The following is a 57,671-nucleotide window of genomic DNA, read 5'->3' as shown; positions in this document are numbered from 1 at the left end:
GATAAGCCAGTTGATCAGACCTTTTTTATCCCCGCGGTTCATTGCGAGTACAGCCAGACCACTGGTAAAACTACTTGTCAAAAGAATGAATGTTTCTGCGATGACACCTGGCATCTTAAACAGTTCAGCACCCGTAGGTCCGCCTGCTGTGTTGTCACGCAGCACGATAAATGTTGCGAAGAACACAGCAAACAGAATAAGGTCAGAAATCAGGAATAGCCAGAAGCCGAGCATTTTCAGTTCTTGCGGATCGTGATGTCCATGATCGTGATCATGTTCATTTGAATGTTGATTTGTTACTGTATTTGCCATTATACCGACCCCCTCAAGGCTGTTTCGGTACGATTTACTTCTTCAGCCGGAATGTAATAATCCGTATCGTACTGGAATGAGCGGGCAACTAAACATGCCGCTACACCGATGAGACCCGGAATGTACATCCAAGACCAGCCCCACACAAATCCGAAACCTGCAATAAAGAAGAATACTGCCATAACAATCGGAATTCCTGTGTTTTTAGGCATATGAATTGGTTCATATGCTGGCGGTGTTACAGCCTCTTGGTTAGCTCTACGCTGTTTGTCTTCCCAGAATTGGTCAACGGAGTCAACCTTAGGTACGATAGCAAAGTTATATTCAGGTACAGGAGACGGAATAGACCATTCCAGGGTACGTGCATCCCAAGGATCCGCTCCCACTTTATTTTCTTTATGTTTACGAATACCATCTGCAATTTGCAGAAGTTGGAACAAGAAACCTGCCCCCATCAAGAATGCTCCGACAGAAGAAACGAGGTTGAGCGGCATCCATCCTGTATCCCAACCATATGTGCTCAGACGACGAGTCATACCCATCAGACCCAGCGCATATTGCGGCATAAATGTAAGGTAGAAACCAATGTTCCAAGTCCAGAATGCCCAGTGTCCCCAGCGATCCGGCAATGTAAAGCCGAACAGTTTAGGCCACCAGTAGTACATTCCTGCAAAGTAACCGAACACGACACCACCGATAAGCACTTGGTGGAAGTGAGCGATCAGGAAGTAACTGTTGTGGAACTGGAAGTCTGCTGGCGCTACCGACAACATTACCCCTGTCATCCCCCCGATAATAAAACATGGGAAGAAAGCAATGGTCCACATCATCGGAAGTGTAAAGCGAATCCGTCCGCGATACATCGTAAACAGCCAGTTAAAGACTTTAACCCCCGTAGGTATGGATATGAGCATTGTCGTTATCGCAAAGAACGCGTTAACATCGGCTCCCGAGCCCATTGTAAAGAAGTGATGGACCCAAGTGAAGAAGGACAATACACTGATGATCAGCATTGCAAATACCATCGATTTATATCCAAACAGTTTCTTCCTCGAGAACGTAGCAACAACCTCGGAGAAGATACCGAATGCCGGTAAGACTACGATATAAACTTCAGGGTGACCCCACATCCAGATCAAGTTGATATACATCATCGGGTTACCCCCGAGATCGAGTGTGAAGAAGTGTGTTCCTGCAAAACGGTCCATAAACAAAAGGAACAATGTTACAGTCAAAATCGGGAATGCAAACAAGATAATAATATTTGTTGCAAAAACAGACCAAGTAAACATCGGCATTTTCATCCAAGTCATACCTGGTGCACGCATTTTGATAATGGTTACCAAGAAGTTAATCCCGGTTGCGAGGGAACCAATACCTGATATCTGGATACCCCATATATAGAAGTTCTGTCCTACCCCCGGACTAAATTGTAGTCCTGATAGAGGCGGATAACTCAGCCAACCTGCAGCTGGTGAACCCCCGATAACAAATGAAACGTTAAAGAGCATAGCTCCTAAGAAGAATAACCAGAAACTGAGTGCATTCAAATAAGGGAATGCAACGTCACGCGCTCCAATTTGCAGCGGTGTAACGATATTAAATAATCCGAACATAAATGGCATGGCCATAAACAGGATCATGATTGTACCGTGCGTTGTAAATACGGCATTATAGTGATCCGCATGAAGGAATTCCATATTCGGCAAGGCCAATTGGAATCTCATCATCAGGGCGTCAACCCCGCCGCGGAACATCATAAGGATCGCCGCCAAAATATACATGATACCGATTTTTTTATGGTCAACCGTAGTTAACCAGTTTTTCCAGAGCCATTTCCACTTTTTAAAGTAGGTGAGCCCGACTATGATTGCAATCGATGCAAGACCAATCGAAACTTGTGCCCCTAGAATGAGGGGGTCACCCGTAACGAGGAATTCAGTAGTCAGGAACTCCCAAAACTCACTTAGCATGGATGAGGGCCTCCTTTCGAGCTATTCATTTATTCTTTTACAGCTTCTTCTGAAGCATCTTCGTTCTTATCAACTACATATTTCGTAACGATGTTCTGGAACATTTCGTCTGGAACGGCAGAGAAATATTGTTCATCTTCGACACTTGGCAATACAAGGTCTTCATAAGATTCTTCGGTAAGAGGCTCTGAATGCTCTTTGACTTCTTTCACCCAAGCTTGATACTCTTCATCCGATACAGTATTCACATCAAATTTCATCTCTTGGAAATACTCACCGGAGAAGTTGGCACCCGAACCTTTATATACACCAGGCTCATCCGCTTGCAAGTGAAGTACCATAGCCATACCGGACATCGTATACATCTGTCCACCAAGTTCAGGTATCCAGAACGAGTTCATTGGTGCGTCTGAGGTAAGTTCGAAGCGAATTGGTGTGTCTTCCGGAATCGTAAGTGTATTCACACTCGCTATATCCTCATCCGGATACATAAACAGCCATTTCCAGTCTAGTGAGACTGCCTGAATCGTAATAGGCTCTTTGTCCGATGCCAGTGGTTTTGAAGGCTCTGTGGCATAGGTGTATCGCACAGTAACCGCACCAAGAATGATAATGATAAGGATTGGAATCCCCCACCAAATCACCTCGGCAGTCGTATTGTGCGACCAATTAGGTGTGTATTTTGATTTGTTGTCTGGTGTATCACGATATTTCCATACAATGACACCTACGAGTATTAAGGTTGGTACAATAATGATCGCGCACAAAATAGTCGAAATAATGATTAAGTCCCTTTGTGCATCGCCGATCGGTCCTTTCGGATCGAGAACAACGTATCTTCCTCTTTCATCCGCAAACATAGCCCATACTATGACACCAATGGTGACGAGTGATAGGACAGCAGCGATAATGATTTTGGAAAGCGACCTAGGTTTTTTGTTCATCTTGATCCCCTCTCCTTACGCGCTATTACAAAACGATACTATATTATCTTCTACCTAAAGATATCAGATATCAACAGACATGAACGTCTTGTTAACAAATTTGTCGAAATTCATCATACCATTTGTGAATCTTTTCTCACAAATGATTTTCTCCCTTGATTTTCAAACACAAAAAACCTTAGCCATTGGACACGGTGGGTGCCAAGTAACTAAGGTTTTTTACCTTTTATATATAGGTTTGAATCAATGCTTATCCTCTTCCCCGATGAACTCATCTTCCTTAATCAGTATCCCGTTCATTTCTTCTAATATTAAGAAGACCCATAGCTTTCCCGATGAAATAAATATAGACGCTTCCTACCAAGAATCCAATGCCCACCATGATTCCTGTATTGCTGTTCGTCAATGCATGAAGGTTAAATAAACAAATGACAACCCCAGTAATCAGAGCCACCCAAGCCATAACCGTCATCATAAAAACCATCTGAGTTAAACGGGCGTCATTCTCCTTATTGTCGCTTACACGTACCGGTTTATTAACAATCATTATTTTTCAACTCCTTCTAATATTTGTAAGTGCTTACTACATTTAATATATCACACTTTCACTAAATTGTTCACTATTTGTTCAAAATTTAGTCAAACTTTGTTCATTATTTTTACACTTTAAGGTTTTTACCCTTATTTTTACATCTATAATCATGACTTTTGTGGTTGACTTTACTTCATTTAATGTAATTTTAAGGTTTTCGTGTTATAAGACCATAGCAAAAAAACCGCCTAAGAGAATGAATCTTCGGCGGTTCTATAACTTATAAGCTATGAATGATAGCAGATTGCACTATTTAATGGAGCATAGGTGAGATCATTATTGTCATTTTACGATTGCAATTTCAACACGTCTTTCGTTTCAAGCCAGTTATTACGAATTACATTCTGATACCAATAGAAGCTTTCTTTTGGAGTACGAACCAAAGAACGATAATCTACATGTACTAGACCAAATCTCATCCGGTACCCTTCCGCCCATTCGTAATTATCCATCATAGACCAGGCCATATATCCCTTTAGATTAATACCGTCACTAATTGCACGGTGGACTTGAGCTATATGCTGCTGTAAGTACGAAATTCGGCGAAAATCTTTCACTTCTCCATTCTCCACACCATCATTAATGCATGCACCATTCTCGGTAATGTAAATATCGATATCACCGTATTTTTGCAAATAATGCAGCGCCTCATATAAACCGCGTGACTCAACAGGCCAGCCTATATCGGTACGGACAAGCCCCATATCGAGCGGCTCCAACTGCAGGATTCCACCACCTGGATTAGAACGTACCACACTCATCGTGTAATAATTGAGACCGAGATGATCAATTGGCTGACAAATCGTCTCCATATCCCCTGGCTGAATGTTAGGCTTCGCTCCCGCCGCTTCAAAACAATCCAACATAAACTGTGGATAGGTCCCTTTAAAAACAGGATCTAGGAACCAATCAGCAAACCAAGCAATATTTCGATCCGCTGCTGCCTGATCGGCCTCATTTTTGCTATAAGGTACTGACCACTCCATATTTGGTGCGATACCAATCTTGCCGTCTATTCCGAGCTCACGGAATTTTTGTACGGACTTACCATGAGCAAGTAAAATCCCATGTCCTACATTTAATGAAACTTGTAAGTCTGTATTTCCAGGGGCATGAGCGCCAATGAAGTTAGATAGAAAAGCAATGCACCATGGTTCATTAAATGTAAGCCAATATTTTATTTTTCCACCGAATTCACGGAACATGACTTCAGAATATTTTACAAAGGCATCTACTGTCCGTCTGTTCTCCCAACCTCCGATATCTTGAAGAGCTTGCGGAAGATCCCAGTGATAGAGAGTACAGAAAGGTTCAATATCATTTTCAATCAATTTATCTACAAAGCGATGATAAAAATCGAGTCCTTTTTGATTAATCTCTCCGTCCCCGTCAGGGATAATTCGAGGCCAAGCTACAGAGAACCGATAAGTTTTAATACCAAGTTCCTTCATTAAAGCAATGTCTTCTTCGTATCTGTGGTAGCTGTCACAAGCTACATCCCCGTTATCGCCATTAAAAACTTTTCCCGGCGTCTTTGCAAAGGTATCCCAGATAGAAATTCCTCTTCCATCCTCTTTCGTTGCTCCTTCGATCTGGTATGATGCCGTTGCTGTTCCCCACTTAAAATCACTTGGAAACTGAAAAATTGTCAATGTAATTCCCTCCATTTTTTAGTTTTTAACAACCTATGTAACTATCGATTTTTGACACAAAGACAAAAATCCCTAAAACGTTTTCGAAAGACATAAAAAAAGAAAACCATATTTTTAATTATCATTTTTATATGTTTTGTAGTTGCCACTCATATCATGAACGCTTTCGTTATGATTTCAATCTCATCTATCGGTCAATGAAGATCCATTTTTATTTAGAAAAGGGGACCTTTCAGAATCCCCTTTTCCTTTACAAATCTTATTTCACGTCTTTACCTGTCCACAATCTTACTCTTTCTTTAATCCATTCTGTAAATTGTTGTTCCATCTCTACTGCGCCGGCTTTATCAAGTTCAGCTAGCATGTTGTCATAGATTTGATCAAATTTATCTGCTGAAGAAACAATGGCTTCTGGAATCCGTTTTTGAACGATATCTTGTGTTTTTTGGTAGATAACTTGATATTTACCGTCAGAAGGTACTGGCATATTATAAGCCGCTCCCCACTCTTTCACTTCGAAATCCTCTTCCGTTGGGAACAGCTCTTTCCAAGTAGAAATACCGTATCCTTTTAATGCTTCTTTTTCTCCTTCCGAATAACTGGCTATAATTTGTTCAGGGAAATTCGTAGTGTAGTAGTTGCCTGATGGATCTTTCACACCATCTCCATAGTGTGGACCAAAAACAAAGTATAGCCCAATTCCGCTTTCTTTCGTGAAGTTTGCGTTATCATTACTCTTACGTTCCTGTACATCAGCTGGAATCACACGAACGCCATCTTCTACATTATAGTGTTCTCCTTCAATACCCCAGTTACGAAGTACCTGTGCTTCATCCGAAGCCATCCAGTCTAAGAATTTAATTGCACGAACTGGATCTTCACAATTTTCCGTAATCCCGATACCATAACCATCGGAACCAACCGGTTGGAAGTCTGCACGTTTAAATTCAGAGGAAAGAGTTACTGGATAATGACCATAAGTCATTTCATCTTTACCTGCATTTTTCAATGCTACTTCTGCATCATTGTAAGCCCACTCCTGATCGATCAAACCAAGAACACGACCACTTGCGATTTTTGCTTTATATTGATCTTCTTTTTGAATAAAGGTGTCTTTGTCGAGAAGACCTTCGTTATACATTTTGTTCAACCAGCGGAAATATTCTTTCTCTTCTGGGCGTTTGTAATGAAGCATTGCTTCGTAAGTCTCTGGATTAATGTAGTATTCACCATCATCAGGTGCACCTGTTGCAGAAACAGCAGGGTTAGTAACAGTAATCATACTTCTCCATCCATCAGCACTAAGTGTAAGTGGAATGGTTGGTTGACCATCTTCTGTTGTTGGATGCGCTTTGTAGTATTCACGCAGTGCGTTCTCGAAATCCTCCACCGTTTTGATCTCAGGATAACCGAGTTCTTTTACCACACGGTGCTGCAGTTCAAATCCGCCTGTATTATCAAAAGTTTGTTGATCTACAGATCCATTCGTAGGAATGGTATAGATTGCTTGATCCTCATTACTATATTTCAAACGATTCATTTCTTCGCCATACATTTTTTTAATATTAGGTGCATGCTCTTCAATAAGTTCTGTCAGGTCAATCATAGCCCCTGCATCGACTAGTTTAGATAAGTTTCCTTTAGGAAAGATCATATCAGGATAATCGCCGCTAGCAGCCATTAATGCAATCTTATCATCCCCGCCACCACTAGCAATATCATATTCTGCGTTAATTGTTACGCCCGTTGCTTCCGTAATTTTCTTACCTACAGCATCTTGCATTTTATTCCAATATGGACTTGTATCTGCTCCAAAGAAGCTGAACGTGATCGGCGCGTTTGAATCTGGATCCGCCGTACTTGGTTCCTCTCCTTTCGTATTTCCACAAGCAGCAGTAAACAGCATGGTACTGGCAAGTAGCAACATCGCTATCGTTTTCGGCGCTTTATGTTTCATTTGACATAATCCCCCTTAATATAAGTAACTTATATATGCATAACAGGTCACCCTGTATATACCAAAGAAAGCATTCATTCAATTGTAAATTCGACTCTTAAATTACAATTAAAGCGTTTTACTAAATATTTAATACTCGGGTTAGGATTCTATGTTGTCAGTTATGAAGAAGGAACCAAGGAAGATGATCGGGTAGAAGATTAAGGTCTAGTAAACTATGAGGTTAAACGTTTTCGCTTTTCATGTTTGTCTTATCATTTTATGTAAGCGCTTTACATTAAAATAATAGTGAATTTTCATTAGATTGTCAATATCTATTTCATTTAGAAAAAAAAGACTTTAATTAAATTAATATTTTTAATTAAATAAAGTCTTTTTTTCTAGTTGTCTACTTATCATATCGGACAAAAGGCTTTCGTTATTTAGTTGTTGGTTCGGATCCATTCCAGAGCTCTACTCTGGCTCTTACCAGCTCGGTGTATTCTTTCTCCATTTCTGTTACCCCTGCTCGATCCAGCTCATCCAGCATCTTCTGATACACATCGTCAAACTTCTCTGGTGTCGTTAAAATAGCTTCTGGAACCCGTTTTCTAATGATATCTTGTGATTTTTGGAATGATACACTATAACTTGAGCCAGAGGGTACAGGCAGATTAAATGCTGCTCCCCAAGGTTTCACTGGGAATTCATCCTCTTGTGGGAAAAGCTCCTTGTACGTAGAAACTCCGTATTCAGCTAGTGTCTTGCGATCTGTATCTGAATAGGATGCAACGATTTGCTCTGGGAAGTTTGTAGTATAGTAGTTTCCTGTTGAATCTTTCACTCCGTCTCCATAGTGAGGAGCTAGGTTACCGTAAAGACCAATACCTGTTTCTTTTTGGAATGGTCCAGCATTGTTATTTTTCTCGTTTAACACATCATTAGGAATGACACGCTGGCCATCTTCTGTGTTGTATTGTTCACCTTCAATACCCCAGTTGATAAGAACCTGACCTTCCTCAGAAGCTAGATAATCAAAGAATTTAATTGTTCTAACGGGATCGGGATTCGTTTCAGATATCCCAACACCCCATCCCGACATAAAGCCAGTATCCTGGAAAGAGTGTTCAAGGTACTCCTCAGAAAGGGTTACCGGGAAAGTTGCATAGGTTTGATCATTTTTACCTGATGTTTTTAGTGCATTTTCCGCATCGGAGAATCCCCAATCCTGGTCAATTAAACCAAGAACTCGGCCGCTTGCAATTTTGGATTTATATTGATCTGATTTTTGTATAAAGCTGTCTTTATCAAGAAGACCTTCATTATAAAGTTTGTTTAACCAGCGGAAATATTCTTTTTCTTCTGGGCGCTTTACATGAAGCATTGCTTCATACGTATCTTGATTAATATAATACTCTCCATCGTCTGATGCACCGGTTGCCCAGAACGCAGGGTTCGTTACCGTAATTTGAATTCTCCAGTCATCTGCATCCAGTGTAAGCGGAATTGCTGGTTGTCCGTCTGTTGTAGGGTGCAATTTCACATACTCTTTCAGTGCATTTTCAAAGTCTTCTGTCGTACGAATTTCAGGATAACCTAACTCTTCTAAAACCCGGTGTTGCAGCTTAAATCCACCTGTGGCATCAAAATAAGTCTGTCCTACCCCAGAATACGTGGGCAGTACATAGATCGCTTGATCTTCGTTACTATATTTCAAACGATCCATATAGTCTCCATACAGTTTTTGCAAGTTAGGCGCATACTGTTCAATCAGTGGAGCCAGATCAATCAGTGCCCCTGCATCAACCAACTTGTTTACTTCCCCTTTTGCAGAAATGATATCTGGATATTCACCACTGGCTGCCATAAGTGCAACACGGTCTTGACCTCCACCTGTTACTGCGAATTCACCATTTAATGTAACTCCTGTTGCTTCTGTTATTTTTTTACCAACTGCATCTTGCATCCGATTCCAGTTAGGAGATGCATCTGCACTGAAGTAAGTAAATGTTATGGGTGTTGTTTCGTTACTCGTATCCTTGTACTCCCCAGAGGCTGATCCCCCTCCGCCTCCGCAACCTGCAGCAAGCAGCGACATTCCTAGCAAAGGTATCACTGCATATTTCGTTGTTTTACTTGCCATTCGTATGTCCCTCCACGTCTATCTAGTTGTTATTTAATCTCTCACTCTATCTAAGTAATCTTGTATTACGCTTTTACTGCACCTAGTGTCATACCGCCAACAAAGTATTTTTGAAGGAATGGATATACAACCAGGATTGGTAAAGTTACAACAATCGTAATTGCCATTCGAATGGATTCAGGTGATACTTGTGCCATTTGTTGAGCCAGATCATTGGCATTAATATTAGATCCGCCTTGCTGTGTACTTTGCAGAACTTTCATCAACTCATACTGAAGTGTCGTAAGTTCCGGTTTTGAACCGTTGTAGAGATACGTATCAAACCAAGCATTCCATTGACCTACTGCGAGGAACAATGCAATGGTAGCAAGTACAGGCTTACATAATGGCAGGATGACTTTGTAATAAATAGTGAGGTCATTTGCACCATCAAGTTTCGCTGATTCTTGAAGAGCATATGGCAAACCGTCAATAAAGGATCGGATAACGAACACGTTAAACGCGCTGACCATCATCGGCAAGATATAAATCCAGAATGTACCGATGAGATGCAAGTCTTTCATCAGAATGTATCCCGGAATCAAACCACCAGAGAAATACATCGTAAGTGCAAGGAATGTAGATACAAATTTCTTGATTCTGAAATCAGGACGACTCAGGGTATAAGCAAGCATGGAGGAACTGAGTAGACCCAGGAATGTACCTATAATGGTTCTAGCAAATGAAATCTTGGCTCCCTGGATCAGTCCATCATATTGAAAGATCGTTTTGTAATTTTCCAGTGTAAATTCTCGAGGCCATAAGTAAATGCCCCCTCGAACCGTATCGGTTGAATCATTCAAGGAAATGGCCAGTACATTCAAAAAGGGATACAAGGTTACAGTCAGTATCGTTGCCATTAGTATATAATTTGCAATATCAAATACCTTTTCCGATTTTGTCGCATTAAAAGCTCTAACACTCATGTTATTTCCTCCCTTCTACATGATGCTCTCTTTCGTAAATTTCTTGAAGAGACCGTTTGCAACGAACAACAAGATTACGCTGACAACCGAATTGAATATGCCGATGGCTGTACCGTAAGAGTACCTACCCATTTGTAAACCATAGTTAAGTGCATAAAGATCAAGTACTTCTGAGTAATCGGTTACCAGACTGTTTCCTAAGAGGAACTGTTTCTCATACCCGATACTGATCAAGTGTCCGATGGACATAATGAACAATACTGAAATGGTTGATCGAATACCTGGCAGTGTAATGTGCCACATTTGTCTCCAGCGGCTTGCTCCATCCACCCTTGAAGCTTCGTATAATTCTTGAGAAATACCCGTAATTGCAGCTAAATAGATAATTGCGTTCCAACCCATTTCTTTCCATAGATCGGAAGCGGTTACAATGTACCAGAACAAATTCCCTTGCGCCATGAACTGAATCGGTTCATTAATAATATTTAGCCCAATGAGGATATCATTAATAATTCCGCCATCCGTAGAAAGCATTTTTGTTACAATCCCAGCAACAACGACCCAGGATACAAAGTGAGGCAAGTATGATACCGTTTGCACCGTTCTTTTGAAAATCGTACCGCGGAGTTCATTCAACAAGATTGCAAAGAAGATCGGGAATACAAATCCTACTAGAAGTCCCAACAAACTCATTGCCAGTGTATTTCTGAGTACGAGATAAAACCGCTCATCACTAAACAATTCAATGAAGTGTTCAAATCCGACCCACTTTTGTTCCGTAAAGGTTTTAGCAGGTTTGTAATTCTGGAAGGCCATTGTCCAGCCCCAAAGCGGCAAATAATTAAATATGAAAACCCAGATTACAAAAGGTAAGGACATGAGTAATAAAAACTTCTGATCTTTCACAGTTTTCCATAAACCATTCGGCCACTTTCGCTTAACTTGTTTCGCGGCGGAGGCCTCGGAATCCGTGGAAGCGGGCTTTGTTAGCGTTTCCATGAAATAACCCCTCCTCTGTTTGATAACATAATCATACTCCAAGATATTCCGGATCAATACCCAATGAATTTCAGAGAAAATCATATAAAAATTAGATATATTTCCAACTCTCATTGTGCAGAATGTCTAAAAAACAAAGCTTATATATTAAATCCAGAAGAATTCATGTGAAATATCACTTTTTATAAAACGTTTTCGAAAAAGGATATGAAACTTTGTTCTAATTTTGACGCTGTTTATACTGATCTCGATAAGCAGAAGGAGAAATACCCATATATTTTTTGAATTTGGTATGGAAATAATCTACATTAGCATAACCGATTTGGTCTGATACTTGATGGACTTTTAGTCCTTCTTCAAGAAGTGACTTTGCTTTCTCCATACGAACCTTATCTAAGAACACATTAAAAGACTCACCCGTATAATTTTTGAACAATTTCCCCAAATAACTGCTATTATAATTAAAAACTTCAGCAAGAACCTCCAGCTTGAGGTGATCTCCTGGATTTCTTTTTATAAAATCAATCATCTGTTTGATTACGGTATCTTTACTATTTACACCAAGCTTCTGAATCAATTCCGAAAATTGAAGTTGCAATGTATCCAAAAGCGCAATGAACGTTGGCTGCTGATATAATGCCGATAACATAGCTGTATGTTCCGTCGCAATTAGTTTTGTCTCGGAATTTACTAGAGAAAGCTTGTTCAAAGCAACCGCAGCAATTTTAGTAATCATGTTTTTAATCTCATGTTCTGTGTAGTCCTCTGTCAACACCCACTGCTGGAAATGATCTAGAACACGTGATAATAAATCTTTACTTCGTATGTCTAAAGCATAGTAAAGTGTATCTGTGATTTTATCTTCATCTAGTCCTTGTAATTCTTCTCCTCTCTCTTCTATAGGCATACTTAGCCCATAATCTTCTCTTCTCATCAAAACCGATGGTTCGGTAAAAAAGAAGCGCTCTTCAAGTAGGTGCAGAGCTTCATTGTACGATGTCTTCATTTCTTCCATATGTAATACACCCGTCCCGGCTGCTATATACACAGGGCTTGAGAATCTTTTAAGAGTCATAACGGTTTCATCATAAAAGCGATGCCGTTCATCATTAGTAACCAGAGGTGTTTTAAGCAAACAGCCAATGTATTTTCCCGCTGTAAAAACAATCCCTCTCTTCGATGAAGCAAGCAGATCTGTCATTTCCTTCTTTATTTCTGTACTCATGTGAGTAGAAGACTCATTATATACTTCAATAAGGACTACCTGATAGGAAGGCCAATATAAATCATATTTTTTCACGTCTTCAGCGGTCCATACCTGTCCACCGTGCAGTATAGACTCAATTACATGTTCACGATAAAAAAAGTCTTCATTTGTATTACGCTGCTTTACACTTTGTTCTTTGTCTAGACGTGCTTTAATCCGCTCCAGTTCTTCCACCATTTCTTCTTCATCTACCGGTTTTAATAAGTATCCGCCTACACCAAAACTGATTGCTTTTTTGGCATAATCAAAATCTGCATGTCCACTTAAGATAAGAAATTGACCCTTTTTCCCTTCTTTGCGGAGATGTTCGATAACTTCAAGTCCAGTAAGACCTGGCATACGGATGTCTAATATTGTAAGGTCCGGGTTCAAATGATGATGCTTTTCAATAGCTTCTCTTCCGTTAGAAGCGGTATCAATCACCGTATAGCCCTCTTCTTCCCAGTTAATAATCGTTTTGAGCCCTTCTCTAATCATAGGTTCATCATCAACTATTAATACGCTATACATTATTTGCTTCCTCCTTTAGGAACCGTAAAGTCAATTTTTGTACCTTTTCCGGGCTTACTGGATATGATTAGACCATGCTCTTCCCCATAGGACAAGGTTAGCCGCTGATGTACATTCCGCAGACCAATTCTACTATTCTCTTGTTCATCAGGGCCTGTTATAGACGTGATTACTTCCTTCAGTCGTTCTGGGCGGATTCCGGCTCCATTATCTTGAACTGTAAAATGAACAAGGTCATTCTCTTCATAAATGGTAACCTCTACTCTAACCTCTTCTTCTTGATTCTCCAGACCGTGCACAATCGCATTTTCTACAAGCGGCTGAATAATAAGCGGCGGTATATGCTCTTTTTCTATTCCTTTTTGAATGCTAAGTTCAAAATCAAGCCGGTCTTCATAGCGAAACTTTTGAATTTGTAAATAGGAATGAACCATTTCCATTTCTGCTTTAATCGTTGTTTTACCACTACCGATTTCAAGATTTTTGCGGATGAGTTTACCTAGTAAACGCACAATGTTTGCAATTTCTGCTTCTCCTTTAATATGTGCTTTCATTCGAATAGACTCTAGTGCATTAAACAAAAAATGAGGATTGATTTGACTAGCCATCATTTTAAGCTTAATTTCCTTTTGTGCGATCGCAAGCCGATTATTCTGCTCACTTGTCTCCACGACTTGTTCCATAAGCCCATTAATACTTGATACCATATGATTAAACTGTCTTGATAATTGACCAATCTCATCATTACCGTCTACTTGCGAAACGACCTTTAAATCTCCCAGTGCCAATCGATTAAGCTGCCTGCTGAGACGGAGTAAACGATTGGTCGTAAGCAGCGATATTACGTATACAAGAGCCATAGCCACAAAAAGCACAAGAATAATAAACAACATCCCAATTAGGCTGATTTCCTTTGCGTTGCTTACTATACTTTCCTTCGAAAAAATAGATACGATTTGAAAACCATTCATACTCGAAGATGGGGTCATTTCATCGACAATAATATTTGAAGGTTCATCATACACGTTTGCTTCGATAAGCCCTTTTTTTTGAGATCGAAGATCAACCCCCATATTAAGGGACTCAAAAGTAGATCCTACAAGTTTCGTATCTTTTGCAGCGACAATATACCCCTGACTATCTACAATCATCGTATTAAAAGGTTCCTGGCTCAGCATATTATTAAGTTCATCGCGGTTAATGAGTACCATGAGCACACCTCGGCTCTGATATTCAGGAAATTGAACGCCTCGCACAAGACTCAGTGTATCTGCCGGATAGTCTTCTGAATTCGGAATATAGAACCAACCAATACTCGTCGATTCCATTGCTTTCTTAAACCAAGAAGCACTCTCTATCTGAGTATCAACGGGTATAAATTCATAATTATTAACCAAGGTAGAGTTAAAAGAGAAAAAGCGAATCCCATATAATTCTCTATATTGCTGTAAATAGTCGTTAAACAAGGTAAAAGAGTGATAACTTTGCGTCAGCTCCAGCATATTCGCAAATTTGGTGTTCGCAATTTCTTTTATCTCGCTATTAAATAAAAGCAGATTAGAAATATCCATAGGCACTCGAAGCAGCGTCATGGTCTGATTTTTGATACGCTCTACATTGTTTTCTGCCTGCTGTATTGCCTGATCCATCGCCTGCTGTCTGAAATAGTAGGTCACCCCTACACCTATGATGAGTACGGGAATCATGACGACAAGCACATAGCTGATGACAAGCTTATGTTTAAGCTTCATATCATTCGTACGCCGGACAATCTTTGACAGCAATCAACACACCCCAGATCTATATAAGCGCTTACACATCTATACTACTTATTTTATCATAAATTGTAATGTCTGGATTGTTCATTCTCGACAAGTAAATACATATTTCATTAGTTCTTACAGGACAAACTGATGAGTACTATATATTGATGAGTATGGAATTTCTCTGATTGTTAATTTACCGATTGGGAAGGGGACAAGCAATGGATATTTTTTCATCAATTATAATGGGAATTGTGGAAGGCCTGACTGAGTTTCTTCCTGTTTCCTCGACGGGTCATATGATTATCACCGCTCACTTGCTCGGACTCTCTACGGATCAGGAAAATGTCAAAACGTTCGAAGTTGTTGTCCAGCTCGGAGCTGTACTTGCTGTCGTCGTTCTTTACTGGAGAACCTTTGTCGGTTTTTTCACCGTCAAACCTGGTGATCGTGTCATGCCTCGCCTGAACCTGCTTCATATCTTTCTAGCAATGCTGCCTGCTTCTATTACTGCGGTACTGTTTCGTGATGTGATAAAACAATATTTATTTGGTCCAAGCACTGTAGTCTACAGCCTCATTGCCGGCGGACTGCTTATGATTGCAGCAGAGAAATGGCACAAGAAACCGATAGCACAAACCGTAGATGATATCACCTACAAGCAAGCATTTATGATTGGACTGTTTCAAATTTTAGCGCTTTGGCCAGGGTTCTCTCGTTCCGGTTCCACAATTTCAGGCGGACTTCTTGCAAGAGTCAGTCATACGGCAGCGGCTGAATTCACTTTTCTTGTCTCCGTGCCTATTATGTTTGGGGCTACCGCCCTCGACTTATGGAAAAGTGCAGACATTCTATCCGTAAAGGATATCCCTTATTTTGCAATCGGGCTTCTGACTTCTTTCTGTGTCGGTATGCTGGCGATTAAAACGTTCCTTTCCCTTTTGAAAAAGTGGAAACTTTCCACCTTTGCTTATTACCGGTTTGGCCTTGCCCTTGTTCTTTTGTTTATCATCTTATAAAAATAGGAGCCTCTCCTTTTGCTGCTAATCAGCTTAGGAAAAGCTCCTTTTTCATTCTCCATCATCTTGCATTACTGTTTAGATTCCAAAGTCTCCAAGTAATCAGAGATTTGGGTTGGTGTTTTCGCCCATTTACTGTGCAAATGTGCGATTTTCTCCCCATCTTTGAACACAAGCAAGCTTGGAATACCGCGCACTTGATTTTGTTCCGCAATCGTCAGGAATTTCTCAGCATCTAGAGCAAAAAATTGTTTGTCTTGATGTTTGTCTATTACATCACCGATAAAACGGTCTAGATTTTTACAGTCTGGGCACCAGTTTGTATCAAATTTTATAACCGTCAGACGATCACCGTTGATTAAATCCTGATATTGTTCTTCACTTTCGATTCGTTCCATATCTTTTTTCCTCTTTTCTTAGCCTATAGGATCATATTATAAATGCTGTGTATATTGATTGGCTCTGGTCAATCTTCTGAGCTTATCTTTTTCTTTATCCGTTAGTGGCTCGGTCATTGAAGCCCCGATATTACTAAGCAATTGTTCCCTCGAGCTGGCACCAGGAATGACAGTAGCAACAGCAGGGTGTGAGAGCGCATACCGAATAGCTAGTTGGGACATACTCCGTTCTTCTGTAACAAATGCTGCTAATTTCTCGCGAATCTCCTTGATTTGCTCGGGTGTATATTCAAGATACCCTTTTAGAGCTTTATCATCTCTGCCATCTGCCAGTGCTCCGCCAGCCACCGGCCCTCTCGCTATGACACTTATACCATGTTCATGAAGAGAAGGAAACACCTCTTCCTCTCCGCGACGATCCAGCAAACTATACTGATTCATTACACTAACGATCGAAGAATGCTGGGTATACTCCCGAATCACATTTGGACGTATTGAAGAAATCCCATAATAACGGATGAGTCCGGCCTGCTTTAATTCCTCAAAGGCCTCAATCGTTTCTTCTATTTGATCTTCCATAGTACCGCCATGCAGCTGATAAAGATCAATGTAGTCGGTTTGAAGTCTGCGTAAACTATCTTTGACAGCGTTCTTAATATGCTGTTTACTTGGGTCCCAGCGGAGTCCCTCTTGACCGGTCAAACGCCTGTTTCCTACTTTCGTAGCGATGATTACATCTTGTCTGCGCCCTTTGAGAGCCTTCCCCACCAGTTCTTCATTACGTCCATCATCGTAAATATCAGCCGTATCTAGGAAATTAACGCCATGAGCAATCGCTTCATGTATAAGCGGAATCGCTACCTTCTCATCTATTCCTAGTGACATGCATCCGAGTCCAATTTCACTTACCATTAAATCAGATGAACCAAGCCTATTCATTTTCACTGTGAGACCTCCTTCCAATTATAGAAATAAAGTTAAGATGACAATATTAGTATTGTAGCATGAAGAATAAAGAACACAAAAATACGCATAGGGTAGAAGGTAAACCTTCCTTTACCTGTACCCTATGCGCATCCATCATCAACTATTAGTTTTTTAATTATTCTTCAAATGCAGCACTTACTTCACTTACCATTCCAGATACAGAAGTAAGACCTCCACCGGACAAGTACCAGTAGTTCGCATCTAGATAAACAATGTTACCTTCTTTATATGCTTTCGTGTTTTTCACCAAGCTGTTTTCAACCAAATCTTTAGCAGAAGAAGCTGCTTTCTCATCCGATGAAACAACCACACCGCGGTCTACAACAAACAGGTAGTCTGGATCTTTCTCTACAATGTACTCAAACGAGACGCTTTGACCATGTGTTGAAACTTCAATCGCTTCATCTACTGGTGTGAAACCAAACACATCATGGATAATTCCAAAACGGGAACCTGTACCGTACGCACTGATTTTACCTTCATTAGCAAGGATGATCAGAGCATTTTTACCGCTTGCTGTTACTTTTTCATTTAGTGCTTTAATTTCATCTTCAACTTTCGCAATCTCTGTATTTATTTCATCTGTTTTGTTGAAAATTTGTCCAAGAACTTGCATGTTTTCTTTATAAGAATCCATGTAGCGAGTTGTATCTACTCCAAGATAAATGGTTTTTCCGATTTTGCTAAGTTCTTCGTAAGAATCAGATTGACGACCAGAGATAATGATCAGGTCAGGGCTGATTTCTGCAATTTTTTCGAAATCCGGTTCTTTCAAGCTTCCTACATTCTCATATTTGGAATCTTTATATTTTTCTAGGTAAGAAGGAAGATTCGCTTGTGGAACCCCTGTAACTTCAATACCCAATTTGTCGAGAGAATCGAGAATCCCCATATCGAAAACAACTATTTTCTCAGGATTGGTCTCAAGTGTGGTTTCACCCAGTTTATGGGCAATCGTTACTTCCGATTGTTGTGCTTGTTCTGCTGTTCCATTACTGCCAGCCGCTGCGTTCGTCTCAGCTCCGCCTTCTGCTTCTTTGGAGTCACTGCCGCAAGCTGCCAGTACTACCGTAAGCATCATAACCATAACTAGTGTAAAAATAGAAGATAACTTGAATTTTTTCATTAGAATCACCTCGACTATTATTTGGTTAATAATGAACAAAATATCTCTTTTAACTCTAAAGAGTTAGGAACCCCTTTCTTTCTTCTTAAGCCCGAATTACTTTACCGGAAGTACACGCAAATTTTGTTCCCATCAATGATCTGGACAGGTATATCCATCTCATAGATTTCTTTCAGCACCACAGGATCAATAATTTCATCCGTCGTACCTTCTTTTACGATTTGGCCATCCTTTAGTGCTACGATGTAATCTGAGTAACAGGATGCAAAATTGATATCATGGATAACAATAACAACCGTCTTCCCCAGTTCATCTGCAAGCTTCCGCAGTACTTTCATGATCTGAACTGAGTGTTTCATATCCAGATTATTCAGCGGCTCATCCAGCAAAATATAATCCGTATTTTGGGCAATAACCATGGCGATAAATGCTCTTTGGTTCTGGCCTCCACTCAGCTGATCCAAAAATTTGTGCTGCATATCCTGAAGTTCCATGTACTCGATAGCCTCATCAACAAATGCCCAATCTTCTTTGGTTAGCTTGCCTTGAGAATAAGGAAACCGGCCAAAACTAACCAAATCACGTATTGTTAGTCTTACATTTATGTGGTTGGATTGCTTGAGAATTGCTATTTTCTTCGCAAGATCTCCACTTTTAGAGTTGCTTACATCCATTCCATCAATGAAGATTTCACCGTGATCTTTGCTTATGAGCCTACTTACCATAGACAACAAGGTACTCTTTCCCGCACCGTTAGGCCCGATAAAAGAAGTGATTTTCCCTTTTTTGATATTGGTAGTTACATTCTCTACCACATACTTGTTACCGTATAGTTTGGATACCTCTTTCACATCTATCACGATTTATTCTCCTTAAGTAGCAGATAAATAAAGTAAACACCGCCGATAAAATTAATGATGACACTCAGTGTTGTTGAAAAAGTGAAGACTCGCTCAACAATCATCTGACCGCCTACAAGCGCACTAATACTGATTAGCATCGCTGCTGGAATCATTACTTTGTGCTGATAAGTCTTAAACATCTGATAAGTTACATTGACGACAAGAAGTCCTAGGAAAGTAATAGGTCCTACAAGTGCTGTAGAAATGGATACTAGAATCACGACAATGATCAGCATCCGGCGCACAACCAGATTATAAGGAACTCCAAGATTAACAGCATGTTCCCGACCTAGCGACATGACATCCATATACTTACTGAATTTTGTAAAATAAACCCCGATTGCGGCAAAGGCAATAATCGATACAATGACAAGATCTGTATTCACGTTATTAAAGCTAGCGAACATGCGATCCTGCACAATTAAAAACTCATTTGGATCCATAATAACCTGCATAAAGGTCGACATACTCTGGAATAACGTTCCCATCACTAAACCGATGAGAAGCAAGAAAAATAAATTTCTTCCTTCACGTTTGAACAGAAGTTTATACAAGACCCCTGCAAACATCACCATCAGACCTACCGAAATAATAAAATTCATATTCTTGCTGAGGGAAGATACTTGTGCTGATCCGTACATAAAAATAATAAAGGTTTGGATGAGCATATAAAGTGAATCAAGCCCCAGCACACTTGGTGTTAAAATCCGATTATTCGTGACGGTCTGGAATATCATGGATGAGAAAGCGATGGCGCTTCCCGTTATCACAATAGCGAGAATCTTCATTGCTCTTCTAGGAAGAACATAACGCCAGCTACTGCCTAGATCGACAAAGACAAAGATTCCAATAAGAGCAACGGCAAGAGCAGCGAGAAGTGTAATCTTAGTCTTGTTATTCATAGGCCTTTCTCCTCATCAGCAAGAAAATAAAGATGATACTGCCGAGCACGCCAACCGTTAAACCGATCGGTATCTCATATGGGTATATAATGATCCGACCCAGGATGTCGCAGATCAATACGAAAATTGCACCCACTAAAGCAGTGTGAGAGAGACTTTTCTTAAGGTTATCACCCATATACATACTCACGATGTTAGGAATGATCAGACCAAGAAAAGGGATCATACCTGCCGTCAAAATAACGACAGAGGTAACCATCGCAACGATGATAAGACCGATATTGACAATCCACTTATAGTTAAGTCCGAGATTGACAGCGAATTCCTCTCCCATACCCGCTACCGTAAACTTGTTCGCATAAAAGTAAGCGATAATGACAAGTGGTATACTGATATAGATGAGCTCATATTGGCCAGAGATAATCATGGAGAAATCTCCTTGCAGCCAAGAGGAAATATTTTGGATCAGATCGTGTTTGTATGCAAAAAATGTAGTGATTGAACCGACAATATTACCAAACATGATTCCCACAAGCGGAATAAAAATTGTATCTCTGAATTTAACTCTCTCTAGAATCTTCGTAAATATAAATGTCCCTGCCAGTGCAAATACAAAAGCAATAAGCATCTTCACTAACGGAGGTGCAGTAGCGAACAGCAACATAGACACCAAAATGCCAAGTTTAGCTGAATCTTCTGTTCCCGCTGTGGTTGGAGAGACAAATTTGTTGCGTGTAATCTGTTGCATAATAAGTCCACATATACTCATGCTAATCCCAGCAATGAGTAAACTTGCAAGCCTTGGTAATCGGCTTTCCAGTAAAATCTGCTTCTGGATCTCATCTAAGTTCAGCAAATCCCAAGGCTGGATATCCTTTACTCCGATAAAAACGGAAAGAAGGGATAAGATGAAAAGTAGAATAAATAAGTATCGCTTCTTCATAACCGTTCCTTCCTCTTCTCCGTTTATTCAGGAGGATAGGGTTACTACTTACATCTGAAAAAAACGGATCAATCATTATGTAGGAAACTCTGGTATTAATTGTCTCAGATAATGATATTCATTATCAATTGGACACAAGATTCATTGTATCATTTCATTCTCATCTGTCAATCCTATTAGGCAATAAATTTGCTCAGTAAAAAAACGGCGAAGAAACTAGATTAGCTAGTCTCCCCGCCGTCAAAGCGAATCTTATAATGAATTGACCTTTTCTTTATATCTTCTTAAGCCAATATATTATTTATTAATAAGCTGACCTGCATAAGCTTGAACATTTAGTGGAGCTATCAGATATTTTGGAGCTTTAGCTACAAACGCCTGGAAATGAGCACTCGTATTATGAGAAGCTACCGCTTCCTGATCTTTCCATTCCTCGATCATTAGATACGTGTTCTCTTGCTCTGTATCTTTAAAAAGTTTGTATGAAACATTGCCTTCTTCAGCGCGTGATGCCTCTACTAATTCTTTTACTGCTTCAAGAAATTCAGACTCTACAGCATGGTTCACTTTCATTTCTGCATGAATAATAATCATAGGTATCCTCCTCACTTCCACTGTGCAACACGGTCTATAGGCAGACGAGTTGTCTTACGTGCTTCTTTAGCTGCTTTACCGATTGAAATCAGCATTACAGGTACATAACGTTCTTTATCCATTCCAAATGCTTCTGCAATTCGGGATTTATCGTAACCGCCAATTGGGTTTGTGTCATATCCGTGAGCACGAGCAGAAAGCATGAGCTGCATGGAAACCAATCCGCAGTCGATTACGATCATTTCGCGGAATGCACCTGCTGAAATACGACCAAACAGATCTGTGTAGTTCGCCATAATCTGTTCCTTCACCTCTTGTGGAAGAAACCCACGTTCTACTGCACTGCTCATAATGTCATCTGCATTGTCGAATGCATTCATATCTCCAAATACAGCAATGACTGCAGACGAAGTTTTCACTTGGTGCAAGTTTCCTGGTGCCAACTCTTCAAGTGTTGCTTTGCCTTCTGGGCTATCAATAACTAGAAATCTCCATGGTTGAAGGTTAACAGAAGATGGAGCGAGTGTTGCTTCTTCCAAAATCTCTGTCATTTCTTCACGGCTGATTTTAACCGAAGGATCATACACTCGCACCGAACGGCGGGAGGAAATTACTTCGTTGTAATCTTTAATTACTGTATTTACAGTCATGGTTATAAGCTCCTTTTATCTATATCATTTATTCGTCTTTCTGGGATCTTTCATTTGGTGGATCTGGTTGTTCAGCTTCTGTAATGTTTCAATAAACTGAAGGCGCTCTGCTTCCGTGAGATCAGATTGCAGTTCCTCCATAAATCGTTCTTTTTCCGCTTTAAAATCCGCTACTTTGTTTTTTCCTTCTTCCGTCAGCTGAACTAACGTAATCCGGTTATCGTTCTCGCTTCTCGTGCGGAGTAGTATCCCTTCCGCCTCCAGTTGCTGAACATGACGCGTCACTGCAGCAGGATCAATTGATACTGCTTTCTGTAGATCCGATTGGCTGATTTCTCCACCCGTCAGTTTACATAAAAGTTCAAGCCGATTAGGACTTACACCCGCACAGCGTTCAAACCGGGTAGCGATGTGCTTATTAAGATGCATAAGCAAATACAATAGGTCTTCCGTACGACATGTAGAAATAATAAAGACCTCCTTCAAATCATTGACTCATCAATGGTTGATGGGTCAATCATATCCCTTATTTTCTTAAAATGCAAGTTTTTTTTGCAAAAAAAACCGAAACGTCTCTATGAAAAGAGACATTCCGGCCTTTTATACATCCATATTTCTTAGACATTATAGAGACTGAATACAACTACTCGGTCTTAATAATAAGGTGCCATCATAAGATACACAATTACACCTGTAAAGCTTACGTAAAGCCAAATAGGCATCGTCCATCGCGCAATCTTCCGGTGTTTTTCTACCTGCATTGTCCAGCCCCACACGAGTGAGAAAAGAGCAAGCGGCACAATGACAGCAGCTAAAAAGCTATGCGTGATCAAAATGGTAAAGTACACAGGACGAATAAATCCTTCTCCCCCAAACTTTGATGTCTCCGGAGAAATGTAATGGAAGGTAAGATAGGTTACTAGAAATAACAATGTAGAAGCAAATGCTGCAATTACAAATCGTTTATGAATCTTAACATTTTTCTTTAGAATAGCAATGAGTGCTGCCAGCAAAAAGATAAAAGTAAAACTGTTGAGTACTGCGTTAATCCGTGGAAGTATTGTATAATCAAAATGCACTTCACCGTTATAACCTACTGGCGCAAAAAAGAGCAGCAATATAATAACATTGGCAATCAATGAAAAGCTAATAATGATTCCCGCAAAATTCTTCTTCGTCGTCGGGACGTAGTCACTCTCTTTCATACCTTTGCTCTTCATAACGAACGTTATCCTCCTCTATAGGTAAATCCTTACTTCAATTATAAACTTCATAATAGGGAATTGTTAAGTGACAACACTCTGAACTTTATTGAGGGTCTTTTTGTGATGGGGTTTATACGAAAGGTTTGATTCTAGGAATGGATAAGGATTCCCCTTTCCATTTGATATAAAAGAATGTACAATAAGAGGAGAAACGTAAAGTACAACAAAAATTACATATATTGTTCACAGGAGGAGTCTGGCACACAAGGCCCCCTTCTGTCTATTTTCAGGCGTATTTATGGGGATCTTGCGTAAATAGGCTTTTTTTGTGTGTAAACATGAAGATTCCCTCACATGCGGACAATATATACCTACTTCGAAAGGGGAACAACGATGGATTTTATTTTTATTTTACACCTCGTGCTCATTCTTATCTTTACCAAAATTGCAGGCCATCTATCGGTCAAGTTAGGACAGCCTTCCGTCCTTGGTGAATTAATTGCAGGGGTTATTCTTGGCCCGGCGATCCTTGGGTGGGTTCAACAGACGTCGTTTATCCATGAATTCTCAGAAATCGGCGTACTTGTTCTTATGTTTATTGCTGGTCTCGAAACCGATTTGGATCAGCTTCGTCAGAACTGGAAGGCTGCTTTAGCTGTTGCCGTAGGCGGGGTTATTTTACCTTTCTTCGGGGGATATGGAGCAGCACTGAGCTTCGGTATGGAGAATCATCACGCTCTATTCTTCGGTCTTCTATTCTGTGCTACTTCCGTAAGTATCTCTGTACAAACGCTAAAAGAAATGAACCAACTAAGTTCAAAAGAGGGTACCACCATTCTGGGAGCCGCTGTTGTTGATGATATTCTCGTTGTCATCTTGCTGGCAATAATGATGAGTGTTCTCGGAACAAGTGGAGAAAGCGTAAGTATTGGTAGTCTTATTGGAAAGAAAGTGCTCTTCTTTGGAGTCATCATTGCCGCGTCCATCTGGGTAGTACCTGTAGTGATGAAATGGTTCGCCAAACTGAAAGTAACAGAAACTGTGATTTCTGGCGGAATCATTATTGCACTCGCCTTTTCCTATTTTGCTGAATGGATGGGTATAGCAGGTATTATTGGTGCATTTGCCGCAGGGATTGCTATTTCACAAACCGAATTTAAGCACACGGTTGAAAGCAAGCTTGAACCGATCGCTTACAGTTTGTTTGTTCCTGTATTCTTTGTAAGTATTGGACTAAATGTCGACTTTGAAGGCGTCGGATCTCAGATTGGATTCATCATCGTAATTAGTGTCGTTGCTATTTTGACGAAACTGCTGGGCGGAGCCTTAGGTGCGCGTTTGACTGGATTTAATGGACGTTCGTCTTTTTCCATCGGAGCTGGTATGATTTCTCGGGGAGAAGTCGCTCTGATCATCGCAGGTACAGGTCTTGCATCCGGTCTGCTTGATCCTGAATATTACACATCACTCATCATTATGGTCATTGTAACCACACTAGTGACACCGCCGTTTCTTAAAATTATGTTTTCTAATAAAAAAGGATCTACATTAGAGAACAACAACTAATTATATATAAATAACAGGCTTATACATCCAGTAAATTAAGGGATGTATAAGCCTGTTTTCATTTTTTTATATTGAGTATTACTTGGTACCCTGTATCATCATCTACCTATATAAGAGTAAGAGTGAAATAAATTCATTATTCGTCCAAATATTGTTCGTACTCCGAATTCAGTCTCGCTTCTTTGCAATGAACTGAACCGCAAGAAGAGTAGAAAATCTGGACACGGTCTGTTTCCTGCACACCGAGCTCACTATAACAGTCCCGACACAAAATCACACCCAGCGGAATAGAGCTCTTGTATTTCTCCACCTAAGTAAACCTCCTCTTTGTTCATTTCTTCTCTTCATATATAGTAAGCGTTATCAATTTTTATGACTCTCCTGTGATAAAAAAATGCCCAGCAGTAACTGCCAGACATTTGTTATGAGGATCATTTTATTTATCAGGTAAACTGCAAGAATCATCCTTACATAAAGCATCCTCACTGTCTCCAAAGACTTTCAGTGGCTGCGACTCAGACCATGCTTGCGTCAATGCATCTGTAAACACTTGAAGTGGCTGAGCACCCGAAATACCATATTTACGGTCAATTACAAAGAAAGGAACGCCTTGAATCCCAAGATCAGCACCTTGTTTCTCATCTCTGCGTACTTCCTCAGCATAGTTCGATTCTTCCAGCATCCTCTCCACCTGTTTCGTATCCATTCCAACTTCTCCAGCAAGACGAATGAGAACTTCTCTGCTACCAATATGTTCACCTTTTTCAAAATAAGCGGAGAAAAGTGATTCTGTCATCTCACTCGCTTTCCCCTGCTCTGCAGCATAATGAGTTAAACGGTGCGCATCAAACGAATTGGTTGGTTTAAGAACGTCAAAATTATAGTTCAGTCCAACAGTACGCGCTTGCGCTACGACATTTTCTGTCATTGATTTTGCCTCTTGAGCAGACATTCCGTACTTTTTCGCAAGACTGTCGTAAGTTGTCTGTTCTGTATAGCGTGCTTCGTTTGGATTCAGTTCATAACTACGATAAACGACTTCAACCTGATCTTTATGAGGGAACGACTCCAAAGCTTCTTCAAAGCGGCGTTTTCCGATATAGCAAAAGGGACACATATAGTCCGACCAAATTTCGATTTTCATTTTATAACCTCCCGAAAATATTGTTACTTACTTAATGTAACTTATTTTGGCAATCATATCATATATTCTTTCTATAAATCCACAAAGAACCTAATTTTCATTAGTTCACTTCGTGAATAAAACAACTTATCCCTTTAATGTTTCAGATGGTTAAATACTAGAATATAGTTGCTATAGAATGATAGTTAACCATAATCAAGAACAGTAAATTAATGGTATGAAGTAACAATAGATCCTACCTTGTAAGTAAACCCTCCATTCTGACCGATAATAACTTAGATTTCATATTGTAAAAGGAGGATTTACTCTCTTATGTCGTCATACGCGTATGTAAGAAACTCTATTTTCATTTTATTCACGTTTTTATTCCTGTCGTTATCACTTCCTGCCTCACTTTCTTTTCAGATCTCTCATGCGGAGGCTACTTCAGCACCCGTTCAGGAAGTTCAATTGACTTACCCCGCCCCTTCCATAACATTAACTACGGATAAACGCCTGCCCTTGGCAGCAAAGTTGAAGCAATCAGAGGAAGTGCGGGTTACCTATTCTTCAGGAAATACTAAAATTGCCCGGGTTAATTCAAACGGAGTCATTATTCCGATCTCTAAGGGTACAACCAACATCAAAGTGACGGTTACTACTCCCGGTTATAAAGGAACACTCTCTTTACCTGTGACCATTAAGAAAAGCACCTCCTCTGCAAAACCGGTATATGCTGCCAAGAAAGTAAAAACCGCAGGCAGAACATTTACGGTACAGACGGTTACTTTACCTAAAGGAATGCCTGTCACTGCTGGACTAGCTAATGGAAAGGTTGGTGCTACACAGTCCTTATCCTCTATAGTAAGTAAGTATCAAGCGCAGGCTGGGATAAACGGAACTTACTTTGAAGCGTACGGCGGCGTACCTGACCCGTATGGGATGATCATCAGTGACGGAATTATCGAACATATTGGTAACAGCGGTACTTCGATTGGGTTTAAATGGGACGGATCTGCGGTAATGGATACGCTGCGCGTAAGGCTTCTCGGGACCGTAAAAGAGGACCAGGGACGTTCGCAGAATTGGTATGTCTATTTTGTTAACCGGACTCCGACCAAAGGAAAAACTTCTGCGGTATTATATACGCCAAAACGTGGAACAAACGTTGGATTTGCCTACGGAACAGCTGTAACAGTCCGGAATGATAAAGTCACGAAAGTAGCCAAAAATACGAATGCCTCTATTCCTAAAGATGGCTATGTACTGGTATTTACCGGCACAGAAGAGCAAATGGCAGATAAGTTTAAGGTAGGTTCCTATGTTGACTACAATATAACGTTCAATAATGCTGCAGGAAAGAAAATCAATTGGGATGACGTTCATACAGCCATCGGAGCAGGACCGAGACTCGTAACGAACGGTAAACTTAGCGTTAATCCGACCAGTGAAGGATTCAGCAGTTCCAAAATTCTAACTGACAGCGGTGCTCGCAGCGCAATAGCTATTAAGAAAGATGGATCACTGATGCTTGCCACCGTATCTGGAGCAACCATGAAGCAGTGGGGAAGTATTATGCTTAAGCTTGGTGCATATCAGGCCATGAATATGGACGGTGGCGCTTCGTCTGGACTTTATGTTAGTGGAAAAACAATTACTTCCCCCGGCAGACTGATTAGCAATGGACTTGTTTTTGGGAATTCTCTAGTGTGGTAACATTCTGAAATCAACCAAGTAAGCCTCTTACCATGATGGTAGGAGGCTTACCTTTATCTATACAGGGAGCAGTTTCATTCTTTTTTTATTTAGGGCGCTCTAGTGAAAACATCGGACCCAGCTTCGAGTAATGATTCCCTGCAAGGCGGCTAACCGGCTGAAGTTCGTTCGCATCAATTCGGCCATGATCGATTAAGGAATCAGCAATATGAAAACGAACAACCCGGCCGATGATTAAATCACAGGCAGGAGCACTCTCTGTTCCTCCTAAGGGATACGCTGCTTCAAGTACACACTCCATACGAAATTTCGCCTCTTTTACTCCAGGAACTTGTATTAGGTCACTTGGAACCACAGTTAGTCCGGCCTTTTCAATCTCACTTTCGGAAGGAGGTAAGCTCTCCGCAGTCTGATTAATCTTATCGACATTCATCTCGTCGGTTATATGAACGACAAACTCTTTCTGGTACATTGCATGACGTGCAGTGTCTTTCGAATGTCCATTTTTCCGCTGTACTGAGATCGAGATCATTGGAGGATCCGCGGTTACGATATTAAAATAGCTAAAAGGAGCTCCGTTAATCGTTCCGTCTTCCGATAAAGTTGTCACAAAAGCAACCGGTCTCGGAATAATACTTCCTGTGAGAAGCTTATAATTTTCTCTTTCTGTTTGAGTAAGAGGATCAATCGTTCGCATAGACATGCCCATTTGAAAATCAGCTCCTTTTCTACTTACATCTGATCCTGTTCCAGCACACGAACAACAATGGGTACAAGATTCTGTTCAAGCACAGGGCGTTTATTCTCATACCATTCTGGCAGCATTAAGCTTTCACCCAGCTCTGCCTCAGGTTCATCCACAGTAAATCCAGGAGGATCTGTAGCAATCTCGAACAGAATTCCCCCTTGTTCCCGGAAATAGAGCGCTTTAAAGTAATTCCGATCCTTTACAGGGGTAAGCTCAAATCCATCTGCTTTTACGGCAGCACTCCAGCGGATATGGTCCGCTTCATCCGCTGCCCTCCAGGCAATATGGTGAACGATCCCGATCCCGTTTCTCCCTGGTGCTACCTGTGTTTTGCTTACATCAATCAGGTTGCCGAGATTTCCAGTTGAGCGGAAACGAACAGCCCCCTTAGCTTCCCCTACTTTGGTCAAACCGAGCGTATTCTCGAGTGTCTTCATCGTTTTCTCTGGATCTGTGCTGTAAAGCAGAGCCCCGCCGAATCCTTTAATTGCTTTCTCAGGAGGTATTCCGCCAAAGGTCCACTGGCTTGCAGGTCCTTCTTCTCTCTCTACAAGTTCAAGCTGTAGTCCATCGACATCTCGAAACTGAACATAACTTTCTGAAAAACGTTCTACCATGGTATATGAAATACCAAATTTATTCAAACGTTCCTTCCAGAACTCAAGTGAACCGACGGGCACTGCATACGTTGTCCAGCCGACCTGTCCTCCGCCTATTGTTCCTTTACGTCCCGTAGGGAATGGGAAGAAAGTGATGACCGTGCCCGGGCTCCCTTGTTCATTACCAAAATAAAGATGATAGACATCCGGAGCATCAAAGTTAATTGTCTTTTTTACAAGTCGTAACCCAAGAACCCCTGCGTAAAAATCCACGTTTTTTTGTGCATCTGATACGAAAGCTGTAATATGATGAATTCCTGCCGTTTGTTGTCTCATCTTGTTCACCTCTTCTAATATAGTAAGTTAATCATATTTATTCGTTTTACTGAATCAAAGCATCAATAGAGTAAGCTCCTGCCCCTGTAAAAGCGACACCGATCAGCACTGCCATGAGAATGACATTAAGCTCAACACCATTTGCTGTTGCCCAGAAACCATTGGGTCCATGCACCTTGACCATGGCTACAATCATCGTAAGTGCAAGCAGTACAGCGACAACTGGAGTGAAGAGTCCTGCTGCAAAAGCAATCCCGCCTACGAATTCAACAAGTCCTGCCATCACGGCTGCAGCCACACCTGGTTTAATTCCAATGGACTCCATCCATCCTCCTGTACCTTTGGGACCATAACCGCCAAACCAGCCAAATAATTTCTGTGCTCCATGTGCTGCAAAAATAAGTCCTACCACCAAGCGAATAATTAGCAATCCTGTTCCTACCATTTGTAATTCCCCTTTTCTTTGTTCATTTATGTGTTTGAAATATAATCATCAACAGTTAGTTTAGAGCCATTTATCTTAATATTAAGATATTTATGTAAAAAAATAGATTCTTCTTATTGTTGATTGTTACTTTGATCAAAATCACTCGTACAGTGATCTACAAGTTTAACAGCTGCTTTTTTCATTCTTATGCAATGTATGAGCAGCTAAGTGTTCTGTGCGGATAAACCAAGTTTCTTCAGCAAATCAATTACCTCTACCTTTTCTTCATCAGTTAGTCCGGTCATTGTAGATTCGATTACTTTCTGGTGTTCTGGAAAGATTTCATGAAACATTCCATCTCCCTGTTCCGTAATCTCCGCGTAAGTTACTCGGCGGTCAGACGGACAAGCAACCCTTCTTAGAAGTCCTTTGTTCTCAAGCTTATCCGCAGTGTAGGTAATACCACCGCTCGTAATCAGCAGCTTCTCACCCATTTGCTGCATGGGGATTCTGCCTTTATGGTACAAAAGTTCCAACATCGCAAATTCAGTCTCAGATAATCCATGTCTCTTCATATCCTTTACTGCTTGTTCCATAATTACCTTATAAGCTTTAGAGAGAATAACGAACAACTTCAATGATAATGAGTTATTAATCATTACGTTCATCCCTCTCTCGTAAATTATCTTAAATTTAAGATATTATTAATATACATCCTTGTTATCTAAAATGCAACCTTCTTTTTTCACAAAAGAAATAAGCCGAAGCCTCCCATGAAAAATATGAAAGGATTCGGCCCATTTTTATTTTGACACGGCATTTACATGATCTATATCTTTGCCTCTATGAAGCAAATCCTCCGTGTTTAGAAAAAGCAGAAGTTCTTCATTAAATTTAGCCTGCTCGTCAAACATCATGGCATGGCCACTTTCTTCAAACATGATCCGTCTGGAACCAGCAATTGCTTCACTTGTGAGTTTAGCCAGATTCGGTTCACAGATTTTGTCCTTTGATCCATGAAAAATAACGGTCGGCACCTTGATTTTAGGCAAATCTGAACGCAAATCTTCTTCCCTTAAAGACAAAGCTGCCTTAACTGTTCCATGGTGCGAAGCTTGTAAACAAAGCGATTGGAGCCAAATCATCATACCTGCTTTTGTTTTGGTTTTTGTAAATTGAAGTCCTAATTTAGTCAGCATCTTCGGCCGATCTTCATAAGTAGCAACAATCATCTGTTCGGTGAACTCCTCAGGGTCCATTCCATAATCAAAATTATCCCGTTTCGTAAACACCGGTGCTGCTGCCCCTGCCAATACGAGACTCTTAACCCCATGTCCGTTATGACGGGCCATATATCTTATCGCAACCGCGCCCCCCATGGAGAAACCAAACAATGTAGCATTTGTAATCCCAAGCTCATCAATAACCGTCCTCACATCATCGGCGAGTCGATCATAGGAATAGTTCTCCCACGGAGCATCCGATTTACCAAATCCACGAAAATCAATACCAATACAACGATATCCATTAGCGGGCAAACGGGAAAATTGATATTCAAACATTTTATGATTAGCTGGCCATCCATGAAGGAAAATAATAGGAGACCCTTCCCCTATATCTTCCACATATATTTTTACGTTTTCTTCAACTTGTACATAACGTCCCATCGTTTCTCCTCCTAACAGGAATAAATAAACTTCGATCCTTTTTACTGATATGACTTCCCTTATCATCACGTAGTTTCTGAGCTAAACCTTGTGAGTATATTTAACCTTGGTCTGATGTATCCAAACGCAGCAGGTAACAAAGGAAGGCAGCAATCCAGTAGAAGCTTAGGAACGGAGAAACCAGTAAGCATCCGGTGAAATTCCGGAAATAGTCTGTATCGTACCATAGTGCTGATTGTCTTTTCCAACTAAAACTGGGCGTTTACGAAACTCGCTTGGTGAACATCCCACTTTTTCTTTAAAACATTTATGAAAATAAGAGTACGTACCAAATCCGCAGGAGTATGCAATACTTTCTAGACTTGCTTCTGTATACTGAATCCGCTCGATAGCATGTGACAAACGGATCTCACCAGCGTATCCGATGATTGTATAACCGGTTACCTCTTTAAATAGATGCACAGCTCTCGATACACTCAGTCCAGCATGATGAGCCACTTCTTCCACCCGGAGAGGACGAAGTGCATGATCGTTAATATATTGCTTCATCTTGACAACGAGTTCATTACTTCGAACGGAATCCTGTCCTTGCTTTTGACCAGTGTCCAGTGTTACCTGATCCATCGTTAGTAGTAACGTACATAACAAGTGACCTATGATCTCCTGGTTGTTCCGATTTACACGGTGCTGTTCGATAGACAACTGCTGCCATAAGTACAAAAGATGATCGTCTAGTGGAATTCGTTTTAGCGTATCGCGGTCATGTCTTCTCCACCATTCATCCATCCAGCTTCCGTCACACAGTAAAAAGTAGTCTCCACTTTCCGTATCCTCCCCCTCTTTTCCTACCCTTAAATGATAAGGTTCCCCTGGAGGATACATGAGAAGATCTCCGGGTGAAACTTGTTTCATTTCTCCATGAACTAGAGCTTGTGCAAAGCCCAGCACCTGAAGCCGAATTAAATAGAATGGCGGTGGATTATAAGATGTTTTAAAAGGACGATTATGTAAAGAATAAGAACAAGCATGTAATCTTATATCCATTGTAAAATAACCCCTTTAGCCAAATAGTTGAGGTTTTCAGTTAAATACCGTATATATTATTATTGCCTTTTTCAAGTATACTATAACGCGATTGACTATCTAATTCTAAACAACATAGAGGAGTAACTTATTATCATGATAAAAAGACTCATTGGACTATTTTCTATTCCTTCTTATGCCCTACTCTTTTTGTGTATGTTGCTGCAGGGAATGGCGATCTCACTCAGTGCACCCTTTCTATCGATTTATTTTACAGAGCAACTCGGTGTATCTGTAGGGGTATTTGGTGTTTTTCTTGCAGTCACTTTAATTGCTGGAATCTGGGTCAGCATACTTATAGGGAAACGCTCTGACCTCGGTTTGAATCGGAAACATATCTATATCGTCTCCACCCTCTGTAACGCCTTGGCTTTTAGTGGATACTTGCTCATTAAGGATTTTACGATCCTGTTCATATATATGACCGTGTTCACAGCACTTGGTGCACCGGGTATGCCCCAATTATTTGCGATTGCTAGAGAAGCTGTAACGAAGAGCCAGTCTACCGATCATTCATTTGCTAATTCTACCTTACGTTCCGCCTTCTCACTTGGTTTTATTACAGGTCCATTATTCGGTACCCTGCTTCTAGAAGCAGTTGGTTTTAGTGGCATTTTCTCAGGGACGATCGGTATTTTTCTTCTTGTCGCTTTTCTCGTCTTTACATTCCTGAAATCAAATGTTGAGCTAAAGACCAGCAGCACAGGCAGTACGGCACAAAGTATACGGCTGCATCAAAATCGGACGATCTTGCTTCCTTTTCTTATTCTGACACTGCTATATATAGCCCACTGGATGAGCAGCCTAAACACAGCCCTCTTTATTACTAACAATCTAGGCGGGACCACAAGAGATGTCGGTCTTGTTAGCAGCATTTGTGCTGCTTTGGAAATTCCTTTTATGATTATGCTGGGTCTGCTAGGCTCAAAGTACAGTAACCGCATTCTGATGATGTATGGCGCTATTCTAGGAGGAGCTTATTATCTCGTTGTCGTCATCTCAGGTGAGATGTGGCAACTGCTTGCTGCACAGTTACTGCTTGCCTTCTTTGTTGCGGTCATCTCAGCCATCGGCATCAGCTACATGCAGGATCTGCTTCCAAGCATGCCTGGATATGCATCTACGCTCTACTCGAATTCATCTACGATCGGCAGACTGGTAGGCAGCCTTGTTGGCGGAGGAGTAGCCAGTATCGTAGGTTACCGTTATTCTTTCATACTCTGTTTTATACTTGTTACTGCTGCGGCCATCATGCTTGTGGTAAGCGAACGACACTCGAAAAATGGGACACAGAAATTAGCGGTATAATCCGGTCTCAATTCCAAACTTTCCAATAACCAGCTCATTCTCTTTTAGGAGAGGATGGGCTTTTTTATGTAGATTTTTATACATTAACTTCTTATAACAACATTTTTGTAATATAGTTAGATAGATGAAATAGATTGTTGATTAACTGTTTATTTCAATAACTAAATTATACATATCGGGGGCAGTCATTTTGCGAACAAACACAAGGATTATTCTTAGTATTATTGGGCTCGAATTATTATTAATGGTCTTCTTTACAGCGAACGGAGCCTTTGTATCCATTACTTCTCCAGAGAGTCCTCTGCTTCAGTTTATTGGGGTGATCCCGCTCGCACTTGGTATCCTCATCTATTTGCTTGTGGGGAACAAGTGGAAACACTACTTCTTTACCTCCCCCTCTTCAGCTAAGAAGACTTTACTTTACTCCTTGCCGCTGCTCCTTGTACTCTTCCTCATTGCTTACGGTAATCACGGGCTGAACACATCCTCTTTACCTGATCTTTTTATCATGCTCCTTATACAGATCCTAGTCATTGGATTAGTAGAAGAACTGTTCTTCCGTGGCTTTATGCTCAGGCTTCTCCTTTCCAAAGGCTTTCGTGTTGCCGTCTTTACGACGAGCTTTCTGTTTGCAATTACCCACTCTCTTCAGCTGATTGGCGGGCAATCTCTCATTGATACCCTTTTTCAAATTATTTATGCATTTATGGTCGGGCTGGTCCTTTCCCTGCTTGTTGTTCATCGGCAATCCATCGTCATTCCTATCCTCTTTCATGGACTGAATAACTTCCTTCAATTTATGGGGAATTCTATAGGTAATGCAAATGAACCTGCCGCTATAGATTACCTCATTATTGGAATTATGCTGGTGTACTCCGTATACTTATGGCGAGGTATGGCTGCCAAGACAAAGAACGTACCTGACATACCTGATACTCGAAACGTAAATGTGTAAAAGAAAGCGTCCTCTGCAACAGGGACAGGTATCTTATCAGGTAGCTTTTCAAATATAAACTTCATGATATAAATGATTCATGGCATTTTTCATCTACGGAGTTAATCATTAACGAGCCTAATCATTTGTTAGGTTAACATGAATGATTTTATGGGTGAATAGTTTATACCTTTAATATAAAAAGCCCGCCATTTAGTGGCAGGCTCTTTCTGTTTTGGCTGGTGCTGATAAAGAAATCGTAAGATGAAACACTTCTTTTAATGCAACACATAAATAATAAACTATATACCCTGCAACACCGCCAAGCGTGTTAAGCAAGAGATCATCAACATCAAAGTTCCCCATGGAGAGGATCAGCTGTAAACTTTCCAGGCATAGGCTCATTCCAAACGAACCAATGAGTACAACAATTCCCGAGCTTGCCTTCTTTATTCCCATTGAAATTAAAAAACCAAACGGGATAAAGATAACAAAATTTCCTATTATGTTAACTACATTTCGTAAGTTGGGGTGAGCTGCCTGCCGTCTCAGTGTTCGGAATAGATCAAGATTTGCCGTATCCAATCGGTCTACAAGAGAGCCCGGGTCAACCAGAGTTTGATGTATTTTACTCAGTATGGGCCATATCTCAATTGAACCAAACTTGAACAATATGACTTTAAATAAAAAACAAATATATAGCAGTAATAACATCCAGACGATGTATGTTCTGCTTTTTCTTTGTGTCGTCTCTGTTTGCATCTTGAATCCCTCCCATCTTGTTACTTTCATTATTATGATTGATAAAACTAATAGACTATGAAATAAAGAAAGTTTTCGTAGAGCTTGAGATTATCTTTACTCTTTTAGCAAAACTGCTTATACAGTATCTGTTTCATAAGTTAGACTTCACTTGGATAAACAAAAAGCCTTCACCGATCGTTCCCTTTGTTCTTGTTTATAGAATAGTAGAAACTTCTTAAATAAAGAGTAGATTATATTTTAAATTTTTCTTAAATTTTTAGTTTTATTAGTCTTTGGTTGGACTATTGCTAGAAGACGTGATTCAAACATCACTTGGATTACATTATCTCTATAGCGATCGCTTGTTCTTTTCCTATAAAAATCCTCAGCCTGTGCCTCTTTTGTCTGTTTGTCCGTCAGTTCTTCATCTGCATTATACATCTGACATTACCAGCTAAATGACAAAAAACTATTATTTTTGATTCGATAAACTATTAAATTTTTCTTCTCTCTCAATTCCACATTATGGTATATTAAACAACGGGTTAGGTCTATTGCACCATTTATCTCGCTTATGACCTAACCATTTATAGTTCCAAGGTTTTATTTTGTTACTGATTAGAAAAAAGAGGCTGGGGGTAGCAAGGTGTATTGTCATCAATGTGGGGCAAAATGTGCTTCAGAACAGAAATCGTGCAAAAGCTGCGGGTCAAGATTATTAACTACAGATTTACAACAAGCTGTTATTGAATTAGCAGCAGGCAGTGGACTGAGCAATGCGGAAGTTAATCCCGATCCTATGAATCAAAAAACAGAGCCACGTAAAGAGAAAATTAGTGTTTTTCATTGGTTAATTCCCCTTCTTCTCGCGGGAGTTGTGGGTTTGGGATTACTACTGTTTTATCAGTACGAACATTCCATAAACCAAGAAACTTTGAATTTACAGCTGAAGGCAAAAGAAGAGGCACTTGAAGGCAATTATTCAAATGCCGTTAATCTACTGAAGCAGGCTGAAGAAAAACGCCCTGATTTCGCCGCGCTGACGCGTGATCTGGAGCTTGCATCTAAAGCAGCTCTACTTCAGGAGAAGCTTAGTAATGCCTCTGCGCAGCTAAAAACACTAAAGTTGAATGAAGGAGAGAAGCTCCTGAAGCAAGTTCAAGCCACCATTGGCAAACGAAAAGAACCGCTGTTTGGATATCTTCAGAGAGAACTTGCAGCTAATCAGGACAAATTGGCAGTCCTTCGAGTTAAAGGAGAGCTGGATAAGCTAACCACAGTAGATGAACTATCCGACAAACTTGACAAAATTAAAGGCCTCAGCGGAAAAGAAGCCGTCGCTGTTAAAGCTCAAATTATTAATAAAATTGTTGGTCTTAGTTATACTTCAGCAGAAGAAAAACAACGAAAAAAGGATTTTGTCGGTGCCCTGAATATAGTCGATAACGGGCTGTCTTATGATTCAGATAATGAGAAACTTACAACGTACCGAAACCAGATTGTAGAAGCAAAACGAGAGTTTGAAGAAGCAGAAGCAGAGCGCATACAGCTTGCTCAGCAGAAAGCAGAAGAAGAGGATCTAAACAACCGCACAGCTGCAGTTGAAGTAACAGATCTCAAAGCTATGCTAGACGATTATGGAGACCTATCTATCACGGGAATCGTCACGAATACAGCCACTCGTCCAATCTATTCAGTCAGCATAGATCTTGATGTTTTCAGTTCCTCTTCCGGAGCTTACATCGGAAATGCATATGCTGACGTTTCTCCTTTTAGACTGGAGCCGGGTGAATCCGGGGAATTCTCAACCTCATATTATGGGGTATACGAACAGGCAGAAATTTCAGTTACCAATGTATTTTGGTACTTAGAGTAGGAGGCATGAAACGTGAGAAAAGGATTATGGATCAGCACACTGACCTGCTTAACCATCCTTGGTTTAGGAGGTGGAGGAATGTATTTTATTCATACATCGGCAGCGAATGAGCTGAACGGGCAACCGCTGCTGGCCTTGCAGACTACATCAGAAACTACAACAAAGACTACAGAGCATAAAACAAAAAAAACACGCAAAGAAATTATAGAAGATAGCCAAAAACGTGTTGTTACTATTGAGAGTGGAAACAGCCTTGGTTCGGGGTTTCTGTATAACAAACAAGGTGATATCTTAACCAACGCTCATGTAGTAGATGGTTCAAAACAAGTCACAGTACGTACATTGTCCCAGGAAGAGTATGAAGGAACCGTGATTGGGATCAGCACAAATACAGATATCGCTGTAGTCCGTGTGCCTGATTTAGAAAAACTCTCTCCACTTTCTTTAGCTGAAGAAGGAAGAGCAGAAGTTGGAGATGAAATTCTTGCGCTTGGCAGTCCCCTAGGATTAGAGAACACGGTCACTACAGGAATTGTCAGTGGGCTAGATCGAAGCTTTGATATCGCCCCATATACATACAGTAATCTATACCAGATTTCTGCTCCCATTACCCATGGTAATAGCGGTGGACCACTTATTAGCAGCGATACGGGAAAAGTCTTAGGCATAAATTCAGCAATCGCTGATGAGGGTTCTACCATTGGATTTAGCATTCCTATTCCCAGCATACTTCAGCAGGCTACGGAATGGTCTAGGAACCCTATGACAGAACTTCCTAATTTGCTGAACGATGATGTTGATCCGGATAGCGACGTACAAACAGGAGACGAGCGAGATATTGTGACATACTTTTATCAAAGCCTTAATGATGGCGATTATGTCACAGCTTATTACCTTCTAGGAAGTGAATGGCAAAGCGGGATAAGCTATGAGGATTTTCGGGCAGGTTATCTACATACTGGCTACATAAATATCGGACCTGTCACTCTTAAAGAACAGACAGATGAAGCTACAGTCGAGATTGAAATTACAGCCGAAGAATGGCGCGACAGCGGTACCGTATATCAAAATTACCGGATGAGTTACACAGTCGGTTATGAGAATGGTGATTTGAAGATACTTCATGGAAAGGGAAAAAAGATATAGTAAACTGTAAATTAGTAAATTAAATTATTTCGAAAAGTACTGCTATATAAAGATATTCTCAAGAAATATCCAATCGAGAAAAGAAAGATTTACATACGTTTCTAAGTCTAATTAAGAACGTCCACCGGATCTTTTCGGTGGTGTTCTTATTTTTTTAAATATAATTGTATGCTTCTTTCTCTCCCTTGCCCAAAAAGAAAAGCCGAGCAAATGTCAGGAAAATGTCCTGGATCTACTCGACTCTAATACGGATACTTCGATTTCAACTGAATTCATGATTTTTTCCTTTTGAGTCCAGCCTCTTGTCAGTATGAAGCTTATTATTTCTTGATTTCCAAATTAGAATTTCTTAATAATCCCACTTAACGGCTTTGAATTCTACGCTTCCCTCTGTCGCAAAAAAACGAATCTCTTTGCTGTTTTGACTAGGGAAAATTCGACTCGTAAATACCTCAGTTCCGTCATTCACAAAAATTTCTACCGAGGAAGAATCCACAAACAAGTGGAATTTTATTCTGTCTGCCTCCAAATTACACGATCTTGTTGTTCCATAAGCGGCGCCCACCTCTTCGCCTGATAATGTACGGTCAAGGATCACTTTTTTCTGAGAAGCATCATACTTTATTACTGTCTTTTCTTCACTGCTTGCTCTAAATTCAATTCCAAACGTCATTGCATCTGCTTGTTCAAATTCACAAATCAATTCATAAGTGGTTCCCTTAAACCCATCAACCATTTTTGTTTCATTAAAAAGTGTAGCTTCTGCTTCATATTTATGTTTGCGAAGAGCCTGAAGCTCCTTAACCGGCTGTTGTACCAACTTACCATCCCGAATAAATAGCTGCCTCGGTAATGTTAGACAATGTGCCCACTCATTCCGGTCTGTTGGATATTCAATATCCGGTAAACCCATCCATCCAACAAGGATTCGGCGCTCTTCTGGATCCATCATAGTTTGCGGAGCGTAAAAATCAAAACCTCGATCAAGCTCTATGAAGTCACCATGCTGTAATACTTTACTCTGTAAATCGAGCTTCGCTCCAAGGACATAACCCGATTGATAAATATTACGGTATTTGTCTCCCTCTGGCCCTAAGCCTTGTGGTGAGAAAAGGAGTACTCCTTGATCTTGAAGTTCAAAATAATCGGGACACTCCCACATGTAACCGAATGAATCTAACTTTGTCTTGATTTCCCCTTCAAACTCCCAAGTTAATAGATCCACCGAACTGTATAAGACTACACAGCCTGTTTTATTGTCTCGCTGTGCTCCAATAACAAGATAGAAAGTATCGCCTGTTTTCCACACCTTTGGATCTCGATAATGATCTGTATATCCGGCAGGAACATTAGCAATAATCGGTTTATCAAGTTTTTTGGTTATTTCCCCTTGCTGATTCATGATCGCCATACATTGATAAGGGTGTCTTATCCACTGCTCATTCCGTGTATTCCCTGTATATATTAAATGTAATTTATCATTATGCTGGGTAGCACTTCCCGAATAAGCCCCATGACTATCGAATTTATCTCCAGGTGTTATTCCTATTCCAACGTTCTCCCAGTGAACAAGATTTTTGGATTTGGTATGATACCAATATTTCAGACCATGTACCGGGCCAAGTGGAAACCACTGATAGAATAAATGATATTCCCCATTATAATAAGAGAACCCGTTGGGATCATTCAAAAGCCCAGTTTCCGGTTGAATATGGAACGTTTGCCGCCATGGGCAATGGTTAACTTTATTTTTCAAGTTGTTTATTTCTTCTGGACTTACCTCTTCTATTTTTCGGTATCTCTGTTCTCTCGTCCATTCCATATATTAAACTCCTTTAAATAAAAACCAGAATCATCCTTGTGGCGAAGCGCTTTCATCAAGTCTTTGCTTGTAGATATGAGAAATCGACTTTGCCATCAAGAACTTTATTTATCTGTACTAATCCTGTTATGAGCTAAGTTCTGTCCTTTTTTTATTAATGTTTCCGTATATTATAGTGAATAATCCACCACATGTTAATGCGATCAAATGAGCGATAATATAATGAATATGCCCGTGATTTTCAGCGGATACAATGGCTAACCCCGGAAGAGCCGTAGTTCCAAATCCGATTGAAGTAAGCTTAGTTAGATATACATAACCGCCTGCAATCGCTTCTCCAATACATCCAGCAATCAGCGGGAATTTGTATTTTAAAGTGACCCCAAAAATGGCTGGCTCTGAAACACCAAATATGACGGAACCAAATGCTGAAATTCCAAGTTCTTTTACTTTCGTATTTTTCCGATGTAAAAGAACATATCCTAGTACCGCTCCCCCTTGTCCAAACAAGGCTACTGACATTAATGGATTTATGAAATTTCGTCCTGTATCGATAAGAAGCTGTGCTTCTACCGCACCTAAAACATGGTGTAACCCCGTAATTACGATAATTTGCTGAATACCTGCAAAGATCATATATCCAAAAATGCCTAAGTTTTGTGTGGTCCATAATAATGAAGTGGTTACGAATTGCGCTAATTCGCGGCCAAGCGGCCCGATAATTGTAAATAATAGTACAGATGAAACAAGTACGGTTAACATAGGTGCCAAAAACAGCTTAATCATATTAGGTACTTTTTTAATAAAGAACTGATCTAATTTTGCAACTACAAATCCCATCATTAAAGCAATAATAATGCCGCCTTGAAATCCAACGAGTTCAATATTTAACCCTAAAATATTAATAACCTCAGGATCAACATTGCCTTTAGCTACTTCATAAGCATCTGCTAAGTTCGGATGCAGCATGATCGCGCCAATAACTAAACCAAGAATTGGTCTACCGCCATATCTTTTAGTTGCAGAATAGGCTACTAACAATGGTAATATTGTAAATATTCCAGATGATACAATCGATAGCAGTCGGTTAATCCCTTCTAAAGCAGGGTACATTTCTATAACTGATTTTTCACCAAACAATCCCTGTTGTCCTAACAACCCTGTTATTCCCATTAATAATGCGGCTGCAAGAATCCCAGGCATAATCTCAATAAATACATCAGATAAAGATTTAATTGCTTGCTGGAAAAAATTTTGTTTTTGAGAAGACTTTGTCTTTACATCACTAAGCGACATATCTTCTGTTTCTGTAAGTTTAGCAAATACAGCATAAATGTCGTTTACAAGTCCTGCTCCAAAAATAATTTGAAGTTGGTCCCCTGCTATAAAGACTCCTTTGACTAAATCTATATCTTCTACTTTTTTTAAATCTGCTTTATCGTTATCTTCTAATACGATTCTTAATCTAGTGGCGCAATGGGCGACGCCGGCGATATTTTCTTTGCCACCTATGTTCTCTAATATCTCTTCAGATATCGTTACGTATTGTTTTTTCTTGTCTTTCATGTCGCTTTTCCCTCTTTCCTGACTGATCAATTATGATGTTTTGTAAATCTCCAGAACATACTTAGAAAGTCTTGCTTGATCCTTGGTAGTGTAATCCCTGCATTCATTAGCTCATCTCCACCAAACAGTTCACCCGTCTCGACATCTTTATAAATATAGTTTGGATTGAGGCCTTTGAATTTGAGGGTTCGAAGGGAAGCTCCTGGTTGCGAGAGCACTTTGAAATAACTAGCTACTACTTCTGATTGATCCCCGGAAACAAAGTTCCATGCAGCTTCATTTCCATCAAATGGGCTGAGTATTCGATGAAATTTTCCAAATTGGATAATTGGACGAATCTCCTTATACAAAGCAACTTGTTTTTTGATTTCCTCTTTCTCTTGTTCTGTTAATATGGTTAGATCTAGCTCGTAACCAAAGTTTCCAGCCATTGCGACATGTCCTCTTGTCTCTAGGGGAGTTATTCTTCCCACTTGATGATTAGGGACAGTTGAAACATGAGCTCCCATGGTAATCGGCGGATAAACGAGACTTGTACCATATTGAATTTTAAGTCTACACATCGCATCTGTATTATCACTTGTCCACGTTTGCGGCATGTAGTAAAGCATTCCTGCGTCAAAACGCCCACCACCACTAGAACAGCTTTCAAACAATATATTAGGGAATCTCGATGTGATTTCTTCCATTACCTTGTACAGACCCAAAATATAACGGTGAGCGGTTTCACGTTGTCTTTCTGGTGGCAAAGTTGCTGACCCTATATCCGTCATGTGCCGATTCATGTCCCATTTCACATAGGTAATCGGTGCACTTGATAAAACACTAGATACGGATTCAATAACATATTCGCACACTTCCTCACGTGATAAATCCAAGAAAAGTTGATTCCGTCCCAGTGTGTGTGACCGATCTTCTACATGTAAACACCAATCTGGATGCTTCCTATATAAATCGCTGTCTACTGAAATCATTTCAGGCTCAAACCATAATCCAAACTCCAGACCGAGCTCACAAATTCGATTGGCAAGATGTTGTAATCCGTTTGGAAGTTTACGCTGATCGACGACCCAATCCCCTAGTGAACTGTTATCATCGTCTCTTTTTCCAAACCATCCATCATCTAATACAAGCAGTTCTATTCCTGCTTTTTTTGCTTCTACCGCAATTTCTTCGATCTTTTCCGCATTAAAATCAAAATAAGTAGCTTCCCAGTTATTGATGAGTACGGGCCTTAGCTTATCCCTGAATGTTCCACGGCATAATCTTTTACTGTATAGCTCATGAAAGATTCTAGACATATCACCCAGCCCATTTGCTGTGTAAGCCATTACAACTTCAGGCGTTTGAAAAGTTTCCCCAGGTTCTAAAAGCCAAGTGAAATCAAAAGGATTAATACCTATAGATACTCTTGTATTACGATAGGGGTCTACCTGAACTTGCGCTGTGAAATTTCCACTATAAACAAGGTTAAATGCATAAACTTCCCCTCGATCCTCATCGGTCCCTTTTCTTACTAATGATAAAAATGGTGCTTGTTGAGGACTGCTTGCCCCCCGGCAACTATCAACCAGTTGAATCCCAGGCACAATTCTACGCCTCTCTATATTCTTTTCATTGTTGTGTGCACCATATAATGTAATTAATTCATACTCATCATCTCGAAAATCAACACTAGCGCTAAGCGCCCGAAGCATCTTCAAATTTTGTGACCCTTCATTGTTAAAATGAACCGACCTTGTGATCACATCTAATTCAGGGTATAAACTATAAGATAGCGTCACCGTTAGTCCCAGCAACTTATCCTCCATGATAAGCTCCAGCGTTTCTGCCTCATTTTCATCCTCTACATAAGTAGATGGTAATCCTTTTAGTTTTGGCTTTCCTTTGTAGATCTTGTAATCTTTATAACGTAGATCAGTCACGGTTGATCCATTATTCAACTGAATTTGATAAGCCGGTATTCTAAAATCTCCATTCCCATAAGCCGGATATTCTTGAGGCAGCGTATCGAGTGAAAAAGTTCGATCAGAGGCATCAGGATTAGGTGAAAATCCTCTATCCATATAAATAATTTTGTTACTTCCACGATAGGTTTGAACCCTTTTCCCCCAATATAAATGTGCTAAATAGCCATCCCGAACCACCTGCATTACATAACTTGTGTTTTTCCCTTGCAGATGAAATAAGAGTTGTTCCTGATTAATGTGAATTGCCATAGAATCCTCCTTCAAGTTCATAGTCATTGATGTATCTAGGATAGTAGATAACCTATCTGAATAAGAAATAATGTAGTATTTCTTATTTTTTATAAGCCTGTTTCATAACGAATAATAAGTTGTGATAAAAATACGTAAAATATAAGAAAGCGTTTTAACTATTGTGTACTCTTGATATAAGCAACATAATAATTTGTATACTAGATTGAATATGCTTTTATTTTATAACTTTAAATTGAAAATAGACATGGAATAATGTAGATTGAATATAAAACAATGTGATAACTTTCTAGGATTTTTAATGAGAGGTGACAAAGAATGAACGCTAGTTTCTCCAATCATTCCCATAGTAATCTAGATCTCAACTTATACACATGTGGTAGAGAAGCTTGCGTGGGAAAACACTCATATGGCCCAGCGATTCGAAGCGGGTATATGATTCACTATGTAATAAAAGGAAAAGGGATTTTTAAAGTTCATGACAAAACTTATCACCTCGGACAACAAGAAGCCTTTTTAATTGAGCCCAACGTATTAATTTATTATGAGGCAGACGCTGATGATCCTTGGGAATATATTTGGATTGGTTTTAGCGGGGTAAAAGCAAAGGAATATCTAAATAGGACAAGTATATCTACAGACAACCCCATCTTCACATTTGATCAAACGCACAAGCTGGCAGATTGCATGAATAGTATTGTAAGTATGACGGCACTGACTTCTAATAAAGATCTGCTGCTGACATCAAAGCTATATGAATTTTTCTATGTATTGTGTGAGCTCTATCCAAATCTTGAAATCACGAGTGAAGTAAAGCAACAGAAGTATATTGAAAATGCGCTGCAATTCATTGAGCAAAATTATGCATATCATATTACAGTAAATGATGTGGCAAAATATATCTCCATTGATCGTTCCTATCTACACCGATTATTTAAGCAATACCTCAATAAATCCCCACAACAATTTTTACTGAATCTAAGAATCGAAAAATCATGCTTTTTATTAGCCAATTCTTCACTTAAAATCGGGGATATTGCTCGGTCCGTAGGTTATAAAGATGTGCTTTTATTCTCGAAAATTTTCAAACAAATAAAAAACTGTACGCCCTCAGAATATAGGAAGAGGCTGCTTTAATATAATGAGTAATGGCTTCATCCTTTGAAGCCATTAGATTCATGCAATGAACCCAATTGATAGAGATTGCTTAATCACCTTTAATATTTAGGTAATGATATTACAGCATTTACGAAGGCGTTAAAGGAGTAGGAAGCCCGTAACACGTCACTCTAACTTAAAAAGAGTATTCCCCCTTACATCATTCTGTAGAGACTAGAGACATCATAAGTTAACACGCGGGTAGCTCATCAGATTTCATAGTCTACAGGGTTCATTTATAAAGGGATCCTTTAACCGATGTGTACCTCTACTAGAGTATTGATTTCCCAAAGTTTAGCCAGAATCATGATGAGTTTAAATAAAGAAAAAACCGAGCAAATGGCGGGAAATAATCCTGCATTTGCTCGGTTTTAATATAAATTTATTTACATGAAATATGAGTTTTAGAGTAATGGTATGAGTTTATTTGTAACTCATATTGACATTAATCTATATTATTCAACAGTTACACTCTTCGCAAGGTTACGTGGTTTATCCACATCAAGACCCAGAGCAAGAGATGCGTAGTAAGCAAGCAATTGAAGTGGTACAACAGCTAGTGTTGGAGTCAAGATTGGCAATGTTTTAGGAATTGCATAAGCTTGGTCTACGGATTTAAGCAGAGTTGCTACATTCTCTTCATGGGTAATGACCATAACATCCGCACCGCGTGCTTTCACTTCTTTGATGTTACTTACTGTTTTCTCAAGAACATCTTCTTGTGTAGCTAGAGCGATAACAGGAATACCTTCTTCGATCAAAGCAAGTGTTCCGTGTTTCAATTCTCCAGCTGCATAAGCTTCAGAGTGAATATAAGAGATCTCTTTCAGTTTCAAGGAACCTTCTTGTGCTACAGCGTAGTCAACGCCGCGGCCGATGAAGAACAGGTTCTTGTGCGTAGAGATTTGCTCTGCATATTCTTTGATTGTGTCTGCTTGATCAAGCATTTGCTCAACTTGCTCAGGCAGAGCTTGCATTGCTGCAATAATGTTTGCAATTGTCTCTTCTGTTTGTGTTCCGCGAACTTGTGCAAGATACAAGCTAAACAGTGCAAATGCAATAAGCTGGGAGCTGTAAGCTTTGGTTGAAGCAACAGCAATTTCTGGACCCGCAAGTGTAGCAAGTACATCGTTCGCATCACGAGCGATAGAGCTTCCTACTACGTTGGTAATTGCAAGTACGTGTGCACCGTTTGCTTGAGCTTCACGGAGTGCAGCAAGCGTATCTGCTGTTTCACCAGACTGGCTGACAACAATTACGAGCGTGTCAGAGTTCACGATTGGTGAACGGTAACGATACTCGGAAGCCACATCTGTTTCTACCGGAATACGTGCCAGTTGTTCAATCATTGTACGTCCTACAAGACCAGCGTGGTATGCAGTTCCGCATGCAATGATTTGAATGTTTTTAATATTTTTAATTTGCTCTTCTGTCAACTTCAGATCAGGAAGAACAATCTTTTTGTGATCTTCAGAAATACGGCCAAGCATTGTTTCACGGTATGCTTTTGGCTGTTCGTAAACTTCTTTCAACATAAAGTGATCGAATCCGTTTTTCTCAGCTGTAACAGCATCCCAATCGACACGAATCATTTCCCGAGAAATAAAATTCCCCTCGATTGTCATCAATTCGACAGAATCTTTTGTGAGTACTGCCATCTCACCGTCATTCAGGATATACACATTACGAGTATATTCGAGAATAGCTGGAATGTCAGAACCAATAAAGTTCTCGCCTTCACCAATACCAATGATCAGTGGGCTTGCTTGACGAACAGCAACCAATTTATCTGGCTCATACTCAGTAAGTACTCCAAGTGCAAAAGCACCACGCATGTGAGTAATTGCTTTTTGAACTGCTTTTACGATATCGCCATCATATTCACGTGCAACCAAGTGAGAGATAACTTCTGTATCTGTTTCGGAAGTGAAGTTGCATCCTTGGCTGATCAATTCATCTTTCAGTTCCAAGTAGTTCTCAATAATTCCGTTATGCACAACAGAAAATTTCATGCTGTTGTCTGTATGTGGATGAGAGTTTTCATCCGAAGGCTTACCATGAGTAGCCCAACGTGTATGTCCAATTCCTGCATTCCCTTGCAGCGGAGCTGTTTCCAGTTTTGCTTCCAGGTTTGCAAGACGACCAATAGATTTTGTAATTTGAAGACCTTCTGAAGTGAAAACAGCAATCCCCGCAGAATCATAACCACGGTACTCCAATTTTTTCAGACCTTCGACTAGTACATTTTGTGTATTCTTAGTTCCGATATATCCAACGATTCCACACATAGGTAAATTCCTCCGATTTTGAATCATGCGAAGGAGATGAATGCATACATTGCAAAAATAAGCATGAGGAAATAGTTGTCTGATATGCGGGTGACAAACCCTTTACGGTAAATTTCACAGCTTTTCATAAGACGATGTCCTGAAATGATAGCACCTAGCTACTTTAGCTAATCCGTATTTTTTATAATGATTCATGCCACGATGAATGCATATCAACCTCATGTAGTATTAAGCAAAGATGCTCTCCTCGTGCATGTTCTAATTTTATATTTTTAATCACCTATCGATTCGTTGTAAAAACAGTCACCTGTTTCTTTTCCGTACTCGAATTAACGGTATGGTGGAATACCGGGAGGTCCCCGCCGAACAATCCGAACACCTCCACCTCGTCAACTTGCCCATCCGTCCAATTGTTATTACAACAACTGGTTCCGTACGCTGGTACAAGTTCTGGCGCTTTTAAAACGTTGTTACCTCACGATCCTCGCTTTCTGTATCTGAATCACACAACTCATTATATGCATCTCATGTAAGTTTTGCAATGGCGCTTTATACCTTACATTCATTTTCATCATTTATACCCATAAAATAGAGCCTGGGAAACCATTATTAGTCTCGCAGGCTCATTTTTAAGCTTGTTTGTTTATACAGAAAGCTCTTTTTTCACGACAACTGCAATCTGCTCCACAAATTGTTCCAATTCGTCACGGTCTGGACCTTCTGCCATAACACGAATTAGTGATTCGGTACCAGATGCCCTTACTAGGACACGTCCGTTATCGCCAAGCTTGTTCTCTACTGCAACAATGGCTTCTTCAATTCCTTTATTACCTTCAAACTTACTCTTGTCTTCTACACGAACATTCACAAGAACCTGAGGATATTGTTTCATGATCGATTTAAGCTCACTGAGTTTTTTGCCAGACTCTTTAAGTGTATTTACCAGCTGAATACCTGTCAGCATACCATCACCCGTCGTGTTGTAATCAAGGAAGATTACATGCCCGGATTGTTCTCCGCCCAGGTTATATCCCCCACGGCGCATTTCTTCCATCACGTAACGGTCGCCGACTGCAGTTTTTGCCGTTTTAAGTCCTAATTTCTCAGTTGCTTTATAGAATCCAATATTACTCATAACAGTGGACACGATGGTTCCGTCTTTTAATTTGCCTGCACGGTTCATTGCATCGCCGCAAATACACAGAATAAAGTCACCATCTACTTCCGCCCCTGTCTCATCAATGGCAATCAGACGGTCTGCATCGCCATCAAAAGCAAGCCCAAGTTCTGCACCATGACGCAGAACTTCTTCTTTTAGTTGCTCGGGATGTGTAGACCCGCAATGATCATTGATGTTAAGTCCCGTTGGTTCCGCACCAATTGTAATCACTTCTGCCCCTAGGTCTGTAAACAGTTTAGGAGCAAGTTCATAAGCAGCCCCATGTGCACAGTCAAGTACAATTTTCATTCCGTCAAAACGGGAAGAGACTGTTGTTTTCAAGAAATCAAGATATTCGAACTTCGCATGATCATTAACGGTAAGCGCACCTAAATTACCCCCGATTGGACGTGGGAGTTCATCTTCGTAGGCATCCATCAACTCTTCAATACGATTTTCAGTCTCATCAGAAAGTTTAAAACCATCGCCACCAAAGAATTTGATGCCGTTATCTTGTACCGGATTATGAGAAGCTGAGATCATTACTCCCGCATCTGCTTTAAGAGTTCGCGTCAAATATGCTACCGCTGGTGTAGAAACTACACCAAGACGAATTACATCTGCTCCGATGGATAATAATCCAGCGATTAGAGCAGACTCCAACATCAATCCAGAGATTCGAGTATCCATACCAATCACGACTTTTGGACGTTCTACTCCACCAGCAAGTACATATCCTCCACAGCGGCCAATACTGTAGGCCATTTCAGCTGTTAATTCTTTATTGGCTACTCCACGAACTCCATCGGTACCAAAATATTTCCCCATTGTTTGTTTACCCCTCTTTTTTTATATCATCTTTATCAAAAATTCGTTTTCATATCTGCCTTTGTATAAGTACTTTAATGGCTTATACATTGTTTCTATTACGGTGTTTCTATTACGGTGATGAAGAATTTGCTCCAGCTGAGCTATCGTTTTCTTCTGAGTCGTTTTCCGTATTTTCATCAGTGCTCCCATCAGAGGTTCCAGCATCTGTATCCTCTTCTGAGCCTTGATTATTCGGTGTTTCCGTTCCGCTATCTTCATCCGGCTTCGTTTCAGGTTCGGCCGGAGTTGTAGATGTTTCTTCTGAATCATCCTTTACCTGTATGGAAACTTTAAGATCCGCCGAAGAAGATTTAACCGTCACGTAATCAGGTACTTCTACCTGTAACGCAACTACATGGTTACCTTCCTTGAGGTTTTTCGCGTCCGCAACAAGTTTAATATCACTAGCATCAACATTATCCAGCATATCACTCGGACCCGAAACCGTTATATCTTTATTTCCACTTTGGGGACGAGTTATTGTCGCAGTTAAACTGCCCCCAGGTTCCTGAAGAGTAACGGGAACGTTACGAATTATTTTTTCGCTAACAGACGATTCTTCCGATGCAACAACAGTCACCGTAAGTACAGCGGAGCTCGGCTCGATTTTCTCAAAACCAGAGGGCGGCGTCAAGTCCACATTAATTGTCTCTGTACCAGCCTCTTTAAGTGTGCTAAGGTCCAAAGTCACTCCACTATAGGACTCTATCCCTACCAGCTCTTCTTGGCTTCCGAACAACGTTACCTCACTTACACTTGAATCCACTTTAGCTAAAGTAAGCCCTTCGGGGAGCTGACCTTCGTACTGAATTTTTAAAGGAACTTTAGCAAATTTCTCAGATATCGGAATATCAACAGAGACAGCAGCTGGTTCAATAACCGCTCCTTCTATCTCTTTTCCTTCCAGATCATAAGCTACTAACTTCACTTTTTTCTCAGTTACATTCTCAGTTGCCCCATCAACATTAACCGTACCTTGAACCTTCCCCACAGCAGCAAGTTGGCTATCTGGCAAAGTAACTCTTACAGGTTCATTTGGTGTAATAACCGGCGTCCCTACTGCATATCCCTCTGCTGGCGTTCCTGTAGTAACCACATTTACTTCAAAATCTTGGGACGATAATTCCTCAATCGTAACTGTTACACTGGAAGGTTCCATAGATACAAATTCCACACCTTTTGGAACCACATGACTAAGAGGAAGCGTCGTTGTACCCGGACTAACGTTGCTTAAATCCAGTCTTACTTTATATTCATCCGTAAATACAGAAGTGAGTACAGAACGCTGACCTCTGACCTGCATTTCTACTTCTGTTTCACTCATGGATGTTAGTACATATTTAGATGAATCAATTCCATAAGCTTCGATTTTGACGTTATCAATCGCACGAGGTTCTATGGAAGTGTTTGTTGTTGGCGTCGGTGTAACATCGTTCGAATGAACCATAGCCCACAATAGAAGACTGACCGCTAGCGCCAATATTTTGGCAAAATTGTTATTATTGAACCATTTATCCATTACTGACGTCCCCCCTTCCGTTTCCAGAACGGGTTGCGCTTCTCTTTAAGAGTAGAAGATGGACGAAGTTCTTCATGTAATTTGGAAATGAGTGATTCTTCTTTAATATCTCTTACGACCTGACCATTAATCGCAAGGGAAATCTGACCCGTTTCTTCAGATACCACAATGGCAACAGCATCGGCAACTTCACTAACCCCGATAGCTGCCCGGTGACGTGTGCCCAGTTCCTTACTAATGAAAGGGTTCTCTGATAAAGGTAAATAACAGGCTGCCGCCGCAATCTGTTTCCCTTGTAGAATAACAGCCCCGTCATGAAGCGGTGTATTCGGTATGAATATATTAATGAGCAGTTCCGAACTTAACACAGAGTTCATCTTAATACCTGATTCTGTGTATTCATTAAGGCCCGTCTCTCGTTCAAAGACAATTAATGCCCCGATCTTACGGCGAGAACAGTAGTTTATGGCTTTAATTAATTCATTCGTAAACCTGCTAAATTCCTCATTATCTGCACTAATCCGATTAAACCATTTACCTCGTCCTAACTGTTCAAGTGCACGGCGGAGCTCCGGTTGGAAGATGATGAATAGACCAACCACACTGAAAGTAAAGAATTGGTTCATGAGCCACTTTAATGTGTAGAGATTAAACCAGGTGCTGACAACCCAAATCACCACCAATAAGAGTATCCCTTTCAGCAATTGCACAGCACGTGTACCCCGAACAAGCAGGATGATTTGGTATATAATGTAGCCTACGATTAATATATCTATAATGTCTTTAATGGACTCTTGCCATGTTAAGTCCGCAAAATAGTTCATCCTTTTGCCCCCGTTATCCCCTTGTTGAGTAAACGCTACACGCTATTTAAGTTGTAGTTATAGTATGTTCTTCTTTATATCTAGGTTATAACGTTAAAGTACAACTTGCAAGCGAGCAACCATCAAATTACCCATTTATTATAAATATGCCCTGTTCTATGAAAAAAAGAGCCCCTCGCAGCCGAGGTGCCCTGGTAATGTTTATAAAATATTGCCTAACGACTACCATTTAATACCTTCTTAGCGATACGCTACAACGGACATGATGTTTGTTACCTTATACCAAATCCAATCAAGTGCCTGGTCTATACTCTTGATCTGCCCGGAAACATGTGCTGTAGATGCTTGCATATTGTAAGAACCATCAATAACCGTAAGATTCCCTTCTACGTTGCCATATATCTGAGCTGTTCCATTTTCCACGGTTAAATCCCCGTTTATAGACTTGCCTTCTGGAATAATAACATTATTCCCTTCAATTACGATTTGATCCAGATCACTGCCTTTAACGATCAGCTGATCGCTCTGATCCCAGAAGCTAAGAGTACTGGACAACATGACTAACAAAAATACAGCAGCAGCAGTAAATGCAGGATGTCGCTTCACCCATTTCAGCCAAGGTTGCTGCTTCTTCGGTTGTGGTACAGCACTCATGATCCGATCAGTCAGCTCATCTGAAGCAGACGGGGAATAATGTTTCATAGCATAAAGTAGCATATCCGTCTGTTCTAACTCTTTAAAAAGCATGCGGCAGTCAGGACACATCGACAAATGATTCTCGAGCCCCTTCTTCTGGGCAGTCGAAAGTTCATCATCTAAATATTCATGCATTAAAGAGGTGATTTCATTGCAATCCATATGAGCATATCCTTTCCTCAAGATCTATGAAGTCTCACGTCTATAAATAAACTTGTTTGCGTAACTACGTATTAAACATAAGACTCGTTTTCATGTTATACGCAGTGACGCTCAAGATCGTTTCATTAAATTTAAAAAATAACAAAACAACCTAGAGTTTATATTCAAGTTTTTTACGTAAAAACTCACGACCTCTATGTACTCTTGTTTTGATCGTTGTTACCGGCATGTCCAATACTTCACTAATCTCCTGAAGAGAAAGATCCTGCAAATAGCGCAGTACCATAATGGATTTATACTTTGCTGGCAAAGTTTCAATGGCATCTCGAATAATCCGTTGTGTCTCTGATAATAGAGCTTCACTTTCCGGAGTCCGATCATCACTTGGGAGCATGGCATAACCATCTGTTCCTTCCTGCTCACCAATTTCCGCATCAAGTGAATACGAAGGCTTCTTTCTTCTTAACCTATCGATACACAAGTTCGTAGCAATACGGTAAATCCATGTAGAAAACTTCTGTTCAGGATCATATTTTTCCATATTCCGATATACCCGTAAAAAAGTTTCCTGTACAATATCTTCCGCCTCGTGCCGATTATTGAGCATACGATAAGCCAAATGAAATAATTTGTCTTTGTATAACTCTACAAGCTCAGCAAAAGCTCGCTGATCTCCCTTGAGTATGAGTTTGACCAACCTTTTTTCTAAATTGTCCACCATCTATTCCCCCAGACTTGCTGATGGGTCTTTCGTACCGCCCTATTTGGCTACCTACATCATTCAAATCGTAATCGATGTCCACCTAAATTGCAATCCATTTCAACTATGAATCCATTAAAAATATCACAAAAAAAACCGGGGTCTCTTTTGCAAGATCCCCCGTTTATTGAAAAACCTATAGTCATGATTTCGCTTTGTATTTAACGACTTATCAACCTGTATTTCGTAGCCCTGCAGCAATACCATTGATGGTTAACAACACTTCACGAAGCAGCTCCGCATCATCGCCGTCTTGCTCGCGCAGTTCACGTAGCTCTGCAAGCAGTTGAACTTGGAGATAACTTAACGGATCAACATATGGATTCCGCAAACGGATCGATTCTTGAATAACAGGTACGTTATCCAAAATCTCTTGTTGTCCCGTTACTTTAAGTAACAGATCTTTGGTCAACTTATATTCTTCTTTAATAAGTCCCACAATCCGATTACGTACTTCTTCATCCTTAACCATATAAGTATACTGTTTTGAGATATTCATATCCGCTTTCGCTACTGCCATTTGTACTGTATCTATCAAGGTACTAAAGAAAGGATAGTTATTATACATATCTTGTAGAACCTTCAGGTTCTCTTCCTTACCTTGGTAGAAACTCTGTAGACCCGTACCAGCTGCGTACCATGCCGGGAAGAGGTAACGGCTCTGTGTCCATGCAAACACCCATGGAATCGCACGCAGGTCCTCAAATCGGTCGCTATTCTTACGCTTAGATGGACGAGAACCAATATTTAGTTCCCCAATCTCAGGCAAAGGAGTAGATTCTTTAAAGAAATCGAAGAAATCTTTGTCGCGGAAAATAAGATCTTGGTACTTTTCCAGTGAAACTTCGGAAATTTCTCTAATGATCTCTTTCCACCCAGCTTCTTTCTCATCGACTTTCTCCGTACGAGCAGCAGTTGCTGATGTTAATAATGCAGACGTAGCTTGCTCCAGGCTGCGATAAGCAATACCTTTAAGTGAATAACGAGAAGAGATAACCTCTCCTTGTTCAGTAATTTTAATACCTCCACCAATGGTATGAGACGGCTGAGCCAGAATACTGCGATTTAATGTCATTCCTCCGCGTCCAAGAGCTCCTCCGCGTCCATGGAAGAATTTCAACTTCACTCCGTAATCTTTACTCATCGCCGTAATATCATTCATCGCAACAAGCAGTTCCCAGTTCGCTGTGACTACTCCACCATCTTTATTACTGTCAGAGTATCCAAGCATGATTTCATGTACGTCATTTCTTGCTAGGACACTTTTACGATAGACTGGCAAATCAAACAGACGTTTCATGATTTGCGGAGCAGCATGTAAGTCATCAATCGTCTCGAATAAAGGTACGGACTGAATTGAGCATACAACAGTGCCGTCAGGTTCGATACGATATAACCCAACTTCTTTAGCGAGGACCATTACTTCGAGCAGATCACTTGCACCTCGTGTCATACTAATCAGATAACTAGTTATGCAGTTCTTTCCGTACTCTTTTTGAGCTCGGTAGATGGTACGATATACTTCCAAGCATTCATGTGTATTCTCACTATACTTAAAGTGAGATGATGTTAATGGACGCGGATCATTGAGCAAATCAGCAAGTAAATTAATCTTTTCTTCCTCACTGAGCGCAGAATAATCTTCCACAATATTCATATGAGCTAAAATTTCTGTCATCGCATTTTCATGCTCTTGACTGTGCTGACGAATATCTAACGTAGCAGTGTGGAATCCAAAAAGTTCTACTTGGCGAATCGTTTTCTTGATATACGTATCTGCAACATAGTCAGCATAATGATGACGCAAGCTACAATCGATCACTTTTAAATCACGAATTAATTCCTCTGGTGAGTCATACCGATCCGGCTGACCCAATTTGCTTTCATCAAAAACATTACTAAGTTTAGTTATCATATAAGCAAGTTTAATACGGTAAGGTTCTTTCTCATTACGCCATATGTCTGCTTTCTTAATAACTACATGTTTTCGATCCTCTTCAATAGAAGCCATTAATTCTTCAGATACGTTTACGATATTAGTGCTGAAACTTAAATTTCCCATCAGCTCAATTAAAATACGTTTATATTCGCGTATAGCAAGCTTACGTTGCACTCGGAGTGTCTCCCAAGTCACATCAGAAGTTACCGATGGATTTCCATCACGGTCTCCACCAATCCAGGAGCCAAATCTCAGGTACGTAGGTACATGCCAGCTATTTTCTGGATAATACTTTTGTAAGCAACGTTCTAGTTCTTCATAAACATCAGGTAGTACATGGAATAGAGTTTCATGGAAATAGTACATTCCGTTTCTTACTTCATCAAGCACAGTAGGTTTACGATCTCTCAGTTCGTCCGTTTGCCACAGGGTAATGACTTCGTTGAGTAATTTCTCCCGCAGCTGTTCACGTTCCCGGAGCGTTAGTATAGGATTATCTAATAGCATGACATCTTCCGATATACGTTTATGTATATCGAGAATAACACGACGCATGGCTTCCGTAGGATGCGCAGTCATAACAAGCTCAAGGGAAAGAGAACTTAGGATTTCCTGAACATCATTATATCCAAACCCTTTTTCCTTCAAAGTTTTAACAGCCATTTCGATTGATCCTGGCTGCACAGTCTCTCCTGCAGATCTTTCGTAGTCACGTTTGCGGCGAATTCGGTGGTTCTGTTCCGCAATGTTCACCAATTGAAAGTATACTGCAAAAGCTCGTATCACTTGATGGCGCTTCTCAGAATCTAATTGCTTGATCATACTAAGGAATTCTTGATACAACTCTGGCGTATATTCTGCTCGTAAAGCCTTACTGGTTTCACGAATTTTTTCTACCACGTCTAGAAGTTCATTACCTCCTTGATGGACGAGAACCTCCCCGAGTATATTACCAAGAAACCGCACATCCCGGCGCAACAAGTTGTTAGAATTGCTTTTGTTCGCGGTTACCGTAATTTCTGTCATGCTTATCCTCCTATCTCCAGCTAATTACAAAATTCTACGTAAAAAAATGACACCTTCATAACATAATACAATAAAAATCAGTGAAAATCTTTAGTTTTGTGATAGAAAATACAGGTTTTTTGTAACTTTTAATGTAAAATACTGCTTTTCTTGTCGTATTTCTAGAGATTCTCTTGACCAATTCAACAGTGGATAAGCTGATTTATTGCTTCTATATGTTAATCAATGTATCCAATATTTATTTGCAATTGCATAAAAGCAAGTACAATCTAGTAACAAGCACACATCTAGTAATACACTAATTGATCCATTAATTATATCTATATATACAAAAAAAAGCCTAGTTACTGAACCAGACTTTACGTTAAATAATTGGAGCGGGTGATGGGAATCGAACCCACGCTATCAGCTTGGAAGGCTGAAGTTCTACCATTGAACTACACCCGCATATAAAGTATCGGGATGACACGATTTGAACATGCGACCCCCTGGTCCCAAACCAGGTGCTCTACCAAGCTGAGCTACATCCCGAAATATAATGGCGCGCCCTGAGAGATTCGAACTCCCGGCCTTTTGATTCGTAGTCAAACGCTCTATCCAGCTGAGCT

49 protein-coding genes and 3 tRNA genes (1 of these 52 running past the window's edge) are annotated in these 57,671 nt (G+C 40.3%); 8 read left to right on the top strand and 44 right to left on the bottom strand.

The features are described 5' to 3' along the window. The 11 genes from cyoC to H9647_RS21625 form a co-directional block, all read right to left on the bottom strand. Window positions 1–312, bottom strand: partial view of a cytochrome o ubiquinol oxidase subunit III gene (gene cyoC / locus H9647_RS21675; RefSeq protein WP_191803967.1) — the 5' portion only. It extends 306 nt beyond the left edge of the window; 312 of the gene's 618 nt are visible here — the first part of the coding sequence; the start codon lies at window positions 310–312; the stop codon falls past the left edge of the window. After that, window positions 312–2,285 carry a cbb3-type cytochrome c oxidase subunit I gene (locus H9647_RS21670; protein ID WP_191803965.1) on the bottom strand — a complete coding sequence of 658 codons (1,974 nt, stop codon included), beginning with the start codon at window positions 2,283–2,285 and terminating at the stop codon, window positions 312–314. The genes cyoC and H9647_RS21670 overlap by 1 nt, the downstream gene beginning before the upstream one ends. Before the next feature lie 29 nt (window positions 2,286–2,314). Further along, window positions 2,315–3,229, bottom strand: coding sequence for a COX aromatic rich motif-containing protein (locus H9647_RS21665; protein ID WP_191803963.1), 915 nt, complete (start codon window positions 3,227–3,229; stop codon window positions 2,315–2,317). A 280-nt stretch (window positions 3,230–3,509) separates the two neighbouring features. Beyond that, window positions 3,510–3,776 (bottom strand): hypothetical protein, encoded by a 267-nt coding sequence (locus H9647_RS21660; RefSeq protein WP_225229484.1) that lies wholly within the window; start codon window positions 3,774–3,776, stop codon window positions 3,510–3,512. Between the two features lie 332 nt (window positions 3,777–4,108). Then, a complete protein-coding gene (locus tag H9647_RS21655; RefSeq protein WP_191803961.1) occupies window positions 4,109–5,473 on the bottom strand; it encodes a GH1 family beta-glucosidase in 1,365 nt (454 codons plus the stop codon). A 259-nt stretch (window positions 5,474–5,732) separates the two neighbouring features. Further along, on the bottom strand, window positions 5,733–7,430 hold the full coding sequence (locus tag H9647_RS21650; protein WP_191803959.1) for an ABC transporter substrate-binding protein: 1,698 nt from the start codon (window positions 7,428–7,430) through the stop codon (window positions 5,733–5,735). Between the two features lie 418 nt (window positions 7,431–7,848). Then, window positions 7,849–9,552, bottom strand: coding sequence for an ABC transporter substrate-binding protein (locus H9647_RS21645; RefSeq protein ID WP_191803957.1), 1,704 nt, complete (start codon window positions 9,550–9,552; stop codon window positions 7,849–7,851). Between the two features lie 65 nt (window positions 9,553–9,617). After that, window positions 9,618–10,517, bottom strand: a complete 900-nt coding sequence (locus tag H9647_RS21640; protein WP_191803955.1) for a carbohydrate ABC transporter permease — start codon at window positions 10,515–10,517, stop codon at window positions 9,618–9,620. A gap of 15 nt (window positions 10,518–10,532) precedes the next feature. Then, a complete protein-coding gene (locus H9647_RS21635; protein WP_191803953.1) occupies window positions 10,533–11,516 on the bottom strand; it encodes an ABC transporter permease in 984 nt (327 codons plus the stop codon). Window positions 11,517–11,736: 220 nt separating this feature from the next. Next, a complete protein-coding gene (locus H9647_RS21630) occupies window positions 11,737–13,293 on the bottom strand; it encodes a response regulator transcription factor (RefSeq protein WP_191803951.1) in 1,557 nt (518 codons plus the stop codon). Continuing rightward, the gene (locus tag H9647_RS21625; RefSeq protein ID WP_225229483.1) at window positions 13,293–15,044 is read right to left on the bottom strand and encodes a cache domain-containing sensor histidine kinase; all 1,752 of its coding nucleotides are present in this window, start codon (window positions 15,042–15,044) and stop codon (window positions 13,293–13,295) included. Before H9647_RS21625 ends, H9647_RS21630 begins: the two co-directional genes overlap by 1 nt. A 233-nt stretch (window positions 15,045–15,277) precedes the next feature. Between H9647_RS21625 and bacA the strand changes: the two genes are divergently transcribed. Next, a complete protein-coding gene (gene bacA / locus H9647_RS21620; protein WP_191803947.1) occupies window positions 15,278–16,075 on the top strand; it encodes an undecaprenyl-diphosphate phosphatase in 798 nt (265 codons plus the stop codon). Window positions 16,076–16,146: 71 nt separating this feature from the next. Here the strand turns inward: bacA and H9647_RS21615 are convergent, their stop codons facing one another. The 10 genes from H9647_RS21615 to H9647_RS21570 all read right to left on the bottom strand — a co-directional run bounded on the left by H9647_RS21615 (window position 16,147) and on the right by H9647_RS21570 (window position 23,797). Continuing rightward, entirely contained in the window at window positions 16,147–16,473 is a 327-nt protein-coding gene (locus tag H9647_RS21615) for a thioredoxin family protein (protein WP_191803945.1), read from the bottom strand. A 36-nt stretch (window positions 16,474–16,509) separates the two neighbouring features. Continuing rightward, window positions 16,510–17,418, bottom strand: coding sequence for an aldo/keto reductase (locus tag H9647_RS21610; RefSeq protein ID WP_191803943.1), 909 nt, complete (start codon window positions 17,416–17,418; stop codon window positions 16,510–16,512). Between the two features lie 157 nt (window positions 17,419–17,575). Beyond that, window positions 17,576–18,586: a siderophore ABC transporter substrate-binding protein gene (locus H9647_RS21605; protein WP_191803941.1), complete on the bottom strand. Its 1,011-nt coding sequence runs from the start codon at window positions 18,584–18,586 to the stop codon at window positions 17,576–17,578. 101 nt (window positions 18,587–18,687) lie between these two features. Beyond that, window positions 18,688–19,446 (bottom strand): iron ABC transporter ATP-binding protein, encoded by a 759-nt coding sequence (locus tag H9647_RS21600; RefSeq protein ID WP_191803938.1) that lies wholly within the window; start codon window positions 19,444–19,446, stop codon window positions 18,688–18,690. Then, the gene (locus H9647_RS21595) at window positions 19,443–20,390 is read right to left on the bottom strand and encodes an iron chelate uptake ABC transporter family permease subunit (protein ID WP_191803936.1); all 948 of its coding nucleotides are present in this window, start codon (window positions 20,388–20,390) and stop codon (window positions 19,443–19,445) included. The genes H9647_RS21600 and H9647_RS21595 overlap by 4 nt, the downstream gene beginning before the upstream one ends. After that, the gene (locus tag H9647_RS21590) at window positions 20,383–21,333 is read right to left on the bottom strand and encodes an ABC transporter permease (protein ID WP_191803934.1); all 951 of its coding nucleotides are present in this window, start codon (window positions 21,331–21,333) and stop codon (window positions 20,383–20,385) included. Before H9647_RS21590 ends, H9647_RS21595 begins: the two co-directional genes overlap by 8 nt. A gap of 297 nt (window positions 21,334–21,630) precedes the next feature. Then, window positions 21,631–21,927 carry a putative quinol monooxygenase gene (locus H9647_RS21585; protein WP_191803933.1) on the bottom strand — a complete coding sequence of 99 codons (297 nt, stop codon included), beginning with the start codon at window positions 21,925–21,927 and terminating at the stop codon, window positions 21,631–21,633. An 11-nt stretch (window positions 21,928–21,938) separates the two neighbouring features. Then, window positions 21,939–22,577: a nitroreductase family protein gene (locus tag H9647_RS21580; protein ID WP_191803931.1), complete on the bottom strand. Its 639-nt coding sequence runs from the start codon at window positions 22,575–22,577 to the stop codon at window positions 21,939–21,941. A gap of 24 nt (window positions 22,578–22,601) precedes the next feature. Continuing rightward, window positions 22,602–23,006, bottom strand: coding sequence for a MarR family winged helix-turn-helix transcriptional regulator (locus H9647_RS21575; RefSeq protein ID WP_225229482.1), 405 nt, complete (start codon window positions 23,004–23,006; stop codon window positions 22,602–22,604). A gap of 224 nt (window positions 23,007–23,230) precedes the next feature. Next, window positions 23,231–23,797 carry a DUF420 domain-containing protein gene (locus H9647_RS21570; RefSeq protein ID WP_191803927.1) on the bottom strand — a complete coding sequence of 189 codons (567 nt, stop codon included), beginning with the start codon at window positions 23,795–23,797 and terminating at the stop codon, window positions 23,231–23,233. 378 nt (window positions 23,798–24,175) lie between these two features. Between H9647_RS21570 and H9647_RS21565 the strand changes: the two genes are divergently transcribed. Then, on the top strand, window positions 24,176–25,348 hold the full coding sequence (locus H9647_RS21565) for a cation:proton antiporter (protein ID WP_191803925.1): 1,173 nt from the start codon (window positions 24,176–24,178) through the stop codon (window positions 25,346–25,348). Between the two features lie 136 nt (window positions 25,349–25,484). On the opposite strand, the gene H9647_RS21560 is transcribed toward H9647_RS21565, so the two are convergent. Both H9647_RS21560 and H9647_RS21555 read right to left on the bottom strand, forming a co-directional pair. After that, window positions 25,485–25,658: a GapA-binding peptide SR1P gene (locus H9647_RS21560; RefSeq protein WP_191803923.1), complete on the bottom strand. Its 174-nt coding sequence runs from the start codon at window positions 25,656–25,658 to the stop codon at window positions 25,485–25,487. Window positions 25,659–25,784: 126 nt separating this feature from the next. Beyond that, a complete protein-coding gene (locus H9647_RS21555) occupies window positions 25,785–26,492 on the bottom strand; it encodes a DsbA family oxidoreductase (RefSeq protein ID WP_191803921.1) in 708 nt (235 codons plus the stop codon). Between the two features lie 312 nt (window positions 26,493–26,804). Between H9647_RS21555 and H9647_RS21550 the strand changes: the two genes are divergently transcribed. Then, the gene (locus tag H9647_RS21550; RefSeq protein ID WP_225229481.1) at window positions 26,805–28,187 is read left to right on the top strand and encodes a phosphodiester glycosidase family protein; all 1,383 of its coding nucleotides are present in this window, start codon (window positions 26,805–26,807) and stop codon (window positions 28,185–28,187) included. Window positions 28,188–28,272: 85 nt separating this feature from the next. Here H9647_RS21550 and H9647_RS21545 read toward each other — a convergent pair whose 3' ends face one another. The 6 genes from H9647_RS21545 to H9647_RS21520 all read right to left on the bottom strand — a co-directional run bounded on the left by H9647_RS21545 (window position 28,273) and on the right by H9647_RS21520 (window position 33,008). After that, complete coding sequence (locus tag H9647_RS21545) at window positions 28,273–28,884, bottom strand: flavin reductase family protein (RefSeq protein ID WP_191804073.1); 612 nt, start codon at window positions 28,882–28,884, stop codon at window positions 28,273–28,275. Window positions 28,885–28,919: 35 nt separating this feature from the next. Beyond that, window positions 28,920–29,870 carry a ring-cleaving dioxygenase gene (locus H9647_RS21540; protein ID WP_191803919.1) on the bottom strand — a complete coding sequence of 317 codons (951 nt, stop codon included), beginning with the start codon at window positions 29,868–29,870 and terminating at the stop codon, window positions 28,920–28,922. A gap of 46 nt (window positions 29,871–29,916) precedes the next feature. Continuing rightward, window positions 29,917–30,315 carry a DoxX family protein gene (locus tag H9647_RS21535; protein ID WP_160035691.1) on the bottom strand — a complete coding sequence of 133 codons (399 nt, stop codon included), beginning with the start codon at window positions 30,313–30,315 and terminating at the stop codon, window positions 29,917–29,919. A 206-nt stretch (window positions 30,316–30,521) separates the two neighbouring features. Continuing rightward, entirely contained in the window at window positions 30,522–30,956 is a 435-nt protein-coding gene (locus H9647_RS21530) for a MarR family winged helix-turn-helix transcriptional regulator (protein WP_191803917.1), read from the bottom strand. 144 nt (window positions 30,957–31,100) lie between these two features. Beyond that, window positions 31,101–31,964, bottom strand: a complete 864-nt coding sequence (locus H9647_RS21525; RefSeq protein WP_191803916.1) for an alpha/beta fold hydrolase — start codon at window positions 31,962–31,964, stop codon at window positions 31,101–31,103. A 165-nt stretch (window positions 31,965–32,129) separates the two neighbouring features. Next, window positions 32,130–33,008: an AraC family transcriptional regulator gene (locus tag H9647_RS21520; RefSeq protein WP_191803914.1), complete on the bottom strand. Its 879-nt coding sequence runs from the start codon at window positions 33,006–33,008 to the stop codon at window positions 32,130–32,132. A gap of 135 nt (window positions 33,009–33,143) precedes the next feature. Here H9647_RS21520 and H9647_RS21515 point away from each other — a divergent pair, with 135 nt between their 5' ends. Both H9647_RS21515 and H9647_RS21510 read left to right on the top strand, forming a co-directional pair. Further along, a complete protein-coding gene (locus H9647_RS21515; protein ID WP_191803912.1) occupies window positions 33,144–34,355 on the top strand; it encodes a sugar efflux transporter in 1,212 nt (403 codons plus the stop codon). A gap of 190 nt (window positions 34,356–34,545) precedes the next feature. Continuing rightward, the gene (locus tag H9647_RS21510; RefSeq protein WP_191803910.1) at window positions 34,546–35,310 is read left to right on the top strand and encodes a CPBP family intramembrane glutamic endopeptidase; all 765 of its coding nucleotides are present in this window, start codon (window positions 34,546–34,548) and stop codon (window positions 35,308–35,310) included. Window positions 35,311–35,502: 192 nt separating this feature from the next. On the opposite strand, the gene H9647_RS21505 is transcribed toward H9647_RS21510, so the two are convergent. Continuing rightward, the gene (locus tag H9647_RS21505) at window positions 35,503–36,051 is read right to left on the bottom strand and encodes a VanZ family protein (RefSeq protein WP_191803908.1); all 549 of its coding nucleotides are present in this window, start codon (window positions 36,049–36,051) and stop codon (window positions 35,503–35,505) included. Between the two features lie 240 nt (window positions 36,052–36,291). Beyond that, window positions 36,292–36,474, bottom strand: a complete 183-nt coding sequence (locus H9647_RS21500) for a hypothetical protein (RefSeq protein WP_191803906.1) — start codon at window positions 36,472–36,474, stop codon at window positions 36,292–36,294. Window positions 36,475–36,679: 205 nt separating this feature from the next. Here H9647_RS21500 and H9647_RS26240 point away from each other — a divergent pair, with 205 nt between their 5' ends. Both H9647_RS26240 and H9647_RS21490 read left to right on the top strand, forming a co-directional pair. Then, entirely contained in the window at window positions 36,680–37,909 is a 1,230-nt protein-coding gene (locus H9647_RS26240) for an FxLYD domain-containing protein (RefSeq protein WP_191803904.1), read from the top strand. A 12-nt stretch (window positions 37,910–37,921) separates the two neighbouring features. Beyond that, window positions 37,922–39,055, top strand: a complete 1,134-nt coding sequence (locus tag H9647_RS21490; RefSeq protein WP_191803902.1) for a S1C family serine protease — start codon at window positions 37,922–37,924, stop codon at window positions 39,053–39,055. A 349-nt stretch (window positions 39,056–39,404) separates the two neighbouring features. Here H9647_RS21490 and H9647_RS21485 read toward each other — a convergent pair whose 3' ends face one another. From H9647_RS21485 to H9647_RS21475, 3 genes are all read right to left on the bottom strand, one after another. Beyond that, a complete protein-coding gene (locus H9647_RS21485) occupies window positions 39,405–40,877 on the bottom strand; it encodes a glycoside hydrolase family 32 protein (RefSeq protein ID WP_191803900.1) in 1,473 nt (490 codons plus the stop codon). Between the two features lie 126 nt (window positions 40,878–41,003). Beyond that, window positions 41,004–42,443, bottom strand: coding sequence for a PTS transporter subunit EIIC (locus tag H9647_RS21480; protein WP_191803898.1), 1,440 nt, complete (start codon window positions 42,441–42,443; stop codon window positions 41,004–41,006). 26 nt (window positions 42,444–42,469) lie between these two features. Next, entirely contained in the window at window positions 42,470–44,662 is a 2,193-nt protein-coding gene (locus H9647_RS21475) for an alpha-galactosidase (protein WP_191803896.1), read from the bottom strand. A 318-nt stretch (window positions 44,663–44,980) separates the two neighbouring features. Between H9647_RS21475 and H9647_RS21470 the strand changes: the two genes are divergently transcribed. After that, a complete protein-coding gene (locus tag H9647_RS21470) occupies window positions 44,981–45,799 on the top strand; it encodes an AraC family transcriptional regulator (RefSeq protein ID WP_191803894.1) in 819 nt (272 codons plus the stop codon). A 476-nt stretch (window positions 45,800–46,275) separates the two neighbouring features. On the opposite strand, the gene glmS is transcribed toward H9647_RS21470, so the two are convergent. The 10 genes from glmS to H9647_RS21420 all read right to left on the bottom strand — a co-directional run bounded on the left by glmS (window position 46,276) and on the right by H9647_RS21420 (window position 57,671). Continuing rightward, window positions 46,276–48,108, bottom strand: coding sequence for a glutamine--fructose-6-phosphate transaminase (isomerizing) (glmS, locus tag H9647_RS21465; RefSeq protein ID WP_191803892.1), 1,833 nt, complete (start codon window positions 48,106–48,108; stop codon window positions 46,276–46,278). 643 nt (window positions 48,109–48,751) lie between these two features. Further along, window positions 48,752–50,095, bottom strand: a complete 1,344-nt coding sequence (gene glmM / locus H9647_RS21460; protein ID WP_191803891.1) for a phosphoglucosamine mutase — start codon at window positions 50,093–50,095, stop codon at window positions 48,752–48,754. Window positions 50,096–50,207: 112 nt separating this feature from the next. Continuing rightward, window positions 50,208–51,656 (bottom strand): CdaR family protein, encoded by a 1,449-nt coding sequence (locus H9647_RS21455; RefSeq protein ID WP_191803889.1) that lies wholly within the window; start codon window positions 51,654–51,656, stop codon window positions 50,208–50,210. Further along, the gene (gene cdaA / locus H9647_RS21450) at window positions 51,656–52,480 is read right to left on the bottom strand and encodes a diadenylate cyclase CdaA (protein ID WP_191803887.1); all 825 of its coding nucleotides are present in this window, start codon (window positions 52,478–52,480) and stop codon (window positions 51,656–51,658) included. The genes H9647_RS21455 and cdaA overlap by 1 nt, the downstream gene beginning before the upstream one ends. A 240-nt stretch (window positions 52,481–52,720) precedes the next feature. Further along, complete coding sequence (locus H9647_RS21445; RefSeq protein ID WP_191803885.1) at window positions 52,721–53,338, bottom strand: zf-HC2 domain-containing protein; 618 nt, start codon at window positions 53,336–53,338, stop codon at window positions 52,721–52,723. Window positions 53,339–53,489: 151 nt separating this feature from the next. Next, a complete protein-coding gene (gene sigW / locus H9647_RS21440) occupies window positions 53,490–54,056 on the bottom strand; it encodes an RNA polymerase sigma factor SigW (RefSeq protein WP_191804071.1) in 567 nt (188 codons plus the stop codon). A 214-nt stretch (window positions 54,057–54,270) separates the two neighbouring features. Further along, window positions 54,271–57,063 carry a phosphoenolpyruvate carboxylase gene (ppc, locus tag H9647_RS21435; RefSeq protein ID WP_191803884.1) on the bottom strand — a complete coding sequence of 931 codons (2,793 nt, stop codon included), beginning with the start codon at window positions 57,061–57,063 and terminating at the stop codon, window positions 54,271–54,273. Between the two features lie 373 nt (window positions 57,064–57,436). Beyond that, a tRNA-Gly gene (locus tag H9647_RS21430) sits at window positions 57,437–57,510 on the bottom strand. A gap of 10 nt (window positions 57,511–57,520) precedes the next feature. Beyond that, a tRNA-Pro gene (locus H9647_RS21425) sits at window positions 57,521–57,594 on the bottom strand. Window positions 57,595–57,602: 8 nt separating this feature from the next. Next, window positions 57,603–57,671, bottom strand: a tRNA-Arg gene (locus H9647_RS21420).

It is taken from the genome of Paenibacillus gallinarum (genome assembly GCF_014836635.1).
GTDB lineage: Bacteria > Bacillota > Bacilli > Paenibacillales > Paenibacillaceae > Paenibacillus > Paenibacillus gallinarum.
Note: the sequence above shows the minus strand (reverse complement) of the source record. Positions and strands in the feature narration are given on the sequence as shown.

What these genes read in the sequence shown, in the direction of transcription:
- H9647_RS21570 (WP_191803927.1), bottom strand. Translation starts at nt 23,797, where the DNA reads ATGAAGAGCAAAGGTATGAAAGAGAGTGACTACGTCCCGACGACGAAG.
- H9647_RS21555 (WP_191803921.1), bottom strand. Translation starts at nt 26,492, where the DNA reads ATGAAAATCGAAATTTGGTCGGACTATATGTGTCCCTTTTGCTATATC.
- bacA (WP_191803947.1), top strand. Translation starts at nt 15,278, where the DNA reads ATGGATATTTTTTCATCAATTATAATGGGAATTGTGGAAGGCCTGACT.
- H9647_RS21480 (WP_191803898.1), bottom strand. Translation starts at nt 42,443, where the DNA reads ATGAAAGACAAGAAAAAACAATACGTAACGATATCTGAAGAGATATTA.
- H9647_RS21580 (WP_191803931.1), bottom strand. Translation starts at nt 22,577, where the DNA reads ATGACTGTAAATACAGTAATTAAAGATTACAACGAAGTAATTTCCTCC.
- H9647_RS21455 (WP_191803889.1), bottom strand. Translation starts at nt 51,656, where the DNA reads ATGGATAAATGGTTCAATAATAACAATTTTGCCAAAATATTGGCGCTA.
- H9647_RS21475 (WP_191803896.1), bottom strand. Translation starts at nt 44,662, where the DNA reads ATGGCAATTCACATTAATCAGGAACAACTCTTATTTCATCTGCAAGGG.
- H9647_RS21445 (WP_191803885.1), bottom strand. Translation starts at nt 53,338, where the DNA reads ATGGATTGCAATGAAATCACCTCTTTAATGCATGAATATTTAGATGAT.
- ppc (WP_191803884.1), bottom strand. Translation starts at nt 57,063, where the DNA reads ATGACAGAAATTACGGTAACCGCGAACAAAAGCAATTCTAACAACTTG.
- H9647_RS21670 (WP_191803965.1), bottom strand. Translation starts at nt 2,285, where the DNA reads ATGCTAAGTGAGTTTTGGGAGTTCCTGACTACTGAATTCCTCGTTACG.
- H9647_RS21590 (WP_191803934.1), bottom strand. Translation starts at nt 21,333, where the DNA reads ATGAAGAAGCGATACTTATTTATTCTACTTTTCATCTTATCCCTTCTT.
- H9647_RS21525 (WP_191803916.1), bottom strand. Translation starts at nt 31,964, where the DNA reads ATGGGACGTTATGTACAAGTTGAAGAAAACGTAAAAATATATGTGGAA.
- H9647_RS21650 (WP_191803959.1), bottom strand. Translation starts at nt 7,430, where the DNA reads ATGAAACATAAAGCGCCGAAAACGATAGCGATGTTGCTACTTGCCAGT.
- H9647_RS21575 (WP_225229482.1), bottom strand. Translation starts at nt 23,006, where the DNA reads ATGCATCTTAATAAGCACATCGCTACCCGGTTTGAACGCTGTGCGGGT.
- H9647_RS21595 (WP_191803936.1), bottom strand. Translation starts at nt 20,390, where the DNA reads ATGAATAACAAGACTAAGATTACACTTCTCGCTGCTCTTGCCGTTGCT.
- H9647_RS21535 (WP_160035691.1), bottom strand. Translation starts at nt 30,315, where the DNA reads ATGGTAGGAACAGGATTGCTAATTATTCGCTTGGTGGTAGGACTTATT.
- H9647_RS21660 (WP_225229484.1), bottom strand. Translation starts at nt 3,776, where the DNA reads ATGATTGTTAATAAACCGGTACGTGTAAGCGACAATAAGGAGAATGAC.
- H9647_RS21635 (WP_191803953.1), bottom strand. Translation starts at nt 11,516, where the DNA reads ATGGAAACGCTAACAAAGCCCGCTTCCACGGATTCCGAGGCCTCCGCC.
- H9647_RS21640 (WP_191803955.1), bottom strand. Translation starts at nt 10,517, where the DNA reads ATGAGTGTTAGAGCTTTTAATGCGACAAAATCGGAAAAGGTATTTGAT.
- H9647_RS21625 (WP_225229483.1), bottom strand. Translation starts at nt 15,044, where the DNA reads ATGAAGCTTAAACATAAGCTTGTCATCAGCTATGTGCTTGTCGTCATG.
- H9647_RS21585 (WP_191803933.1), bottom strand. Translation starts at nt 21,927, where the DNA reads ATGATTATTATTCATGCAGAAATGAAAGTGAACCATGCTGTAGAGTCT.
- glmM (WP_191803891.1), bottom strand. Translation starts at nt 50,095, where the DNA reads ATGGGGAAATATTTTGGTACCGATGGAGTTCGTGGAGTAGCCAATAAA.
- H9647_RS21470 (WP_191803894.1), top strand. Translation starts at nt 44,981, where the DNA reads ATGAACGCTAGTTTCTCCAATCATTCCCATAGTAATCTAGATCTCAAC.
- H9647_RS21615 (WP_191803945.1), bottom strand. Translation starts at nt 16,473, where the DNA reads ATGGAACGAATCGAAAGTGAAGAACAATATCAGGATTTAATCAACGGT.
- H9647_RS21605 (WP_191803941.1), bottom strand. Translation starts at nt 18,586, where the DNA reads ATGAAAAAATTCAAGTTATCTTCTATTTTTACACTAGTTATGGTTATG.
- H9647_RS21505 (WP_191803908.1), bottom strand. Translation starts at nt 36,051, where the DNA reads ATGCAAACAGAGACGACACAAAGAAAAAGCAGAACATACATCGTCTGG.
- H9647_RS21665 (WP_191803963.1), bottom strand. Translation starts at nt 3,229, where the DNA reads ATGAACAAAAAACCTAGGTCGCTTTCCAAAATCATTATCGCTGCTGTC.
- cdaA (WP_191803887.1), bottom strand. Translation starts at nt 52,480, where the DNA reads ATGAACTATTTTGCGGACTTAACATGGCAAGAGTCCATTAAAGACATT.
- H9647_RS21545 (WP_191804073.1), bottom strand. Translation starts at nt 28,884, where the DNA reads ATGCGAACGATTGATCCTCTTACTCAAACAGAAAGAGAAAATTATAAG.
- H9647_RS21485 (WP_191803900.1), bottom strand. Translation starts at nt 40,877, where the DNA reads ATGGAATGGACGAGAGAACAGAGATACCGAAAAATAGAAGAGGTAAGT.
- H9647_RS21500 (WP_191803906.1), bottom strand. Translation starts at nt 36,474, where the DNA reads ATGTATAATGCAGATGAAGAACTGACGGACAAACAGACAAAAGAGGCA.
- H9647_RS21645 (WP_191803957.1), bottom strand. Translation starts at nt 9,552, where the DNA reads ATGGCAAGTAAAACAACGAAATATGCAGTGATACCTTTGCTAGGAATG.
- H9647_RS21515 (WP_191803912.1), top strand. Translation starts at nt 33,144, where the DNA reads ATGATAAAAAGACTCATTGGACTATTTTCTATTCCTTCTTATGCCCTA.
- H9647_RS21565 (WP_191803925.1), top strand. Translation starts at nt 24,176, where the DNA reads ATGGATTTTATTTTTATTTTACACCTCGTGCTCATTCTTATCTTTACC.
- H9647_RS21550 (WP_225229481.1), top strand. Translation starts at nt 26,805, where the DNA reads ATGTCGTCATACGCGTATGTAAGAAACTCTATTTTCATTTTATTCACG.
- H9647_RS21540 (WP_191803919.1), bottom strand. Translation starts at nt 29,870, where the DNA reads ATGAGACAACAAACGGCAGGAATTCATCATATTACAGCTTTCGTATCA.
- H9647_RS21630 (WP_191803951.1), bottom strand. Translation starts at nt 13,293, where the DNA reads ATGTATAGCGTATTAATAGTTGATGATGAACCTATGATTAGAGAAGGG.
- H9647_RS21520 (WP_191803914.1), bottom strand. Translation starts at nt 33,008, where the DNA reads ATGGATATAAGATTACATGCTTGTTCTTATTCTTTACATAATCGTCCT.
- glmS (WP_191803892.1), bottom strand. Translation starts at nt 48,108, where the DNA reads ATGTGTGGAATCGTTGGATATATCGGAACTAAGAATACACAAAATGTA.
- H9647_RS21530 (WP_191803917.1), bottom strand. Translation starts at nt 30,956, where the DNA reads ATGATTAATAACTCATTATCATTGAAGTTGTTCGTTATTCTCTCTAAA.